We start from the raw sequence: 57671 nt of genomic DNA on the forward strand, positions 1-57671 counted from the left end.
GTACCTGACCGGCGAGGTCGACGATGATGCGCCGTTGCGTACGGTCGAGCAGGGAGAAGAGTGGGCCCGGTGGGGCTCGAACCCACGACCCGCGGATTAAAAGTCCGATGCTCTGCCAACTGAGCTACAGGCCCCACAATCGCCAGGCGTGCGGCGACCGTGGGGAATCCTATCGCGAATTCGGACTGCGATTGGGCCTCGGCGTCCGCTCTTTGTCGGAGGCCGGCGTCATAATCTCGTCATGGCAGAAACAAAGACAAAGCCGTCCGACGTCTCACCGGACCTCCTCATCGACCAAGCCGAGCCTGCAGGCAGGCGCGAGGATGCGCGCATCCTGAAGGAGATCATGGATCGAGTCACGGGCGAGGAGGCCGTGGTCTGGGGGCCGACGATGATCGGTTACGGCACCTACCACTACACGTACGAGAGCGGCCACTCCGGCGACGCCATGATCCTCGGCTTCTCGCCACGCAAGGCGTCGATGTCGATCTACGGCCTGCAGATGTGGGCGCCGGAAGGACTCATCGAACAGCTCGGCAAGGTCAAGCTCGGCAAGGACTGCATCTGGGCCGGCCGCTTCTCGTCGCTCAACCTCGACGTACTGGAAGAGCTGGTTCGGATCGCGTGGTCGAAGCGGAGGAACCTGCAAGCAATGTTCCCGGCGGGTGCCTGAGCGAGAGCACACCGATGACCCGCTCGAGCGGGCCAACACCGAGATACCGGCGCCACAGAACGGCAAACACCATGCACACCGCCATGATGCCGATCATCGTGAGCACGCCCTGCGGCTGCCGGTAAATCAGGCCGGGACCCGCCAGCCAGTTCTCCTCGCCGAGCAGCAGCTGCGACCAGATCGCCGTCAAGATCAGCACGTGCAGGCAGTAGATGGAGAACGCCATCGTGCCCATGTCGGCGAGCGGACGGGTCAGTCGGTTGAACCAGGTGCGCATCCGCTCGCCCGAGAAGTCGCCAAGCAGCTGGATGCCCGCGTAGGCGAGGAGCGCGAGCCCCAGGTCCCGGGCCTCGTCACCGTAGGAACCTGACTGCGCCACGCCTGTCGTCGCTTCCTCTAGGCGGCGCATCAGCAGCGACGCACCGAGCAGCGCTGCTCCCCCACCGAATACCAACGCCGTGCGGCGCAGGTTGCCGAGCTGCCATCGCGCCAGCAGGAAGCCGATCAGTAGCATCGGCAGAAGATTGGTCAGGCGATAGGCCGAGCCGAGCACCGTCCAGTCGAGGAGGAGCGCGGTCGGGTCGAACATCGAGGTCGGCGAGAACGCCGACGTGAGCGCCCAGTTGCGCGCCACCTCATTCACGAGCGGGGCCGCCGCCAGGAAGACGAGCGCCGCACCCGCCGACCACGCCGCCGGCAGGAACAGGAACGGCGTAGCCACGAGCATCATGATGCCGAGGAAGTCGAGCACGATGAGCACACCTGAGAAGTTGATGCTCAGCAGCAGACCGACCAAGATGAGCACGATCGCCTTGATCACCCAGGAGATCGCGAAGAAGCTCTTGCGTCGCGAGTCCCAACGCGCTGCGTCACGCAGCTGGTAGCCGGCGGTCACTCCGATCACCAGCGCGAACAACGGCGAGGCGGCGTCGTTGAGGAAGTGGAAGAGCACTTCGAGCATCCGCGGTTCGCGGTCGTCGAGGAACACGACCGTGTGAGCGATGATCATGGCGAAGATCGCGAAGCCGCGCACCACGTCGAGGGAGTTGAGGCGCATGCGTCGATCTTCGACGGCCCTGCGCCGCCGGTCAAGCTCGGCCGCTCGACTCGCCGCGAACCAGCGATAATGGACGAGTGCTTCCCACCTTCGTGATCTTTCCCGTTCTCGTCGCCTGCGTGCTCATCGCCAGCGGAGCCTTGAAGCTCCCGCAACGTTCCCGCACGCTGCAGTCGTTCGCAGCCTTCGGCGTACCTGCGGCGCTCCGGAAGCCGTGGACTGCCGTCGCCCTGCCGGTTGGCGAGATCATCCTTGGAGCCGCGCTGCTCCTCCTGAGCGGGACCGCCTACCTCGTCGCCGCCGCCCTCTCGACCCTCCTCATGGCCGCCTACCTGACGGTCGTCGCGCGCAGCGTAGCTAAGCGTCAGGCGGTCGACTGCAACTGCTTCGGCGCGCTCAGCACAGAACCGGTCAGCCAGATCACGATCTGGCGGAACGCCGGGCTCACCCTCGCCGCCCTCCTGTCCCTCTTCCTGCCTTGGATGTGGCTCGGAGTTCCCATCCAGCTGGCGCTTTTCTCGATCTCTGACTGGATGTGGCTCCTCGCGGTCGCAGTCGTAGCCGTGATCGGCATCGTCGCCAACCTGGCCAAGACCTCGGCGACCCCCGTGACATCGACCGGCAACGGCGCCTCTGGCCAGGACTTCGAGCTTGTCGAGCAGGGGCCCGACCTCATCTCCGACCCGAGCGCCCGCGACATGATTCCGCACAACCTCGAGCTCGTCTCAGGAGACGGCTCCCCCGAGCTCCTCTACAACCTCGTCGTCGTTCCGCAGAAGACCACCATCCTCATCTTCGCCAGGGTCGGATGCGGCTCCTGCGGCCCCGTGCTCAGCCAGATCGGCGACTGGTCACGGCGTATGGGCGACGACGCTCAGATCATCGTCGCCACGTCCTCGAGCCGCGCCTCCGTCAAGAAGACGTACCCGAGCGCTCTGCCCTCCACCTATTTCGGGGCGAAGGCGGTGACCGAATTCTTCGAGGCTGAGGCCACTCCGGCGGCGCTCCTGCTCGCCGCAGACGGAACCATCGCCTCCGCTCCTGAGTACGGTAGCGAGATCATCACGGAGCGCGTCGAGCAGCTCCTCGCCTCGTTCGACGCGCAGCGCCAGGCTCAACCGCAGGGCTGAGCCCCTCCACGCAAATCCGTCGCAAATCGGTCGCGCGGCCGAAGCGTCTGCTACCTCCCTGCTCGTACCGTGAAGGTGTCGGGATCAGCCCCGGCCCAGCACTGGAGGAACACCATGAGCGAGCAATACGTCGTCATCACCGAGACCGTCAGCATCAGCGCGGTCGGCACGAAACTCGGCCAGTCCGAGCCGGTGAGCACTGAAGCCGAGGGCCTGGATTTGCTTGAGCAGGTCGCGCGCGGCGTGTTTCCCGACCTCCACACGCCCCACCGCCCGGGCCGCACGTTCCGCGTGAGCGAGACCGAGTACGTGGACCGCCGCGAAGGCAAGGCGCTGCCGAAGAAGCAGACCCGCATCACGCTTGCACGAGTCGTCGCCACCCGCGACTGAATCAACACAGTCGCCACCCGCGACTGAAGAGCGGCGGATGCGGGAGGTACAGCGGAGGGCCCGAACAGTTCATCGAACTGCTCGGGCCCTCCGCCATGCGTGCGGTGGCTAGACCGCTGGGTTCAGGCGCTCGGCCTGCTCGACGACATTCTCGAGCAGCAGCGCCCGCGTCATCGGGCCGACGCCGCCGGGGTTCGGCGACACCCAGGCCGCCACGTCCCAGACGCCGGGGTCGACATCGCCCGCGACTTTCGATTTGCCCGTCTCCGGGTCCTCGACTCGGCTGACGCCGACGTCGAGCACCGCAGCGCCAGGCTTGACCCACTCCGGGCGAACGATTCCCGCGACGCCGGCGGCAGACACGATGACGTCGGCCTCGCGTGCGAGGACGCCGATGTCGGGCGTCCCCGTGTGCGTGAGCGTGACCGTCGCGTTGTTCTCGCGGCGGGTGAGGAGCGGCCCGATGGAACGGCCGACCGTCACGCCGCGCCCGATGACAAGCACGTGCTTGCCGTTCAGCGAGATGTCATTGCGCCGCAGCAGCTCGATCACACCGCGAGGAGTGCACGGCAGCGGCGTCACGATCGGGTCGTTGGCGTTGAGCACAAGGCGACCCAGGTTGGTCGGATGCAGTCCGTCCGCATCCTTCGACGGGTCGATGCGCTCGATGACACGGTCCGTGTCGATGTGCTTCGGCAAAGGTAGCTGCACGATGTACCCGGTGCACGCTGGGTCGGCGTTGAGGCGATCGATCTCCGCCTCCAGCTCCTCCTGCGTGGTCTCCGTCGGCAGGTCGACGCGAATCGACTCGATGCCGACCTCGGCGCAGTCGCGGTGCTTGCCCGCGACGTACCACTTCGAACCGGGGTCTTCGCCGACGAGGATCGTGCCGAGTCCGGGCACTACGCCTCGCTCCGCGAGCGCGGCTACGCGCTCACGGAGCTCGGCCTTGATCTCTGCCGCGGCCTTCTTGCCGTCGAGTGCGGCAGCCGTCATGCTTCGCCGAGGCCCGGGTAGAGCGGGAACGCGTCAGCGAGCGCCTTCGTGCGGGCACGGAGTGCTGGCACGTCGGCGTCTGGCAGCAGCGCGAGGGCGATGACATCGGCGACCTCGGTGAACTCGGCGTCGCCGAAGCCACGCGTTGCAAGCGCCGGCGTTCCGATGCGCAGACCAGAGGTGACCAGCGGCGGACGCGGGTCGTTGGGGACAGCATTGCGGTTGACGGTCACGCCCACTTCGTGGAGGAGGTCCTCGGCCTGCTTGCCGTCGATCTCCGCGTTGCGCAGGTCGACGAGGATGAGGTGCACGTCGGTTCCGCCCGAGCGGACCGAGATGCCGGCATCGGCAACGTCGGCCTGCTGGAGGCGGTCCGCAACGATCTTGGCGCCGCGCAGCGTGCGCTCCTGACGGTCCTTGAATTCGTCGCTCGCCGCGAGCTTGAACGCCGTCGCCTTGCCGGCGATGACGTGCATGAGGGGTCCACCCTGCTGGCCGGGGAAGACAGCCGTGTTGATCTTCTTCGCCAGGTCGGCGTCGTTGGTCAGGATGAAGCCAGAGCGCGGGCCGCCGATGGTCTTGTGGACCGTGCTGGACGTGACGTGGGCGTGCTGCACCGGGTTGGGGTGAAGGCCTGCCGCCACGAGGCCAGCGAAGTGCGCCATGTCGACCCACAGGTACGCGCCCACCTCGTCGGCGATCTCGCGGAACTTCGCGAAGTCGAGCTGACGCGGGTACGCGGACCAGCCGGCGACGATGACCTTCGGCTTGTGCTCGAGGGCAAGCTCGCGCACCTGATCCATGTCGATCTGCGAAGACTCCGCGTCGACGCCGTACGCGACGATGTTGTAGAGGCGGCCGGAGAAGTTGATCTTCATGCCGTGCGTCAGGTGCCCGCCGTGGTCGAGCGAAAGGCCGAGCAGGGTGTCACCCGGACGCGCCAGTGCGTGCATGACCGCGGCGTTCGCGGTGGCTCCCGAGTGCGGCTGGACGTTCGCGAACCCGGCACCGAACAGCGACTTGGCGCGCTCGATGGCGAGGTTCTCTGCGACGTCGACAACTTCGCATCCGCCGTAGTAACGACGTCCCGGATAACCCTCGGCGTACTTGTTGGTGAGGACACTGCCAGTGGCCTCGAGGACGGCGCGCGGAACGAAGTTCTCGCTGGCGATCATCTCGAGCGTGGAGCGCTGGCGGTCGAGCTCCTGCTCGAGGACCGCGGCGATCTCAGGGTCGACTTCACTCAGCGGAGCATTGAATGAATCCAGGGGGGCGTTGAACGTATCGGTCACGAAGACTCCTTCAGGAAACCGGATGGCACGGCGAACATGTGGTCGTGAACCGGCGAGCCCAGGCGAACGGCTCGAAAACCCGAAGAGCCGCTCCCTGGTGGTGACCCACCTGAACGCCAGTCGCAGCCGTGAGAAGTCTAGCGCGACTTCGCCGACGACCGCGAGAGCAGAGTCACAAGCCAGGTGAGGGCGACGCCGAGCACCACCAGGCCGATGATCGTGAGCGCGACCGGCGCGTATCCCTGGTCGGTCGGGTTCAGGAACGGGTACGGGTACCAGCCGATGAGGTTGCCTCGCACAAGCGAGAACGCGGCGTACCCGGCGGGGAAGATGAGCCAGATAAGAGCCGTGGCGAAGCGGATGCGCTTGGTCGGCCGGTCGACAAGCAGGTCGATCAGCATCACGACCGGCATGACGTAGTGCAGCACCGTGTTGTTCCACGGCACCGCGGTGAAGGCGACATCCGTGAGCCCGGAGAGCAGCAGCGCGAATCCGATGCCGACGATGAGGATGTACACCGCGACTGCTGCGCGGAAGGCGTTGACTCGCGCCCCTTGCGCGTTCGCGGCAGTCGCCACCGCGCTGATCAGCAGCGACAGCACGACAAGCATGTTCGTCTCGATCGTGAAGTAGGCGAAGAAGTTTGCCGGCACCCATGTGCCGCGCTCCATGATTGTCGCGATCTCAGACACGATCGAAGAGAACGCGAGCAGCCCGAATCCGATCTTCGCGATGACAAGCGCTGGGCGGTGAATCGAAGAGGCCACGGGAGTCCTTCTGTCTGCGGCGGGGGAAACGGACTTCGCTGCGCGATGCACCTTGCAGCAATCGCCGTGCACAGTAGCCGCAGACATGAGCGTACGCGGTCAGACGCGCTCTCTGCGGTAGTCCGCGGGTGTCACGCCGAGCCGCGTCAGGAAGTGCCGACGCATCGTCGTCCCATCGCCGAACCCCGCGGCAGCGGACACCTCGCTGAGTGGAAGCATCGGCTGCTCCACCAGCAGCGCTGCAGCCGACTGCACTCGCCTGGCGGCGATGAGCCCCGCGACGCCGTCACTCTCATCCGCCAGGTCGCGGTAGAGCTTCCGCCTGCTGATGTGCAGGGCACGAGCGATGCTGTCCGCATCGAACCCCTGGAGCACGTGGTATTTCTCTATGAGGTCGTGGACCGCGGCCTTCAGCTGCAGCGACTGCTGCGCGGGCGTCATCACCGGGGGTGCGACCTGCAGGAGCGCGGCGCGCAGGAGGTCGTGGAGCACCGACTCCGCGACGACTGAGGTGCGCTGCGCACCGTTCGCCATGGTCGCGGACTCGACCAGGTACCGCCCGACGAACGCGAGGAAAGCCGCTGTGAGCGCCGTCTCAGGCAACCGCAATGGCCACTCGACGATCGTGAACCTCGTGTCATGCGCGATGTCGTTGATGGGGACTGCTAAGCCGAGCGTCTCGACAACTCCGATACCCGCCGTGGCGAGCGGATGTGCGGAGTTCACGACCAGGATCTCCCCCGGATTGAGGACACCAGATTGCTTTCCATTGCGAAATTTCAAGGAGCCGCGGAGCACGGCGATCGCAATGAGCTTCTCGCGTTGATCGCGACTGAAATCCTCACGATCCCGTTCGGCGCCGGAGCTTGTACGAAGCGCGCCAAACAGCTGCACCGACCCCACGGAGACGCTCAGCGAGTAAGCGTGGAAATCCGCGGCGCCCGCCACACTTGGGGGCTTCGCGGCACCGACAAAGTCCGCGAGCCCCAATTCCCCGTGGAATTGCTCGAATGATCCTGGAGCCAACTCATCGGTGGAGAAATACGCGTACGGCTCCCCCGTGTGCGCGATCCTGGCAATCCACGCGCTGAGATCCTGCTTCGAACTCCCCAGCACTGACTACCCCCGGAAACGACCCACGCTAGCTTTTGACCAGGATACCGAGGTTTCCGCGACCGCGAATCGAAGGGTATTCAGTGCATGTTGATCAGTGCGGGTGGATCAGTGCGTGTGGATCAGCGTGTGGATCAGTGCGTGTGGATCAGCGTGAGAGGAGTCCCTCGGTGAGGCCATTTGGCGTTCCGAATCGATGCGCCGTAATGGATACCGCCTGCTCTCGCAAGAATGGCAGCATTTCCACGCGGCCGGATTCAGTGACTTCACCTGAATAGACGGCAAGGTCGACACGGCCATTGATTGCACGCGCGAGCGCAACGGCATCGCCCCCGATCAGGCGCATCCGCCCGGCCCGAAGCGATGCGGCGGATCCGAGGAACTCCGCGTCCGTCTCGGTCCTCATCGGTACGCCCGCACCTGCCAGTGCCGCCTTCACGGAGGACGGGAGCTCGATCCCGGTCGATACGCGAAGCCGAGCCCCGGCGACAAGACCAGCAGCGACCACCCTGAGGAGGTCAGCAACCCTCGAATCCTCCGAGAGCCGCACGGGAATCTCACCGGGGAACGTTAGGTAGCGGAACACGTTGCGCTCAGCGTAGAGCGACTGCACGTCCCGATCTCGCCCGAACTCCTCAGCCCACGCCTGCGCGTCGCTCCCCAGCGCTCGCTCGAGCATCGCCGCGTCTGCGGTGCTGAGCAGTGCCGACTGCACCTTCGCGACCGCCCTGGCCGCATCAAGGATCGACTGTGCGCCCGCGTCAGCGATCGGCGAGACGACGGACGCCGCAGAGCGCTCCCACGTGCCGAGACCGACCAGGTAGTTCGGCCCGCCCGCCTTCGTCGTGCATCCGACGACCGACTTCTTCCAGCCGCCGAACGGCTGGCGCTGCACGATGGCGCCAGTGATGCCACGGTTCACATAGAGGTTGCCCGCCTGGATCGTGTCGAGCCACTGCGACACCTCGCCACGATCGAGCGAGTGAATGCCCGAGGTGAGCCCGTAGTCGACCTCGTTGACGATCGCGATGGCCTCCTCGAGCGTGTCCGCCGTCATGATGCCGAGAATCGGGCCGAAATACTCGACGAGGTGGAACTCGGAGCCGCGCTGCACGCCCGCGCGCACGCCCGGGCTCCAGAGCTTGCCGCTGTCGTCGAGCTGACGAGGTTCGACAACCCAGCGCTCCCCAGCGCCGAGGCTCGTGAGGCCATCAAGCAGCTTGCCGGAGGCCGGTGTGATGATCGGCCCCATCTGCGACGCCGCATCCCACGGGTAGCCCACTGTGAGCGAGCGCACCGCGTCAAGGAGCTGCTCGCGGAAGCGACGCGAGCGCTGCGCCTGCCCGACGAGCACCACCAGCGACGCGGCCGAGCACTTCTGCCCGGTGTGACCGAAGGCCGAAGCGACGACGTCCTTCGCAGCGAGGTCGTAGTCGGCGCTGGGAGTCACGATGATGGCGTTCTTGCCGCTCGTCTCCGCAAGCAGCGGCAGCTCGGGGCGGAACGACCGGAACAGCTCCGCCGTCTCGATGCCGCCCGTCAAGATCACCCGGTCGACCGAAGGGTTCTTGATGAGCTCGCTTCCCAGCTCCCGGTCCGAGAACTGCACGTACTGCAGCACCTCACGCGGCACCCCAGCCTCCCAGAGCGCCTCGACCATGACCGCGCCGCAACGCGCCGCCGGCCGAGCCGGCTTGATGATGACGGATGCGCCCGCCGCGAGCGCCGCGAGGGTCGAGCCGGCGGGGATGGCAACCGGGAAGTTCCACGGCGGAGTCACGACGACGACCTTCGAGGGCACAAACGAGGCGCCATCGACGTCGTCGAGGCCGCGCGCCAGCTCGGCATAGTAGTGGGCGAAGTCGATGGCCTCGGAGATCTCGGGGTCCGACTGGTCGAGAGTCTTCCCCGCCTCGGATGCGGCAACTTCCATGAGGTCTGCGCGGCGGCGCTCGAGCGCATCCCCGGCTCGGTGGAGGACCTCGGCGCGCTCGGCACCCGATAGCGCACCCCACGACTGACTGCCGGTCACCGCGCGCGTGACACGTGCATCCAGCTCGCCAAGCGAGCCGACGGTGTTCGACTCGATCGTCTCCGCACCGAGCATCGAGCCCTCGGAGCGTTCGCGGATTCCGCGGGCCCACACCTGGTTGGCGGGCAACGAAGGATCCGTGTCTGGCGTCTCCTCGAAGCGGTCGGCTGGGAGTTTGACGGGCTCCGCAGTGCGGTCCTGCACACGATTGCTCGCCGGCACAGCACGGTCGAGCGCATCCAACGACGCGACGAAGCGCTGCGACTCGCGCTCGAAAAGCTCCTCGTTCTCGGCCAGCTCGAACACCGCCGACATGAAGTTGTCCTGGCTCGCGCCTTCCTCGAGGCGACGAATGAGGTACGCGATGGCCACGTCGAACTCCTGCGGGTGCACAACGGGCACGTACAGCAGGAGCGAGCCGACCTCGCGTTTGACGACCTCAGCCTGGCTCTGCGCCATGCCGAGCAGCATCTCGTACTCGATGCCGTCCGTCGCACCACGACGCTTGGCGAGCAGCCACGAGAAGGCGACGTCGAACAGGTTGTGGCCGGCAACGCCGACCCGCACGTTCTTCACGCGCTCACGGGTGAGCGCGTAGTCGATGACGCGCTTGTAGCTCGTGTCCGAGTCCTGCTTCGTTCCCCACGTGGCAAGCGGCCAGCCGTGGAGCGAGGCCTCGACGCGCTCCATGGGCAGGTTCGCGCCCTTCACAAGGCGCACCTTGATGGGCGCTCCTCCGCGAGCTACGCGCTCCGCCGACCAGTCCTGCAGGCGGATCATCGCCGAGAGCGCGTCAGGCAGGTAGGCCTGCAGCACGATGCCAGCCTCGAGACTCAGGAACTCAGGCTCATCGAGGATGCGCGTGAAGACCGCCATGGTCATCTCGAGATCCTTGTACTCCTCCATGTCGAGGTTGATGAACTTGCGCGTCGGACTGTTCACCGCGAGCCGGTAGAGCGGGACGAGCTCCTCGACGACGTCGGCCACAGCCTCGTCGAACGCCCACGGCTGGTGGGGCGCGGTGGTCGATGAGACCTTGATGGAGACGTAGTCCACGTCGTCGCGCGCGAGCAGCTTCGTGGTGCCGTCCAGGCGACGCGCGGCCTCCTTCTTCCCCAGCACGGCCTCGCCGAGGAGATTCATGTTGAGGCGAACGCCCTTGCCGCGGATCTGCTCGATCGCAGGTCCCAGCTTCGCATCCGTCGCGTCGATGATGAGGTGGCCGACCATGTCGCGCAGCACCTTGCGAGCCGCAGGGACAACAACCCCCGGCAGGGCGGGAGCGACGACGCCTCCCACGCGCACGGCGCTCTTCATGTACCAGGGCAGGAAGCCGGGCACCTTGTCGGCGATCGAGCTGAGCTTGCGAGCGGCGACCTTCAGGTCCTCGGGGCGCACAACCCCGTCAACGAAGCCGACCGTGAAGTCCAGGCCCTGCGGGTCCTTCAGCACCCCGGCGAGCTGGGCGGCGGACGCATCCACCGGAATTTCTGCCGCCTCCGTCAGCCAGCGGCGCACAAGCGCGATGGCCTCCGGCGCGAGGTCGGTGAGGGAATCTGCGGGGAAGACAGGCGTCACGGTGGCGGTCATGTGACCCAGTATCGGCACCCGACTTCAGTTAGGTAAAGTGAAGGTAATTGACTGTTTTGCATCAGCACGTGTGATGATTGACCATGCTCGACGTTCGCAAGCTCCGACTCCTCCGCGAAGTGCAGCTGCGGGGAACCCTGGCCGAAGTCGCCAAGGCCCTCAACTTCTCGCCCTCCGCCGTCTCGCAGCAACTCTCAGCCCTCGAAGCGGAACTCGGCGTCGAACTCCTCCGCAAGCACGGGAGGCGTGTGCAACTCACCCAGCAGGCCGAGATCCTCGCCGGCCACACCGCGGAGATCCTCGAACGGCTCGAGATCGCCGAGCAGGAGGTGCTCGCCTCCACCAGCCGTGCCGTCGGCACCGTTCGCCTCGCCGTCTTCCAGTCAGCCGCGCTCACGCTCATCCCTTCCCTCCTCCGTGTGCTCGAAGACGAGCATCCCGGATTGCGCATCGAGATGGTGCAGCACGAACCCGAATCGGCGCTCTTCGACACCTTCGCGGGCGACTTCGACGTCGTCGTCGCCGAGCAGTACCCTGGCCACGCCGCACCCCACCACCCCGGGCTCGACAAGCGACTCCTGACGGGCGACGCGCTCCGCCTCGCCGTTCCGGTCGACTCCCCCGTGACCAGCCTCGCCGACGCCGCCGGCCTCGCCTGGGTCATGGAGCCACAGGGATCAGCGTCCCGCCACTGGGGTGAACAGCAGTGCCGCGTCGCCGGCTACGAACCCGACGTGCGCTACGAGACCGCCGACCTGCAGGCGCAGATGCGGTTCATCGAGACCGGCCACGCCGTCGGGATCCTCAACGACCTCACCTGGGCCCACGCAGTACCCAACGTGCGCTTCCTCCCCCTCGCGGGCGAGCCGCGGCGCGAGATCTTCACGTCCATCCGCACGGCCAGCGCGGCGTCGCCGACGATCGCCGCAGTCCGAGAGGGACTCGAGCGAGTTGCCGACCAGCTCAGCTCGTCTGAGCTCAGCCCGTCTGCTGCAGCGGGCGCTTAGCCAGCACGGCGTCGAGCACGAGCGCGCTCACGAGGCCGAGCCCGACCATCGCGAGGAAGAACACGGGCAGCGCGACCAGCCCAGCCGCATCCAGCAGCAGGCCACCGACCAGCGCTCCGGATCCGATACCGAAGTTGAAGCCGGACGTGTACAGCGCGCTCGAGAGATCGCGGTGGCGAGACGGGGCGGCGTTCAGGATGCGCGACTGCAGCAGCGGCGGCAGCACCCCCATCCCGAGACCCCAGATGACCAGCGCGATGAGCGCAACCGTCGTGTCATGCGCGAACAGCAGCAGGGTCACCGCGACGAGCATGAGCAAGTACCCGGTCGCGAGGCCGACGCGAGGCCGCGCCGTGAAGACGACCCCGGCAAGCGCAGTGCCACCAGCTGACGCGATGCCGTAGGCGAACAGCACGAGGCTCAGCGTCTCGACGGGGAAACCGATGACGTCGAGCGAGTACGGCGAGATATACGAGTAGAACGCGTACTGGGCGGTCATCGTGATGAGGGTGATGACGCACAGCAGGATCACCGTCAATAGGGAGCGCTGAGCGAAGCGGATGCGCTTGACCGGCACGGCGGGCTCGTCGGAGTCATCAGGGAGCGCGATAGGGCGCGTGTAGAACGAGTCGTCGAGGTGGTTGACACGCGGCAGTAGGAACCAGAGCAGCACCGCCACGAGCAGGGTCACGACCGCGAGCGAGCCGAACGCGAACCGCCAGCCGAACGCCTGGCCAAGCGCGGTGCCGATGGGCACACCGAGGACGTATGCGATCGCCCCACCACCGAGGGTGATGGACACCGCCCGGGTGAGCAGCTCCTTCGGGGCGATGAGTGAGATGTACGAGGCCACAACCGCCCAGAACACGCCGTGCGCGAGGCCCGTGACGACGCGCGTCACCACCAGCCACGCATACGTGGGGGCGAACGCCGAGGCGATCGACCCGACCGCGAAGACCGCGAGCACGACGACCAGCAGGGTGTGACGGGGGACGCGCTTCGTGATGGCCGTCAGCGGCGTGCTCGTGAGCACAACCGTGAAGGCGAAGATCGTCATCAGCCAGCCGATCTCCGCACGGGTGGCACCGAGATCAACCGTCATGAGCTCGAGGAGCCCGGTGGGCAGCATCTCGATCGTGACGCTGATGAATGTGGAGAACGCGAGCGCGATCAGAGGGACGAGCGGCAGCCTGGGGGCAGACGTCATCGTAGGAGCAGAGAGAGAAGTCATTCGCAGTATCCGAACGGCGCACTCCGGGCGAGCGGGAAACCTCGTCAGGGAGTCGACTGCGTGCGTACCGGCACGCCGGGGGCCGAGCGATACGCGCGACCATTGACGAGTCTATACGTTGGCGGCAAGACGGCTACCCTGAACTGGTGATTCAAGAAGCAACTCGATGGGTGCTCACCCTCAACTGCCCAGACCAGCCAGGAATCGTGCACGCCGTCACGGGAGCCATCGTCGACTCCGCGGGCAACATCGAAGAGCTCCAGCAGTTCTCGTCGATCGACACCGGACGGTTCTTCATGCGCGTGGACGTGCGCACCGATGCCAGCCGCGAGGAACTCCTCGCGCGCCTCGAGCCCGTCGCCGAACGGTTCAGCGCCGAGGTCTCCCTCGACGAGGCGGGCCGCCCAGTGCGCACGCTTGTCCTCGCGACGAAGGCCGGCCACTGCGTCAACGACCTCCTGTTTCGCCAGCGCTCCGGCCACCTGCAGATCGACGTCCCGCTGGTCCTCGCCAACAACGAGGCACTCAAGGATCTCGCCGAGTTCTACCGGGTGCCCTTCGAGTACCTCCCCGTCACCGGACCCGACGAGAAGGCCGCCTTCGAAGCGCGCATCCTGCAGGTCGTCGACGAGCAGCAGATCGAGCTGGTCGTACTCGCCCGCTACATGCAGATCCTCTCCCCCGAGCTCTGCGCTGAGCTCGCCGGCCGCGCCATCAACATCCACCACTCGTTCCTGCCAGGCTTCAAGGGCGCGAACCCCTACCGCCAGGCGCACGCCCGCGGCGTGAAGCTCATCGGAGCCACGGCGCACTTCGTGACAAGCGACCTCGACGAGGGGCCGATCATCGAGCAGAACGTCGTTCGAGTCGACCACACTCGCACCCCGCAGGAACTCATGGCCATCGGCCAGGACGAGGAGTCCCGGACCCTCACGCAGGCCGTCAAGTGGTTCTCCGAGCACCGCGTGCTCCTCGACGGGCAGCGCACGATCATCTTCCACTGATCTGATCCGTCCGGGTCGGGTCAGTCGGACCGTTCTGAGCGACCCAGAACCTGCTCGGACCGGCTTCACCGGCGTTCGCCCACAACCTCTGTCCAACATCGGTGCAATATCGCCGCTCTCGACGCCTAAGGCGACAGAAAACGCGAAGATTGCACTGATGTTGGTCAGGCAACTCCCGCATCGGCTGCCCGTGGACCGGGCGTTGTCCACAGGAACAGCATCCGCCGGTCGCGGAGACGCATTGCGCGATTCAGTAGGCGCATGCCGAAGAAACTGCCACCTCAGCCGTTCACAGCGCCGCTCGGCGGCGTTTTCTCGAGGAAAGAGTGGAATGAGAGCGGCAATACTCGCCGTTCGCTCGAATCGCTTGTCCGAAACGGCTCTGTCCAGCGCCCCGCGCCCGGCTGGTACTCGACCGCCGGGGCGTCCGTGGAGGCGATTCGGGCCGTGAGACTCCGCGCTCGCCTCACCTGCTTGAGCGCACTGTGCGTTCATGGCGTCTGGACACCACCGGACAGCAGCCTTCACGCCAGAATCGCCACAGGAGCCCGCGGCGTGACGACCTCACGCGCTACAGCTGGCGACCCGACTGTCATCTGGCACCGGTGCGCCCGCAACCGCGGCGAGGGTCTTGCTCTGCGCGCAATCGACGATGTTGCGCTCTCCCTGAGCTGTGCCCTCACGTGTTTGCCGGTGAGAGACCTCGTCATCGTCGCGGACTCGGCGATCCAACTCGAAAAGATCGGCCACAGTGCGCTGAAGCTCCTGGCGGAACCACTTCCGTCGCACGCCAGGAAGAAGCTCGAGTTCGTGGACGGGCGCAGCCAGTCCGGCACGGAGAGCATAGTTCGTCTGTGGTTTCAGCTCAGGGGGTTCACACCGAGACCGCAGACCTGGATCTCGGGGGTCGGGTTCGTCGACCTCGTCATCGGGGAGCGCCTGGTCATCGAGTGCGATTCCCGCGCTTTCCATGCAGACGAAGACCGCTATCGAACAGACCGCGAACGCGACCTCGTTCTGAAGTCCAAGGGCTACCGCGTGCTTCGACTCACCTACGAGCAGGTCATGTTCCGCTGGCCAGAGGTTGAGGCAGCGCTGCTCGCCCTGCTCGCGAGCGGCGCGCACCTGGCTTCCGGCTCCCGTCGACGTAAAGCTTGACCAATATGAGTGCAATATTCGGCGCTGGAGCGCCTGAGGGCACTAGAACGTTGAAATTTGCACGGATGTTGGACACGCCGGATTGCCGGGCTTGGGCGACAGTGGAGTGACGATCGCGGCGACGGGTCGGCGAAACCCAAGGCTGCGAGAGCAACGCGGCTAAGCGACTGACGCGGCGACGGCGGTGACCTGAGCCGCGAGAATCGACCTGCGGTCGGCGTGGTCAGATGCCCCGTCCAGCATGATGTCGCGAAGCTGGCCGAGTGTCCACCAGCCGTTGACCAGCGTGACGACGCTGAGCAGCACGTGCCGCGACTCCGCCTCGCTCATTCCGGGGCACGCCGAGCGAATGGCGGCAGCTTTGCCGGCGCAGCGTGCGATGCGCTCCTGGAGCGCGAGTCCGCCCTTGATCTCGAGCCCCTCCCAGGCCAACAGTCTCGGCAGCTCCGGATGTTCGTCGTAGCGGTCGAAGAGGGCCACCGCGTAGGCGCCGACTGCCTCCGGGCCTTCGCCTGTGAGCTCGGCAGCGTCGAAGATGCGCAACAGAGCATGCTGGAGGACACTCCCGAACAGCGCTTGCTTGTCGCCGAAGTACTGGTAGATACGCTCCTTGTTGACGCCCGCATCCTTTGCGATCGCGTCGACCCTGGCACCGGAGCAGCCGCGTTCGCTGAAGTGCGTCGTCGCGGAGTCAAGAAGGAGCTGCTTCGTGCGTTCCGTGTCCCAGGCCATGTCCCATGGTACCAACTCCAACCATACAGTTGCTTTTGCTGACGATCACCCCTAGGCTCCAATTCCAACCAAACGTTTGGAGTACCCATGCCACCCGTCACAGTCCACGAGCGCGCCTTCATCACCTGGCTCGCGATCTTCCCCCTCGTCTCGATCGTCGGCGCCCTACTCGCCACGTTCACGAGCACCTGGCCCGGCCTGCTGGCGACGGCGCTGCTCACCGCCATCGTGGTTTTCCTCGCCGTCTACTTCGTGGTGCCACAGCTCACGAAGCTGTACCTCCTCGTTGCTCGCCGCGGCCGCAGGGCCGGCGACGGCATCGCGCCCCCTCCCGCCCCTCCTGCCGAACCAGCCGCATGAGGACCCTTGTCGTCGGAGCGAGCGGCGCAGTCGGCAGCAGCATTGTCGAGAACCTCGAGGCCCACGGTCATGCGGTCACGCGAGCCGCGCGGCGACCGTGCCCGGGCGCTGTGCAAGTCGATCTGCGGCACGAGCTGGAGGCATTCGCGACGCTCGCGGGCGAGCACGACGTGGTCATCAACGCGTCAGGAGTCGAGGTCCCCACCGTCGCCCTGCACCTTCCTGGAGCAACTCTTGTCGACATCTCCGCGACCGGTGCCTACCTCGGGGCGCTTCGGCGCACAGCCGACACGGTCGGAGCCTCAGTCGTGCTCGGTGCGGGGCTGGCACCCGGCCTCAGCACCGCGCTTGTCGGCGAGCTGGATGCGCAAGACGGCGACGAAATCGACGTCGCGATCATGCTCGGTTCCGGCGAGAAGCACGGGGCCGCCGCCGTCGCCTGGACGCAGTCACTCGCCGGATCCGAGGTCACCTCCCGACCGGAAACCGAGGTGGTCACCAACTTCCGGGCGCGGCGAACACTTCGAGGCGGCGACGGCAAGCGCCGCATCTACCTGCGGGCCGACTTCCCCGACCACACGCTGCTCGGCGGTCGCTACGACGTCCGAAGCTACTTGGCGCTGAGCTCACGGCCGGTGACCGCCGCGCTCGCGCTTGTCGGTGCCGCCCCTCGGCTCTCGACCCTGGTCAGTGCGGCGCCCGCCATCGGCGACGACACCTGGGCGCTCGCCGCGATCAACAGGCGGACGGGCGAGCGGCGCGGCGCGTCCGGACGCAACCAGTCGGCGGCTACTGCCGATCTCACGGTCGCGCTCGCCGAGCGCTCGGCAGCGGTTGGACCGCACGGCAGCGTGACCGCGCACGATCTGGCGAGCTCCGAGGAGCTCCTAGCTGCGCTCTGCGCTCGCCCATAACTCGCTCTGACCAACTTGCGTGACGGGGAGTCGCCGATCGAGGGCGAACGCGCCGGATCAGAGCCATTCATCACGAAGTCGGCCGGAAGCACCGGCAGGACACCGATGCGACAGCCGCCGCAGGACAGCCGGCAACCCGCGCCCGAGCGGTCGCCAAACTGGGGCGGCGCCCCGGCTCGGGCACCAACCAGCAAGCCCAGCCAGGCGGCTACCCCGGTCGACGCTCAGGCGGCGGGCACGCGCGCGGGGATGCGCTCCATGACGGCCTCGATGATGCGCTTCCCTGCCGAATCGCGCAACGTCATGAGCGACTCCGGGTGGAACTGCACGGCGAAGATCGGCAGTTCCCGGTGCTGGATGGCCATAGGGATGCCGTCATCGTCGGAGGCAACAAGAACGAGGCTGTCGGGCATCGTGGCCGGGTCGATGTGCAGCGAGTGGTAACGGCCCGTCAGGAAGCGCTTGGGGAGGGCGTCGAGGAAGCCGGGGTTCGTGACGATGACATCCCGCTCCTGCCCGTGCAGCGGGTACCCGAGCTGTCCGAGGGAAGCTCCAAAGTACTCCCCGATGGCCTGCTGGCCGAGGCAGACGCCGAACACGGGAAGGGAGCGTTCGACGATCTCGTCGAGCAGCTCGGAGGACTTGAAGTCGCTTGGCGACCCCGGCCCCGGCGACATGACGACAAGCGAGGGCTGCTGCTCGTCCAGGATTTGCGCCATCTCGGCGCGCTCGATGCCGCCCTTGGGAATGCGCACGGTGCGCACTTCTGCGCCGGTCTCGCGCATGTACCCGGCGAGCATCTGCACAAACGAGTCCTCGTGGTCGAGGAAGAGGATGCGGTGGCCTGCCCCGCTGAGTGAGGGCGCCACTTCGTCAACCGGCTGAGGCGGCACGGACTCGGCCGGTGCATCGAGCGCCTCAAGCAGCGCGGACGCCTTCATCTCAGTCTCGAGCTCCTCGGCGGCGGGGGTCGAATCCATGAGCAGCGTGCCGCCCGCGCGAACCTCGGCGATCCCGTCGCGGATCATCGCCGTTCGGATGGTGAGGCCCGTGTTGACGTCGCCGTTAGCGAGGAGCACGCCGATGGCGCCGCCGTACCAGGTTCGGGGGCTGCGCTCGTGCTCGTCGATGAAGCGCATGGCCCAGATCTTCGGGGCGCCGGTGACGGTGACGGCCCACATGTGCGTGGCGAATGCATCCAGCCCGTCGAACTCCGGGAGCAGTCGACCCTCGACGTGGTCGACCGTGTGGATGACCTTCGAGTAGAGCTCTACCTGGCGCCTGCCGATGATCTTGATCGATCCCGGCTCGCAGACGCGCGACTTGTCGTTGCGGTCGACGTCGGTGCACATGGTGAGCTCGGAGCGGTCCTTGTCGCTGTTGAGGAGCTCCAGGATGCGGTCGGCATCCTCGATCGCGTCGACCCCGCGTGCGATGGTGCCGGAGATGGGGACCGTCTCGACGCGGCTGCCGGCAACCCGCACGAACATCTCGGGGCTGGCACCGACGAGGAATTCCTGGCCGCCGAGGTTCATGAGCGCCGCGTACGGGGCGGGGTTGTTGCGCTTCAGGTACGCGAAGACGTCGGCCGGGGTCGTGCGGACGGGGCGACGAAACGCCTGGCCCGGCACAACCTCGAACAGATCGCCGCGGGCGAACGAGGCCTTCGCCGACTCGACAAGGGCCGCGTACTCCCCCGGTTCGTGATCGCGAGATGGCTGGGCGGATGCCGCGGGAGCGATGAAGGGGCTCAGCACTTCGGTTCGGGGCATCCCGTCCGTGCTGGTCTCGCCGTCGGAGAACTCGAAGTCGTGCCGCATGGCGTCACCGCGCTGGCGGTCGACGGCGAGCACGGAGTCTGGCAGGAACACCACGAGGTCGCGCTGGTCGCCGCCGTTCGGGGCGTCGAGCGCCTCGATCTGCCGCACGAGGTCGTAGCCGAACGAACCGTAGAGGCCGAGGTGCGGCACGTCGTCCGGCATCGTCTCGATGATGGCGCGCAGCACGCTGAAGCTCGAACGCCTGCGAGTTCGGCGCTCCTCCGGGATGATCTCGTCCCGTTGCGAGGTGACGTCGATCTCAACCTCGCCGTCGGCAAGCACCCGAACCGTGACGCCGTCGAGTCGCTCGAAGGCCTCGGTGAAGGCGCGCAGCGGGATACTCCCCCGCTTGTTGAGGGCGCGCATCCGCAACGCGAAACCGCGACCCTCGATCATGAGCGGAGGATCGATGAACCCGATGTCCCATCGCGTGTACCTGCCCGGGTACTCGACGCCGGACGAGAGCACGACTCCGTAGCGGTCGTTGAGACCGGTCTGGATGTCGTCCATCTCCTCCGGACTGGCGGCACGGGAGGTGTGGGAGATCGTGAGCACTGGGTTCCTAGGTCTTGGATTCGGTCAGAGGCGTTCCGCGATGGCGGCAGTTGCGGTGCGCCACGCGTCTCGCGTCGCCGGCTTGAGGCTGGCGACGCTCAGCTCACCGCCGCCGACGAAGGCGTGGTCGTACGGTACCTCAACAACGGCGCGGGTGAGCCGCTCGAAGTGGTGATGCAGGCGCTCGGTGAGCGCCTGGTCTTCCTTCGCGGAGGGACTCGACAGAATCGTGACCGCGTTCTCCAGCTTCTCCCCGAACCCACGCTCGCGCAGGCCGTCGGCGAGCCAGGCGGCCGATGCTGCCGTGTCCTCTCGCGCGGTGGAGACGATGACAAGCTGGTCGGCGACGTCGAGCGCCGCTTCCCAGTTGCTGGCGCGCATGTTGTTGCCCGTGTCGACGACAAGCACGCGGTAGAAGCGGCTGAGCGTGCGGTGCATGCGCGAGAAGGCTTCGGCGTCGATGATCGCGGCGGAGGCCGCGTCGTCATCGGAAGCTAGGACGTCGAACTGCGCGTCACCCTGAGGACGCACGAAGCGGTCGACGTCGGCGATGGTAGCGCCGCCCGAGACCTCGAAGCGCGGCAGCTGGCGGAGGAAGTCGACAGCCGTGTTGCGGTGGTTGCCGGCGTGCGATCGCCACCCGAGGGTTCCTCGCGTCTCGTTGTTGTCCCACGCGAGCGTGTAGCCGCCGCGGATCTCACCGAACGTGGCGGCGATCATGAGCGTCGCGGTGGTCTTGTGCGCGCCGCCCTTCGGGTTCATGACGACGACGGTCCTCGAGCCGTCGAACTGCCGCTGCACGCGGCGGATCTCGTCGCGCTTGACGCGCTCCGCTTCGCCCGGCCCGAGCTTGATGAGGCCGCCGGTGCCGAGGCGGAGGGCACTCCGCCACCCCTGCTGAGCCGGCGCTTCCGGGACTGCCTGCTTGTCTGCGAGCAGATCAGCGAGCGTCGGGGCAGAGGTGTCGCTCTTGCGGCGTTCGGGCGCCGTGGTGGATGCGGCTCGCGCGACGGACGCGGCGGACGCGGACGCGGCAACCGGAGCCGTGCTGGTCGCCTGCGGTGGGAGGCCAGGCCGGATGACGTCCCGCGGCCCCGTCTCGACGTTCTCGATCTCGTCCAGCTCGCGCTGCGCTCGAGCATCTCTGGGGAACCTCGGCTGCCACGGCTGCGTGTCCTCGAGGCCGTCCTCGTCGATCCGGTCCTCGAACCAGACGGGAGGCGCGACTGCATCAGCGGTTGGCGCGCCGCGACCGGCGCCGTCAGCCTCGTACTCGAGTCGTGGCTCCGGCTGCGCCTGCTCGAACGGCGACGCTTCCTGCGCGGGCTCGGGCCCGTCCTCGTGGTCCAGCGCGTGGTGCATCATCTCGACTCGTGGGATGCGCACGGTTTCGTGCACGTTGCCCTGCGGCAGGAAGCCGTCGCTGTTGGCTCCGACGGACGCCTCGTAGCCGCCGTCGACCTGCGCTTCGCCACGTGTGGGAGAGCTGGCTTGTGCCTCATCGACGCCCGCAGCGGCGCCCGCTTCAGGGCCGCTCAGCTTGAGCCGGTCGGTCAGCTCATCCTCGCCGGGCGCGAGCTCTCCGACATCACCGGTCTCGATGAGGCTGCCATCGGGCGAGACGCGGAGGGGGAACACGCCGTCGATGTCGATCGTGCGGAGGTCGATGACGATCTGCTCACTCGTCGCACGGTCGACGACGCGCGTCATGATCTCGTTGCGGAGCTCGTCTGCGTCGGCAGCGATGATGCGCTCGACCGAGTCGCCTTCCCGAATCTCGCCGACGCCGTCGCGACGGATCAGCACCTCCAGTGCGAGGACGTCCGGTTCGGCAGTGGTCATTGCAGCTCTTCTCACTTCAGGAGTTCGACGGGACGAATCCCAGACCGACAACGCTATCGCGTTCGGCTTCAAGGTCGGCGACCGTGGCCGCGAGGCGTGTACGCGTGAGCTCGCTGAGTTCGAGACCCTGCACGACCTCCCACTCCCCGCCCTGCGAGGTCACAGGAACACCAGCCACGAGACCCTCGGGAATCCCATAGTCGCCACGGGAGGGCAGAGCCGCGGTTGTCCAGTCGCCGATTGGAGTGCCGAGCACCCAGTCCCGCACGTGGTCGACTGCCGCGGAGGCCGCCGATGCTGCGGAGGAAGCTCCTCGCGCCGTGATGATCGCGGCTCCCCTCGTGGCGACGGTGGTGACGAATTCGCCGTCCACCCAGGCGTCGTCTGCGATGCGCTCCCGAATCGGGACCCCGCCGATCGTGCCGTGGTCGACATCTGGCACCTGGGTGTTCGAGTGGTTCCCCCAGACGTGGATGCGCGACACCTCACCGGCACCGACGCCCGCCTTCGCGGCGAGCTGTGCGATCGCGCGGTTATGGTCGAGCCGCATCATCGCCGTGAAGCGCTCAGCGGGCACATCTGGCGCTGCCGCGCGCGCGATCGCGGCGTTGGTGTTGGCCGGGTTGCCGACAACCAGGACTCGGATGTCGTCGGCAGCATGCTGACCGATCGCGCGCCCCTGGGGCGCGAAGATGCCGCCGTTCGCCTCGAGCAGGTCGGCGCGGTCCATGCCGTCGCGTCGGCATCGATCCGACGAGCAGGGCGATGCTCGTTCCGTCGAAGGCCGCATCCGCGTCATCGAAGACGTCCACGGATCGCAGGAGTGGGAAGGCCCCGTCCGCGAGCTCCATCGCCGTACCCTCAGCCGACTTGACCGCCTGCGGGATCTCGAGCAGGCGCAGCTCGACCGGGGTGTCACCGAGCATGGAGCCCGACGCGATGCGGAAGAGGAGCGAGTAGCCGATGTTCCCGGCGGCTCCCGTGACAGTGATGCGAACTGGCGAGGTGCTCATGCATCCACCCTATTCGCCCGTACGCAGAAGCCCCGCACCCTGCCGAAACAGGATGCGGGGCTTCGCCAGTCCCTGGGGACGTCGAGAGTCGCCTACGCGGAAACTCGAGCGGCCAGGTTCTCGGCGATCGAGTTCATGAAGTCGTCGGTCGTCTGGTACGGCGTTCCCTCTCCGACAAGCGCCGCGAGGTCCTTCGTCATTTTGCCCGACTCGACGGTCTCGATGACAACTTCTTCGAGAGCCTGCGTGAAGTCGATGAGCTCCTGGTTGCCGTCGAGCTTGCCGCGGTGCGCGAGGCCGCGCGTCCAGGCGTAGATCGAGGCGATCGGGTTCGTCGAGGTGGGCTTGCCCTGCTGGTGCTGACGGTAGTGGCGCGTGACCGTGCCGTGCGCTGCCTCAGCCTCGACGACTTTGCCGTCCGGCGTTGTGAGCACGCTCGTCATGAGCCCGAGCGAGCCGAAGCCCTGCGCGACGGTGTCCGACTGGACGTCGCCGTCGTAGTTCTTGCAAGCCCAGACGTAGCCGCCCTCCCACTTGAGCGAAGCGGCGACCATGTCGTCGATGAGGCGGTGCTCGTACGTGATGCCGGCTGCGTCGAACTTCTCCTTGAACTCAGCCTCGAAGATCTCCTGGAAGATGTCCTTGAAACGACCGTCGTACTTCTTCAGGATCGTGTTCTTCGTCGACAGGTACACGGGGTAGCCGCGCGTGAGTCCGTAGTTGAGCGACGCACGAGCGAAGTCGGTGATGGACGCGTCGAGGTTGTACTGCACCTGGGCGATTCCGTCACCCGGGGAGTGGAAGACCTCGAACTTCTGCGGCTCGGAGCCGTCGTCCGGCGTGAACTCGACCGTGAGCTTGCCCTCGCCCGCGAAGCGGAAGTCGGTGGCACGGTACTGGTCGCCGAACGCGTGACGGCCAACGATGATCGGCTTGTTCCAGCCAGGCACGAGGCGCGGGATGTTCGAGATGATGATGGGCTCGCGGAAGATCACGCCGCCCAGGATGTTACGGATGGTGCCGTTCGGGGAGCGCCACATCTGCTTGAGGCCGAACTCCTCGACGCGTGCCTCGTCTGGGGTGATCGTCGCGCACTTGATGCCGACGCCGTGCTTCTGGATCGCGTGAGCCGCGTCGACCGTGATCTGGTCGTCCGTCTCGTCGCGCTTCTCGATGCCCAGGTCGTAATACTCGAGGTTCACGTCGAGATACGGGTGGATGAGCGTGTCCTTGATCTTCTGCCAGATGATGCGGGTCATCTCGTCGCCGTCGAGCTCGACAACCGTTCCTTCGACCTTGATCTTCGCCATAAAGTTCTCCTTCTGCGCGCGGTTTGCATACAGCCTACCGGGGCCGCATTCGGAGGAATACTCAGACGGACCGCTACTCTGCATGCATGAGCGAGCTGTATATCGAAGAGCTGTCCGCCGACAACATCGTCGCCGCCAACACGCTCACGCTGAAACCAGGCCAAGAGGCGTACGTCGCGCCCGTCTCCAACTCCATCTCGGAGGCCTACGTCAACCAGACGACGTCGTGGCCGAGGGTTGTTGTGCTCGACGGTCGCGTCGTGGGCTTCGTCATGGCGAACTTCGACGAAGACGCACCAGACGAGCTGTTCCGGGCCACGATCCTGCGCATGAACGTCGACGCCGACTTCCAGCGTCGCGGCATCGGGTCGTTTGCCGTGAAGGCCATCCTCGACGAGGCCGCTCGACGCGGCTTCGACAAGGTGACGACCATCTGGGAAGAGGGCGATCTGGGACCAGGCGACTTCTTCCGCGGCCTCGGCTTCATCGTCACGGGCGAGACCCAGTACGGGGAGACGGTTGGCGAGCGCGAGCTCAGCCAACACGGCACGGGTTCTCTGTAGTCGGTTCCCCCCAAATCGCTGCCCGGCGTTTCGCCCTCTCGCAGGCCCGCGAGAGGGCGAAACGCCGGGCAGCGATCGTGGATGGCGATGCGGGATGCGCGATGCGGGATGCGGGATGCGCCTAGTAGGCGCGGGCCGACAGGCAGGTGACGCCGCCCTCGAGCTTCTCGAACTCCGAGAGGTCGATCGTGACGACGTTGTAGCCGAGGCGCTTCACGAGCTTCGCGGTCGCGGGGGCCGCTGCCGAGACGAGGACGGTGTCCGAGTCGAGGGGCAGGATGCTCGCGCCAAGCAACTCGGGTGCCTCGATGTAGCCGCCGAAGAGCGAAGGCTGCTCAAGCGCCGGCGTCCACGCGATGATGGTGCCGTCTGGTAACGCCGTCGCGACGCTCTTCAGGTGCAGAGCACCCTTGATGGGAACCGCCACCACCCGGTAGCCGAGGTCGAGGGCGATTTCCCGGAGCGCCCGGATGCCCTCAGCGTTGGTGCGGGTCGAGGCCCCAACGTAGACCGTGTCGCCCGCGAGCAGCACGTCGCCGCCGTCGAGTGTGGCTGGAGCCTCGATCTCCATCGTCACGAACTCCGTCTCGGCGAGGGCCGCGCGCACGCCTGGCAGCTCGGCTCGACGGGATGCTGCTCCGCTGCGGCCCAGGATCGCGACCTGACCGAGCACAACAACCTGGTCCTCCGTGAAGACCGAGTCCGGCATCGTCTCAGCCGCTGGAACCTCGCGAGTCTCCCAGCCGTGCTCGTCGAGCAGCGCCACGTAGGACTCCCACTGCTCGTTGGCGCGATCTCGGTCGACCTCGGCTCGCTCCTGGAACGTGACCTGCGCATCCTGCGGGTTGGCTGCGGGGATGCGCACAAGCGCGAGCTTCCTGCTCGACTCTGCGAACCGGCGGAGCTCCCCGGAATGCGCGACGCGGCCCGACACATCCTGGAGCATGTCAGCGACCTGGCGGCGGAACAGCGAGGGACCGATGAGGGCAGTGAAGACCGTCCCTGACACGAGGAACACGAAGTTGAGTCCGAAGAACTCGGTGAAGATCGCCGACCACGTCTCACCGGTGAACTCGGCACCTCCCGTCGCGAGTCGCACCACGTAGCCCACGGTGCCGGCGACAACCGTCACCACAAGACCGGCGATCGCGGAGATCCACCAGTTGCGGAGCCACCCGAGCCAACCGACAAGCGTCACGAGGACCAGCAGGATGAGCACCGAAAGCGAGTAGAAGTCGAACGTGTCCGTGAGCGTCGTGAGCGGCGAGAGGACCATCGTCAGGTCTCGCTCGTTCATGACCACAAGCGAGGTGAGGAGCGTCGCCAACGCGACGCCCATGGCCGCGACGAGGGCCGCGTTGAAGCGCGTTCCGCCGTCGAGCTCGCTCACGCGGGTGACGGGCTGGGAGTTCTTGGTGCTCAATTGCTGCTCTCGTGTGTGTCGTATGCGGGCGAGCTGCCGCCAGCTTCAGGCGGCGCTGGCCGTCGCGAATCAGTGGAAGAAGTGGCGCTCGCCGGTGAAGTACATCGTCACGCCGGCCTTTTCGGCGGCAGCGATGACCTCTTCGTCGCGGATGGACCCTCCCGGCTGCACGACGGCGCTCACGCCCGCCTCGAGGAGAACCTCCAGGCCGTCCGCGAACGGGAAGAACGCGTCTGACGCGGCGACCGAGCCGGCGGCCCGCTCCCCCGCACGCGAGACGGCGAGGTGGCAGGAGTCGACACGGTTGACCTGTCCCATGCCAACACCGACGGATGCGCCGTCGGAGGCAAGCAGGATCGCGTTCGACTTCACCGCACGGCAGGCGCGCCAGGCGAACTCGAGGTCTTCAACGGTCTGGCCCGCCGCGGGAGCGCCGGCCACGAGCGTCCATCCCTCGATCAGTGACGCGTTCGGCTCAAAGCGGTCGGCACCCTGCACGAGGAAGCCGCCTGAGATCTGACGGACCTCGCGCTGCTCAAGAGCAGGGTCGGCGGGGAGCTGCAGGAGGCGGATATTCTTCTTGGCGCTCAGCACCTCGAGCGCCTCCGGTGCGAAGCTCGGGGCGATGACGACCTCGGTGAAGATCTTGGAGAGCGTCTGCGCCATCTCGAGTGACACCTCGCGGTTCGCGGCCACGACGCCACCGTAGGCGCTGACCGGGTCGCAGGCGTGTGCGCGGCGGTGTGCCTCGGCGATGGCCTCAGCGGGCGCGAGTCCCTCGGGCGCCACGGCGATGCCGCACGGATTGGCGTGCTTGATGATGGCGACGGCGGGCGACGTGTGATCGAACGCCGCTCGGAGCGCCGCGTCGGCATCGACGAAGTTGTTGTACGACATCTCCTTGCCGTGGAGCTGCTCTGCCTGTGCGATGCCGCGACCGTCAGCGCGACCGTAGACCGCGGCGACCTGGTGCGAGTTCTCGCCGTAACGCAGCGCCGCGAGCCGGGTGCCCTCGATCGTGAACGAGCTCGGCAGCTCCTCCGTGGCAGCCGTCGACGCCGCGCCAGCTTCTGTGCCTCCTGATTCGACGTCAGCGATGTGGGACACGAACCACGCTCCGACGGCCTGGTCGTAGCTGGAGGTGTGCTGGAAGGCCGCCGCCGCGAGCGCGCGACGGGTCTCGAGCGTCACGCCCCCGCCGGCGATCTCGTCGAGCACCGTGGCGTAATCGCTTGGCGAGGTCACGATCGTGGCGTTCGCGAAGTTCTTGGCGGAGGCACGCACAAGCGCAGGCCCGCCGATGTCGATCTGCTCGATGATCGCAGGCGCATCCGCCCCAGACGCCACCGTCTCGACGAACGGATACAGGTTCACGACGATGAGTTCGAACGGCGCGATGCCGAGCTCGTCGAGCTGGCGCACGTGGTCGGCGATACGACGATCCGCGAGGATCCCGGCGTGCACGCCTGGGTGGAGGGTCTTGACCCGACCGTCGAGCGATTCGGGGAACCCGGTCACCTGCTGCACGTCGGTGACGTCGTAGCCGGCCTCGCGGATGGTCTTAGCTGTGGAGCCAGTCGAGACGATCTCGACGCCGGCGGCCTTCAGGCCAGCGGCGAGGTCGATGAGGCCGCTCTTGTCGCTCACCGAGACGAGCGCACGCTTGGGCTCGATGCGCTCGAGAGTGACCAGCGATCCGTTGGAGGATCCGTGGGAGGCGGGGGTGCTCATGCGGTGGCTCTTTCCTCGAGTGCAATTTCGCCGGAGGCGACGCCTCTGACGGTGTCTTCCAGCAGACGGCGCTCCACGACCTTGATACGGCCGTGAAGCAGCTCCTCGGTGTCGCCGGGGAGCACGGGGATGCGGACCCGATCGATGATCGGTCCGGTGTCGACACCGTTGTCGACGATGATGATGGAGGCACCCGTTTCGGCGACGCCGGCCTCGAGGGCGTCGCGCACGGCGTGGGCGCCGGGGAACTCAGGCAAATACGCGGGGTGGGTGTTCACCAGGCGTGGAGAAAGCGCATCCACCACCGCCGGCGGGACGAGCCGCATGAAGCCGGACAGCAGGGTCAGGTCGGGCTCGAAGTGCTGGATCCGCGCGAGCAGCTCCTCGCCCCACGCCGCCCTGTCCGCGAAATCCTTCGGCCGCACGACAAACGACGGGATGCGGAATTCCTCCGCGAGCGCGAGGCCAGCAGCCTGCGTATCCGCACCGATCGCGACGATCTCAGCGTCGATGGGCGACTCGGACTCGGCGGAGCTCCGGAGTGTCTCGAGCAGCGCACGCAGGTTCGAACCCGCGCCGGAGATGAGGACAACTACCTTGAGCACCGGGTCAGTCTAGTCGAGTGGGCAATCGAGTCGTCTCTCGAAAGACCATCCAACCGGTCTCTCAGTCGTCGAGGTCGATGTCGGCGTAGATGTCCGGCTCGTCGTCGTACCGCGGGTTCTCGACCTTGAGCCGCTTGGCTCGGCGGATCTCGGACGTCTGGCGTTCCGCTGGCGGATCGTCCGCCCTAATCTCGAGCGCTGTCCCCGGCTTCCGCTCGGCCTCACCCGGATCCTCGAAGCGCTTCGAGACGGCGTCGGCAACCCAGGGGCGCTCGTCGGCGCTCTCGCGGGTCGAGCGACGCTTGGTCGCGCGTGGCGTGGGAGCGACTGCGGATTCGCGCAGTGGCGCCTTGCTCGTCGTCGGTTTGGTGGACGTCGCTTTGGTCGACGCCTGTGCCTTGTCGTTCCCACGGTCGGCCCGCGCGACGCTTGAGCTACTGGGGTGCTCAGCCTCGTCGGACTCGTCATCGTCGAACTGCTCAGCGGAGAGCGGGACCAGCGCGCCGACCAGGGCACCGAGCGCGAGGGTCCCGAACGCGCTCGCCCCGGTCAGCAGGGGGAAAGGGCCGACATCAGCAAGTCGCCCAGGCCCAGCCGAGCCACCCGCGACGAGCGCAAGCACCCCGATGGCCACTGCCGCAACACCAGCGGCGGCAAGCGCGATCGAGATGCGAGACCAAACCCCGCGCGCAGCTCCGGCAGGGGCGTGCATCCGCACACCGACCATCGCAAGCAGGCCGACCAGGACCGGAACGGCGATGACCGAGATCGCGAGCAGCGGCGGCGACGCGGGGATCGCGCCGAGTAGGGGGAGCACCGGCATCGGGCCCACGAGCGTCTCAGAGGGCGTCACCTGCGAGCCCGTGCCGATCGCGAAGCCGGTACCGAGCATCCAGGCAGCGGACCAGACGACGCCGTTCACGGCGACCACCAACTGACTCAGACCGACGACGATCGAGCTGGTGACGTCGAGCGGCAGCGACTGGAACAGGGCCAGGATGCTCGCGAGCCCAACCACGACCGCGATGACGAGGAGCACGGCACCGGCCCCGAGCACGCCGCTGATCATGATGCCAGCGGCTCTGAGCCCCTGCGTGAGCATGGCCCGCCCGCGGTCCTCGAGCGCCGAGACGGCGGAGTCGACCGGCGCGACCTGCCAACCCCGTGCACCCGCAAACGCGGAGGCGAGGAAGACGACGCCACCGACGATCGTGGTCTGCCACACACCGATGTCGATGCCACGGCCGCTCGCGGCGACCGAGACGCCAGCCGCGCAGGCCCCGAACACGGCGGTCGTGAAGAAGAGACCAGGCCAGATCACGTCCGAGCCAGCACGGATGCGGACCCCGGTGACCCGAGCCAGCCACACCGTGATGAGCGTGAGACCAAGCGGCATGACCCGAAGCGTGAAGGCCACCGCCTCGCTGCCAGCCGGCAGGAGGCCGGAGCTCGGATCGATCGTCGCCCCCACGAAACCACCGAGTGAGAGCGCCCAGATAGCGGCCGCGTACTGGAAACCCGCCAAGAAGTCGCTGCCGAAACCTGCCGTCGCCAGTTGCACCGCGACGACTGCGATCAGTGGGACGCCGAGGCCGACCGCGGCCGCGACAAGAGCGTCGACGGCGGAGTACAGGTACGTGATCGGGCGAGGCATAGCACCCCGACGATAGCCGCTAACCTGCCGGAATGACTGGATCAACAGGCCCGCACCAGATGACTGACATCCGCGACGCGATCGACTCGCTCGATACGCGAATTGTCGCCCTCATCGGCGAGCGTCAGCGATGGGTCGAGCGCGCGGCCACCGCCAAGCGCGGGCAGGACACGGGTGCCGTGCGAGCCCCCGCCCGCGTCGAGCAGGTCATCAGCAAAGTGCGCGCGCTTGCCGAGAAGGCTGATGCGTCGCCCGAGGTCGTCGAAGCGACCTACCGTGCCATGATCGGCGCGTTCATAGAGCTCGAGCTGCGCGAGCACAGCGGCGAGGGCACTCCGGGTTCGGTCCCTGGTTCGGCCGCGGGATCGGCTGCGGAAGGAAACCCAGCCTCGGCCTCGGCCTGACCAACTTCCGTGCTGGATCCGCCCGCGGACGGGCGGAGGCGCCCCAACGGCGACATCTATCACGCGAGTTGGCCACGCCAGCGGCGGCGAGCCCGTGCGCGGCTGACCAACATGAGTGCAGAATCGGCCCGAATCGGGGCTTCAGGCCCGAATCATCGCGGTTTCGCACTCATGTTGGTCAGGACAGCCGGGGAATGCCGGGCACGCCCGCGGAACGGACAAGCAGACGAACGGAGGAACGGACAAGCAGACGAACGGAGGAACGGACGAGCAGACGAACGGAGGAACGGAGGAACGGACAGGCAGACGAACGGAGGAACGGACGAGCAGACGAACGGAGGAACGGAGGAACGGACAGGCAGACGAACGGAGGAACGGACGAGCAGACGAACGGAGGAGCGCACGAGCGGAGGAGCGGAGGAGCCGTGTGGGACACCGAAGCCGCGCGGGGACTCAGCGCTCGAGGAGCTGCTGGAATGGGCCGCCCGCGTGGCGGAGCTGCTCAGGCGAGCCGACTTCCACGACGCGTCCCGCGTCGAGGACCAGCACTCGATCCGTGTCGTCCAGCGCGTCGAGGCGGTGGCTGATCTCGAGAATGCTGCGCCCTTCTGCCCACACGGCAAGCCGTTCGCGGACAGTCCGTTCGGTCACGCCGTCGAGCGCGCTTGTCGCCTCGTCGAGCACCAACAGCTCGGGGCCGGCGAGCACGGCGCGAGCGATCGCGACGCGCTGACGCTGTCCGCCGGACAGACCTCCGCCCCGCTCTCTGACCGGTGTGTCGAGCCCCTTCGGCTGCTCGCGCACCCACTCATCGAGTGCCGCGACTCGCAGCGCGGCGAAGATCTCCTCGTCAGTGGCGCCCGGCCTCGCGAGCGCGACGTTCTGCCCAACGGTGCCGTCGCTCAGGTACGGGCGCTGCGAGACGAGCGCCGTGCGCGTTCGCAGTTCGTCGAGCGGGATGCGCGGCAGCGGTTCCGGCTCTCCATCCGGTCCTCGCCGCACTGACACCGAGCCCCGATCCGGGTCCCAGAAGCGGAGGGCGAGCGACGCGATTGTCGACTTCCCGCTGCCGGATGGGCCGACGACGGTGAGGTGCTCCCCCGCCCGCAGCTCGAAGCAAATGTCCTTGAGCACGGTGCGGGCTGGTGCGTCGTCATCCTTCGAGGAGGCAGCGTTCCCTCCGCCTGGGTAGGCGAAGTCGATCCCCTCGAAAGCGAGGGCCACCGGGTGCGCGCGTCCCTCGTTCGGTCCTGCGTTCGGTCCTGTGCGCGCTGCCGCCTCCTGGCGCGGCTGTGCACTCGCGTCGGTGACAAGCGGAAGCCGCTCCATGATTTCGCGCAGACGAGCGGCGCTCGCGAACGACGCGTTGAGGTCGGTGACGAAGCTCTCGACGGCCCGCGTTGGCACGAAGAGCCCGACGGCAACTGCGAGCGCTACGAGCAGTTGCGTCCACGTCTGGGTGCCGTCGACAACTCCCACGCTGCCGACGACAAGCGCCGCGAGCACCGAGCCCCATTGGAGGAGCACAACAAGCGCGCCCCGCACGGCCGAGATGCGGGAGGCGAGCGACGACGAGCGGACTCCTGCCTCGCTCCGCGCATCCATATCCTCGAGTCGAGCCGCGCCGTGTTCGAAGGCGAGGACCTCTCGGACGCCCACGACGGAATCGCTCACGTGCTGAGCGACGACGCCCTTCGCGGCGACCGCCTGCTGCGAGGCACGCCAGCTCGCCTTCCCACCGATGGCCGGGACGATGAAGACCACAAGCACCACGAAGGGAGCGATGGCAAGTGCGAGTGCCGCGCCCTGCGAGGCGCCGAGCCAGGTGAGCGCGATGGCGGGCACAAGCACCGCGGAGACAGCCGGCGGCGCCGTGTGCGCGAAGAAGACCTCGACTCGGTCGATGTCGCGTGTGGCCCGCTCGCTCAGCTCGCCGCTGCCTGCCCCCTCGGTGGCTGCAGGGGCCTGAGGCTCGAGGCGGGCGAAGAACAGGTCTCGGAGGCGCGCCAGCGCCGCGAACGCCACGAAGTGCCCGCTGAACTGCTCGAGATAACGCAGGACCGCCTTCGCCAACGCGAGTGCGACCATCGTGCCGAGCGCGGCCCAGAGGGAAAGTTGACCGGAGACGCCGAGCATGGCGACGACGAGGATCGCGATGCCAGCAAGCTGGCCGATGACTCTGAGCACGGTCGCGAGCGCAAGCGGCCAGAGGAGCGGGGCCGTCTGGCGTAGCAGCCACGAGACGAGCTGCGGCCTGGTCGCTTGTTGCGGCGACCGCTGCGGTTGCTCCTGAGCGGATGCGGCGCTCATCGACGCTCCCCTCGTTCGCGACTCAGATCGGCGCCGGAGGCATGCTCCGCGCGCTCGTTGGTGCTGCCGTTCGCCTTCTGGGCGCCGTTCGGCTCCTGGGCGCCGTTCGATTCTTCGGCGCCGAGGCTGATCACCCGGTCGGCCGCGAGGATGCTCGTCGGCCGATGCGAGACCATGACCACGGTGCGCCCCTCGGCGAGCCTCGCCAGAGCGCTCGTGATGAGACGCTCGGAGCGCAGATCGACCTGAGCGGTCGGCTCGTCGAGCAGCAGCACGCTCGCGTCGCGCAGGAACGCGCGGGCAATCGCGACGCGCTGTGCCTGGCCGCCGGAGATCGCGAGCCCGCTTTCACCGACCTGTGTCTCGAGGCCATCCGGTGCTCGCTCGAGGTCGTCGCGCAGCTCTGCCGCGTCGAGCGCCGCCCAGAGCTCCTCGTCGCTCGCGTCCGGCTTCGCGACACGCAGGTTCGCGGCGATGGTGCCCGTGAAGAGGAACGTGCTCTGCTCGACAACGGCGAGCCCGGCGCGCGCATCCGAGCTGCCGGCGGGTGCTCCCCCGACCAGCACGGTTCCCGCGCGAGGGGCCAGCAGGCCCTGGGCCAGCGTCAGAAGCGTCGACTTGCCTGAGCCGCTTGGCCCCGTGATGACAACCCGCTCGCCGACCTCGACCCGCAGCGAGTAGTCCGAGAGGACGGACTGCGAGCGCTCGTAGCCCGCAGTGACGCCGCGCAGCTCGAGGGCCGCCGTCGGGCGCCGGCTCGAACCCGAGGATGCTGCGTCGTCTCCCGGAGCCTCCGGTCTGCTCGGCCGAGCGGCGATCGCCGAGCTGAGCTCTCGCTCGGCGTTGCGGCCGGTCATGCCGATGTAGAAGAACTGGCCGACGATATCGACCGGCCCCGTCAGGAGAGTCGCGAGCAGCACAAGCGCGGCCGCCTGGCCCGGCGTGATGGCACCATCCCCGAGGCGCCAGATGGCGAGCCCAGCCGCCCCCGTGATCATGGCAAGCGAGAACACCGCATCGACGGCGAGGATCAGGACCTGGTTGCCCGCGAGCAGCCGCATGACACGGCGGCGGTTCTGCTCACCACGCATCCGGAGCTCGTCGCCCGTGCGGGTGGCCGCACGGTTGAGGGTGAGCGTCGTGAGTCCCTGGATGGCGCTGAGGAATGCTGCAGAGAGTTGCGCCGCGCTGCGCCGGTACGCGCCCGTCGAGGATCGGAACGCGCGCTGAACCGCGACGATGATGATTGGGATGAGAGGGACCAGCAGCAGGAGGAGCCCGGCAGTGAGGGGGTCGATCGCCCACGCGATGACCGCCAGGACGAGGATCGGCGTCGTCAGCGACGCGATGATCGGCCCGAGGAACCCTGCCCGGTAGGCGGAGGCACGTTCGACGGCAGCGGTAGCGGTGCTGACCAGGGAACCGGTTCGCTCACGGCCGAGCGCGAGCGGACCGACGCTGAAGAGCTGGCCGACCAGGAGGCGGCGCAGCGCGCGTTCGGTCGTGTTCTTGCTGCGCTGCACGACAAGCGTCGAAGCCGCTGCGGCGGCAGCGGAGGTGACCACCAGTGCTGCGAGCATGGTGATGGTTCCGAGGCTGAGCCTCTCGCCGGCGAGCGTTCCGTCGAGTACACGACCGACAAGGAGGAGGACGCCCGCGAGGGCAAGGGCCTGCAGCCAGCCGAGCACCAACGGCAGGGCGATCCTGCGCATCGGGGTTGCCGCGAGAATGCGCGGGTCGAGCGGCACGGGGGCGGCGCCTGGGCGCCCGCCAGGATGCCCACCCGGATGACCTCCAGGATGCCCACCCGGGTGACCTCCGGGATGTGCGCCCGGGGTTCCGGAAGATGGCGCGCCGGGCTTTCCGGCGGACGGCGCCCCTGGCTGCGCGCCTGGACGTCCGCCGGGGCGACCGTGCTGTCGTGCGGGGGCCGACTCTGGTCGAGGCACGTGCATCCTGTCTCGGATCTCGGTCCGCCGACGCTGAGCCGGCGGTTCGTTCGGGCGCGGCGCGACGGGGGACGCGATCCGGGCTGAGACGAATGGGCTGCAGTCCGTGTTCCCACGGGGCTGCAGCCCACTTCGTCGTGTGCAGAGCTGCTGCTCTGCGCTGGTTGCGAGGCGCCTGTCGGCACCCGGCTGCCTGCTAGAGCGCTGCGTAGACCTCGCGGAGGAGGTTGGCGGTCTCGGTGGGCGTCGTGCCGACACGAACACCTGCGGCCTCGAGGGCCTCCTTCTTCGCCTGCGCGGTGCCAGCGGAGCCGGTGACGATGGCTCCTGCGTGGCCCATGGTCTTGCCCTCGGGAGCCGTGAATCCGGCGACGTAGCCGACGACCGGCTTCGTGACGTGTGCCTTGATGTACTCGGCCGCACGCTCTTCAGCGTCTCCACCGATTTCGCCGATCATGACGATCGCCTTCGTGTCGGGGTCAGCCTCGAACGCCTCGAGTGCGTCGATGTGCGTCGTGCCGATGACGGGGTCGCCGCCGATGCCGATCGCGGTCGAGATGCCGAGGTCGCGGAGCTCGTACATCATCTGGTACGTGAGCGTGCCCGACTTCGACACGAGGCCGATGGGGCCCGCACCTGTGATGTTCGCGGGCGTGATGCCGGCGAGCGACTTCTCAGGCGAGATGATGCCTGGGCAGTTCGGGCCGATGAGGCGGGTCTTGCCGACGCTCTGCGCGTGCGACCAGGCCTCGGAGGAGTCCTTGACCGGGATGCCCTCGGTGATGGCCACGGCCAGCGGGATCTCCGCGTCGATGGCTTCGATGATGGCGTCCTTCGCGAAGGCCGGCGGCACGAAGATCACGGTGACGTTCGCGCCGGTGGCCTCGATGGCCTCCTTCACGGTGCCGAAGATCGGGAGTTCCTTGCCTGCGAGCTCGAGCGTCTGCCCGGCCTTGCGAGGGTTGGTGCCGCCGACGATGTTGGAGCCGGCTTCGAGCATGCGCGTGGCGTGCTTGGAGCCCTCCGAGCCGGTGATGCCCTGAACGATGATCTTGGAGTTCTCGTCGAGGAAGATCGACATTGTTGTTCCTTCTCTGCTTTTCTTCGGGCGACTCAGGCGCGGGCGGCGAGCTCGGCGGCCTTGTCGGCTGCTTCGTCCATGGTGGCGACGACGGTCACGAGGGGGTGGTTCGCCTCGGCGAGGATGCGACGCCCCTCCTCGACGTTGTTGCCGTCGATGCGGACGACGATCTGCTTCGTGGCGGCGTCGCCCAGCGTGTTGAGTGCGCCGACGATGCCGTTGGCGACGGCGTCGCACGACGTGATGCCGCCGAAGACGTTCACGAAGACCGACTTGACCTGCTCGTCGCCGAGGATGACGTCGAGGCCGGCGGCCATGACCTCAGCGGATGCTCCGCCTCCGATGTCGAGGAAGTTGGCGGGCTTCTGTCCGCCGTGCTTCTCGCCTGCGCCGGCGACGACGTCGAGCGTCGACATGACGAGGCCAGCACCGTTTCCGATGATGCCGACGGATCCGTCGAGCTTCACGTAGTTGAGGTCGTGGGCCTTGGCCTTGACCTCGAGCGGGTCGAGTCCGCCTGCGGCCTCGGCGAGCGCGACGTGGTCAGCGTGACGGAACTCGGCGTTCTCGTCGATCGTGACCTTGCCGTCGAGCGCGACGATGTCGCCGCCCTTGGTGAGGACAAGCGGGTTGACCTCGACGAGCGTCGCGTCTTCCTGGTTGTAGACCTCGTAGAGCTTGACGAAGACGTCAGCCACCTTGCCGACGAGCTCTTCTGGGAAGTTCGCGGCGCGCGCGATCTCCTCGGCCTTGGCTGCATCGATGCCACGGATGGGGTCGACCGCGACCCGTGCGAGAGCCTCGGGCTTTTCGACGGCGAGCTGCTCGATCTCCATGCCACCCTCGACGCTCGCCATGGCGAGGTACGAGCGGTTGGCGCGGTCGAGGAGCACGGAGAAGTAGAACTCCTGGTCGATGTCCGCGCCCTGCGCGATCATGACCTTCTCGACGATGTGGCCCTTGATGTCGAGACCCAGGATGGCCTCGGCCGCGGTGAACGCCTCATCTGGGGTCTTCGCGAGCTTGACGCCGCCGGCCTTGCCGCGCCCGCCAACCTTGACCTGAGCCTTGACGACGGTCACGCCGCCGATCTTCTCGGCTGCGGCCTTCGCCTCCTCGGGCGTGTAGGCCACGAGTCCCTGGAGAACTGGAACACCGTGGGCGTCGAATACATCTCGCGCCTGGTACTCAAAGAGATCCACGTTTCATCCCATCCGCGACGCGTCGTCGCGTTCGTTCGCCCGAGCCTTCGGATTCTCGCGCTCGAGCCTTCAGAATTTGCAGAGCGGACCGCATCGCCGGCAGGCAGTGTGTGCCCGCCGCCCGGCAAAACACGTCCGTCGTTCAGCCTAGTGCCAGCGCGGCACTCAGTTGGTCAGCTTCTCGATCGGAGCGAGTTTCACGAGCAATTTCTTGCGCCCCGCGCTGTCGAAGTCGACCTCCGCGATTCGTTTCGCCTCGCTGCCGAGGATCGCGCGCACGGTTCCCTCTCCGAAGTCGACGTGCGTGATGCGGTCCCCCGCGACGAGCTCCATGCCGCTGTTGTCGCGCATCTGGCCGGTGACTTCGTTGATCCACTTCTGCTTCGGCTTGGCCTTTGGCGCGGTCTCGCGCCCAGCATCCGAGTCGCGGAAGCGAACGGCGCTGGAGAAGCCTGCACTGCCGGAGTCGGATGCGCTTCTGCCGTAGCCGCCCGCCGTTCCGTAGCCCTCGCTGCCAAGCGGCTTGCGTGCGGAGGCGACCGACCGCTGGTCGTAACCGCCACGGCCGCCCGCAGAACCGGGCGAGACCCTCCACTCGATGAGCTCTGACGGGATCTCCTGCAGGTAGCGGCTCGGCAGCGACGCGGCGGTCTCGCCGAACTGCGAGCGCATCATGGCGAGGGACAGGTGCAGGCGCTTGCGAGCGCGGGTGATGCCGACGTAGAACAGGCGCCGCTCTTCCGCGGGACCGCCTGGCTCGTCGGCAGCGATGCGGTGCGGCAGGAGCTCTTCCTCGACGCCCGTGATGAAGACCGAGTCGTACTCGAGCCCCTTCGCGGTGTGGAGCGTCATGAGAACAACGGCGCCCGACTCGTCGATGAGGTCGTCTGCGGCTGCGACGAGTGCGACATCGGTGAGGAAGTCGATGACGGAGCCGCCCGCGTTGTTCTTGTCGAACTCCGCGGCAACCGAGATGAGCTCCTCGACGTTCTCGGCCCGGGCCTCGTCCTGGGGGTTCCCGGTCTGGAGCAGCTTCTCGAGGTAGCCGGTGCCCTTCACGATGGTCTTGAGCGTCTGGCTGACTGTCTTGCGCCCGGTCGGCGAGTCGATGTCGAGGCCGGCCGTGGCGTCGTCGAGCAGCTTCGCGAGCTGAGCGATCGCACCGGTGACCTTCGGCCCGAGACCAAGCTCACCGGCCCGTCGCATGGCGTCGCGGAACGTGATGTTGTACCTGTTCGCGAAGTCCCAGATGGCGGTCTCGGTCGCGGGGCCGATCGATCGCTTCGGGGAGTTGAGGATGCGCCTCGTCGACATCTCGTCCGCCGGGTTGACGAGGGCCGTGAGGTACGCGACGAGGTCCTTGATCTCCGCGCGCTCGTAGAACTTCGTGCCGCCCACGAGGCGGTAGGGCACGGCGGAGCGGATGAAGATCTCTTCGAGCGCGCGCGTCTGCGCGTTGGTGCGGTAGAACACGGCCATGTCGTTGTAGCTCTGGCCGGCGTCGCGGAGCTTGTGGATCTCATCCGCCACGAACTGCGCCTCGTCGTGCGCCGAGAACCCGGTGAAGCCGACGATCTTCGCGCCTTCCCCACCGTCGGACCAGAGCTTCTTGTCGACGCGGTCGAAGTTGTTGCGGATCACGGCGTTGGCTGCCGAGAGGATGTTCTGCGTCGAGCGGTAATTCTGCTCGAGCAGCACGACCTTCGCGTCCGAGAAGTCGCGTTCGAACTCGCTGATGTTGCGGATGTCAGCGCCGCGGAACGCGTAGATCGACTGGTCGGAGTCGCCGACAACCGTGAGCGAGGCGCCGGGGATTCCGCCGCGCTCGTCCAGCTCCATGCGGGTGTCGAACGGCACGTGCTGCGGCTCGACGGACCTCGTGAGTTCGCGGATGAGCGAGTACTGGGCGTGGTTCGTGTCCTGGTACTCGTCGACGAGGACGTGGCGGAACCGACGCTGGTACTGGGCCGCGACGTCGGGGAACGCGCGCAGCATCCACACGGTCTGCGAGATGAGGTCGTCGAAGTCGAACGCGTTTGCCCGGCGCAGCGACTGCGTGTACTGCCGGTAGATGTCGAGGAACATCGCGTCGCGCGGGTCGCTCATGTTCGCCTGGCGCGCGAAGCCATCGACGTCGGTGAGCTCGTTCTTGAGCTTCGAGATGCGCGACTGGACGCTCGAGACGGTAAAGCCGAGCACATCGGCCTCCAACGACTTCACGATGCGCTTGATGAGCGCCTTCGAGTCGGCGGAGTCGTAGATCGTGAAGCTCGTCGTGAAGCCGAACTTGTCGGCCTCCCGCCGAAGGATCCGAACGCAGGCCGAGTGGAAGGTCGAGATCCACATGCCATCCGCTGCACCGCCGACGATGTGCTGGATGCGCTCCCGCATCTCGGCAGCGGCCTTGTTGGTGAAGGTGATGGCGAGGATCTGGCTCGGCCAGGCCTCGCGGGAGGCGATGAGGCCCGCGATGCGGTGCGTCAGCACTCGCGTTTTACCAGACCCCGCTCCGGCGACAATCAGCAACGCGGGGCCGCGGTAGGTGACGGCTTCCTTCTGTTGCGGATTGAGCCCGTCGAGGAGTTCGTTTTCAGAGGCTCCATCACTTGGAGGGAATGGGAAGACTGGTGGCAGTAGCGTCATGACACGTTGATTGTAGGTGCGGCCACCGACATCCCGTGGGCCGCGGAAGGGAATCACCTTGACCACGCAGCTCTCCCCCACCCGTCGCGCGCTCGGCGGGACGCTCTCCGTCTCCCCCATCGCCCTCGGCGGCAACGTCTTCGGCTGGACGGCCGACCGCGATGCGTCGTTCGCGATCCTCGACGCGTACGTCGAGGCCGGCGGCAACTTCATCGACACCGCCGACGTCTACTCGGCCTGGATCCCGGGCAACTCGGGCGCCGAGTCGGAGACGATCATCGGCGAATGGATCCGCGCGCGCGGCCGCCCCGAGGACCTCGTCATCGCGACCAAGGTCGCGCAGTTCGCCAAGCGCCCCGGGCTCGGCGCAGGCAACGTCCGCGCCGCCGTCGATGACAGCCTCCAGCGTCTTGGCGTCGAGCAGATCGACCTCTACTACGCGCACCGCGACGACCCGGAGACGCCCATCGAGGAGACGGCTGGCATGTTCTCCGAACTCGTCGACGCCGGCAAGATCAAGGCCATCGGAGTCTCGAACTACTCGCCAGCGCGACTCCGCGAATGGCTTGCGGCCGTCGAGCACGGCCGACTGCACCAGCCCACCGCGTTGCAGCCCGAGTACAACCTGCTCGAGCGCGACATCGAGGGCGAGCTCCTGCCGCTCGCCCGCGAGTCCGGCATCGGCGTCGTACCTTACTTCGCCCTCGCGCACGGCTTCCTGACTGGCAAGTACCGCAAGGACACCGAGGTCGACTCGGCTCGCGCCAGCTCGGTCGAGCAGTACCGGACGGACCACGGCTACGCGATCGTGGATGCGGTCGCTGACATAGCGGATGCCCACGGCACCCAGCCTGGGACCGTGGCGCTCGCCTGGCTGGCGGCTCAGCCCGGAGTGGTCGCTCCCATCGCGAGCGCCCGCACCGCCGAGCAGCTCCCGCTCATCACCGATGCGTTCACCCTTGAGCTCACCGAAGATGAGCTGAAGACCCTGAACCAGGTCTCCGCGAAGGCCTAGGCAGGCCCAGCGCCCGCGCGCGCTACCCAGCGCCGGCGCAAGCCACAGCGGTGCGAGGGACAGAAGTGCGAGCCACAGAAGTGCGAGCCACAGAAGTGCGAGGGATGCAGATTCCCGGGAACGGGAACCTGCATCCCTCGCACTTCTGTCGTCGGGATGAGCCCCGTGTCGTCGGGATCAGCCTCTAGCGTCGGAAGGCCTCGTCGATGACCGCGCGCACCCGATCGGGCGCATCCGCGAACACTCCGTCGACGCCAGTTCGCAGGATGCCTCGCCAGTACTCCTCGGGGCGTCCCGCGAGCGCGGGCGGCAGGAAGTCGTCCTCGGGCCTCAACGTCCACGTGAACACCTTGAGCCCCCTGGTGTGCGCACGCTCGACGAGCACACGGCCGGCGTGCGGATGCGCGGCGCCGGCTTCGTCTGACACTCCCAGCAGCAGGTGGCTGGGGCTGATGCCATCCGCCCACTCGGCGATCGCATCCAGCCCGGAGTCAGTCAGGTCGCTGGCGTAGTCGCGGGCGGCCGGGCCGTCTTGCGCCAGTCGGTCGTGCGGGGTGCCCTCGCTGTCGATGAGGTAGATGAGGGCAGCGTCGCCGGCAAACCCTCGCCGACGCACCTCGCGCAGCACGTCACCTTCGAAGCTCTCGATCACGAGGCCATCAAGCGCCGGAGTCCCCCAGAGGCCCGCCAGCTCCCGTTCGAGCAGCTCCGCGAGATCGAACCCGAGACCCCGGAACCAGCTCGCGTGTTTGAGCTCGATCACGAGGCGTGGCCGCGCTCCTCGCTGCGTCCGCTCATCGCCGACGAGCTCGACGAGGTCTCTGAGCCGCAGCAGTGAGAACGTCCCGTCGTGCGCCGTGTTGGCTGGCCGGATTTGCGGGATCCGCTCCACGGCGCGGAGCGAGCGAAGCTGCTCCCACGTGTAGTCGTGGGCGAACCAGTCCGTGAGCGCGCCGTCCGGCGTCGACATCTCCCGCGCGCGCCCGAACTCGGTGCTGCGCTCAGCGATGTTCGTGCTCGCCCCGAGCATCGGCTCGTGCCGGATGAGGAGCACCCCGTCGCTGGTCGGGACGACGTCGGGCTCGAGCGCATCGGCCCCCTGCCGCAGGGCGAGGAGGTACCCCGCGCTTGTGTGCTCCGGCAGATACGCAGGGGCACCCCGGTGCCCGATCAGCAGGGGCGAGGTGGGGCGGATGGGCGCGTTCACGCGCGTATTCTGCCGCACCCAGGCGTAGCGTTGGCGTCATGCCGCGAATTCGTTCCTTCTATCGCGCTGGCGGGGGCTACGCGCTCCCGCTCATCGTGGATCTTCTCCTCATTGTGGTGTTCGCCATCATCGGGCGGATGAGCCACTCGGAGGGCGTCTCGCTTGCTGGGATCGTCACGACGGGGTGGCCGTTTGTGCTTGGTCTGCTTGCTGCGTGGGTGCTCGTGACGCTGTTCCGCTGGCGGCCGTGGCGGCCGTTCCCCGCCGGCGTCTTCGTCTGGGTCGTGACGGTCGGCGGCGGCATGCTTCTGAGGCTCGCGATCGGAGACACCGCCGAGGTCGCGTTTGTCATCGTCGCCTCGATCGTGCTCGGCGCGTTTCTGCTGCTCCCCCGCCTGCTCCTCGACACGGGCCGCGAGACTCGTCCGCGTGTCAACGCGTCCGCCGGCGTCCGCTGAGGGCGCACAGCTCCAGGCTGTTTTCACGAACTCTTTCGCTAGAATCCCGGGAACCCCGTCTCTGGCGGGCATCTTGACCTTCGACACAGAACGGACTCACGGACAGCCATGGCGAATTCCGCGCTAGAACGCAACCCTTACTTCAACGGGGAGGCACGCAGGCAGCACGGCCAACAGTTCGGTCAGGCACCCGCGGGTCCTTCGTACGGCAATGCGCCTGCCGCACCGGCTTACGGGCAGCAGCCTCCCGCCCCACTTTCCGCAGACCAGCTGAACGCTCAGTTCCAGGCTCCGCCCGCAACTCCAGATCAGATGGAACGGATGTCCTACGAGGACACCATCGCGAAGACAGCCGGCCTCTTCGGCATCGTGCTGGTCGCGGCGGCCGTCGCCTGGTTCGTCCCGATGCTCATGATCGTCGGCGCGATCGGTGCACTTGTTCTTTCGCTTGTGCTGGCTTTCCAGCGCGAGCCCAAGACGGGCCTCATCTTCGCGTTCGCCGCGGCAGAGGGCCTCCTGGTCGGTGGACTCTCGTCGATCCTGGAGGCGCAGTTCCCGGGCATTGCCATGCAGGCCGTCCTTGCGACGTTCTCCGTGGTCGCCGTGACGCTTGTGCTGTTCCGCTTCGGCAAGGTCCGCACCTCCCCTCGTATGACGAAGATCGTGCTCGTCGCGATGCTCGGCTACGCGCTCTTCTCGCTCATCAACTTCGGCATGATGATGTTCGGCTTCGAAAGCGCCGCAGGGCCGTGGGGCATGCGCTCCATGGAGGTCTTCGGCATCCCGCTCGGCGTGATCCTCGGCATCTTCGCCGTCCTCATGGGTGCATACATGCTGGTCATGGACTTCGAGCTCATCAAGAACGGCGTCGAAGGCGGCGCTCCCCGCAAGTACGGCTGGATCGGTGCGTACAGCCTCGTCTCCACCGTCGTCTTCATCTACGTGGAGATCATCCGCGTCCTCGCCATCCTGCGCGGCAACAACTAGCGTATTAACGCACGCACGCACGAGGAAGGGCCGCTCCGAGAGGAGCGGCCCTTTTCGTGGGTTATAGGCCAAAACGTGTGGATGGAATCCTGATCTAGGGCCTCCGTTGCAGGCGTGTCGAGGGGTGGTCTTAGTCCGGGACCCTTAGTCGTGGGAAACGACGCCAACACGACGACTTGTTTGGTATGCGGGCAACGGCTCGTGAAGAACGGGAAGACTCCCGCGGGGACGCAACGGTGGCGGTGCTTGAACTGCGGGTCCTCGTCCGTCAGGAAGCGCGCTGACCTCGCCCGCAGGAACGAGTTGAGGGAGTTCCTGCAGTGGCTGCTCGGGAAGCAGTCCCAGCAAGAGATCACGAACACGAAAACCGGGCGCTCGCTCCGGCGACGAACCTCGTGGTGCTGGGAGATCGAGCCGACGCTGGGGCCGGTCGAGTCGACGTACCCGGTCGTGCTCATCGACGGGATCTATCTCGGGTCGTGGTGCCTGCTAATCGCGGTCACTGAGGAGTTGCAGGTCCTGGCGTGGCAGTGGTGCTCGAAGGAGTCAGCCGCCGCCTGGACGGCCCTCCTGACGCGCATCCCGGCCCCTCTTGTGGTGGTCTGCGACGGCGGTTCCGAGTTCGCTTCGGCAGCTCGCTCCTGCTGGCCGGACACGAAGATTCAGCGGTGCGTGTTCCACGTCCAGATGAACATTCGCCGCCACCTCACTCTCCGACCACGGAGCCAAGCGGGCAAAGATCTCTTGAAGCTCTCGAGGGCAATATCTCGGGTCGTCGATCCGGATTCCGCGATCAAGTGGCAGCTGGGGTTGCAGGCCTGGTGGCAGCAGCAGGGGCACCTCACGAAGCAACGCTCGAGCGATGGATGGTCCTCGTGGTGGACCCATGACCGGCTGAGGAAAGCGTGGCTACTGCTGAGCAAGCTCTCCGGGAACGGACATCTGTTCGCGTACGTCTCCCACGGGAACGCGCGCACCACGAGCCCCCTCGAGGACGGCATCAACAACGGCATCCGCACCACGTTGCGCAATCACCGCGGGATGAGCGAGGCACACATGAAACGCGCCGCGGAATGGTTCCTCTACACGCGCGAGCTCACCATCGAGCACGCCTACGCGCTCATCCCGACGACGCTCACGACAGCGACCCTCGAGTCGAGCGCCGCACTTGATGAGACCGACGACTCGGCCGCTCTCGTCGCGTTCTACGACACCACCCTCAGCGCCGAGGAAGGCCTCTGGAACCGCTCAGGCTGGGCAGGCAGGTCATGACACGCGCGAGCTCATACACACGTTTTGGCCTATAAGCCCTTTTCGTGCGTCACTGAACGATCGGGCAAGACGGTGACGAGGGCATGGACCTCCCTGCCTCACATCCTTCATCTTCGTCTTCGCTCCGGAAATCAGACCTGGTCGAGTCCAAACTTGTACATGCCGAGGGACAGACGGCGCGCAGACGGTTGAGAGGACCAGTGTATCTCGTTCTTCGAGGAAACACCGTGGACGGTCTTCGCTCAGAGATCATCGCGTGAGCGCATCTCGAGCCCCATGCGCACAAGTGCCGCAACGCCTGCTTCCAGCCGGTTTGGGCCGCAGACTGTGTTCTCGTGAAGACGCCTGCCAGCGACATTCATTGTGCGCGCCACATGAGTGTGAGGCCGTAGTTCCTATTCCGGTGAGTGCGTGCAACACACTTAGGCAGCCGGACAGAACGATACATAATCACGCTTTACCCCGAAGTACACGACTTACGAGCAATCCAAACGCCATCAGAACAACGTAGGTAACAACCCCGCCAACCAATAGAAGGTCGTTTCCAGCAACCTGAGTGCCGCCTTCGCAGATGCCCGCCTGCGACGTTACTGACGCAAGCAAAATATTCCCCGCAGTCACGACGCCAGCTGCAGCAAAAATCACCATCTCAGGCTGGAAAGGCAGCAGGCCACCAATAAGCAGCACAACGATTATTCCCAAGACAATGACGGGGAGTCCCGTCCGGCCGAGTCCGATGGCATCCAAGCCTCCCGGAGCCATGATGAATGCGACTATCTCGACGCCACCAAAGAGACCAAGCCCCAGACTTGGTAGTGGTCTATCCCCGATCGTGGCACTAGCGAAGACGGCGCCCGCGGTGAGAATCAAAAGAAGAAGTACTAGCGCATACCGTCCCACCAGCTCCCCGACACCGAGATCAACACAACCCGAACCGGACAGCAACGCCCAAATTGCGGGTATCGAGGCCACGACGCCAATAATCGAGAAAGCGAGTTCAGCGAGCACAGAAGTCGCCGGGACGAGAATGGCAATCATAGTCGCAAGAGCGACAAAGAACGCAACGTTCGGACCCGGCAGTCCAATCGCTGAGAGAGCACAGGTCGCCAGTAACCCCATTGCGAATTTGTAGAGATTGCCACCTGAGTTGAGTAAGCTGGCCCGCTTCTTGGGCATCAATCTTCCACTCTCTTCACCATTGGCAGTTAGAATCTGGACGCCCGCTACATCTCAGTACGCAATGCACGCGATGAATCTGGACGCATTGGCCATTTCCAGGGCCTACCTAGTCTGCGAGAACGCAGGGAACCCGCGGTTCGTTGATGCGCCGCGTTTGTCGAGGAATTGAACAGATTACACGTAAGGCAGCTTTCAGTCGCCTGCGGAGACGCCCTGCCTGGATCTGCTAATCGTGACTGGCGACCGCAACTTCTGACGCCTTTGCGTCCACCAAACGGATACATGCAGAGTGTTAGCGGACCTGACCAACCCTGATCCTCTAACGTCAAGCCTCTCGACTGAATAAGCGAATGAGGCCGCGCCGCAGAGAAACTTGCTGACGAACACGAGGGCGCGTTCTGTGGAACTACGATCGGTGTGCTAGCTAACGTCGTTCCCGCAGTACGGGCACTTGTATGCGTCTCCACGAGAGCCGAAAGAGTTCTTGAACACGGTGTGACCCTTGGTGCAACTGGATTCGAGATTCCAATTGCCACTGGCGATCTTGGCAGCTTCGGTCTTGAACATTCTGTAGCTCCTACGTGTTCGTCTCGGATACGAGTGACGGCGCCAGGCACCTTCAGGACTGACGTTAGTCAATTTCGCGTTGTAGTGAAATGGGTAAGTTTACCCTGAGGACCGGGTACCAACACATCTACTACTACCGGCAGTCAGCGCCTCATGGATCAGTCACACCTTGTTTGAACTAGCCTTTGGCCGGTGCCGAGTAGGTGATAAAGACGAATTCTCGCACGCGGACTTATCGCTCGACGCTCCATTAAGAGACAGCGCAAAAGAGCACGAAGATCGATCCTTCATCGATTCGGCCCGCGGCTTTGTCGTAGCTAGTGGACCAACCCATCTTCAGATCGCTTTCCAGTGAGTAGCGCGACAGTTGACACCGATTACACACGCCTCGAAGGCGTCAACGTCTAGAACGTCGGGCAGTCATACGTCGTGCCAAACCATGAATATCATCACTCAATGTCTCAGTCGTTGCGGCGTGGGGGGAGCCCGAGGCGTTCTCGGTCTCAATGCCTGCCATCTCAGCCGCGCTGGTATCTCCGAGCCCCAAGGTGAGAATCCGGATGCCCCGCGAACCCACACGCCCGGATAGTGTCCGGGCGTGCGCCGCGTGCGGCCCCAGATCACCGTCACCGAAGACAGCAATGACGCGGTCCTTCACATCGAGGTCGAAGAGCATCGATTCGGCGAGCTCGAGGCCGGGGACAACGTCGTTACCTCCGGTATATCCCGAGGCTCGCGAGAGGAGCTTCCTCGCAGCTCTTCCATCGCCTGTCGGCGATACCTGAGCCGCAACCGCCTGATTCCAAAGAATGAGCCCAACGTCATAGTCGCCTGCGATCGCCTCTTCTATAAAGCGCTCGCAACCACTCACCGCGCGTTCAAGGTTTGTTCTTCCAGCCGATTTCATTCGCATCGAACCACTCACATCAAGCATAAGGACAACGGCCCCTGAGTTTCCGAACCGCTTTTCGAGCAGTTCCAGATTGTGTCCTGGCTTCCACTCAGTCACTCCCTCCGCGGCGAAGGATTTCTTGATCCAACCAGTCATTCGATCACCTCAACATCCGTAAGTGACGAGTCGTTGCCTGCTGCGCCGTGGTCTCTGCATCATCCAAAACCCCGTGCATGAAGGACTCGATAGCGACGGGCAGTTGTCTGCGCCCGGCGCTCGCCTGCAGTCGGATCCGCCCGTCGTCCGAGATCGTTAACTGTAGGGTTATCCTCGAGCCGGCGGGCCCGTCTGGGAGCCCGGAGAGCTCGGCCTCAATGAGCGGCCGATTGTCGGCGATGCTCGGCGACGCTTTGTTGCCCGCTTGCTCGTACAGCCGAACGCGAACGCGGTCCTGATTCTTCACTATAGTCGCGACGTTGAAGGCCAGATCTTGGACTGGAAGTGGTGTATTCGCGGGGACGAAGTGCAGAACGTAGGGTTCCTCGAAATATGGGTCATGGCTCGTATGAACAAGCACGCCAATCGAGCGAGGGATAACGGAAGTTATTCGGGGGCTACAGGCCCCCATTGACCTTATACCCCCAATCGTGATGGCCCGCTGCTGTTGCTTGGCCAGTAACTGCTCTGCAAGGATAGATGCGCCGCGGGCCACCGCTCGGTCAGGGTCGGTGAGCATCACGGGCAACGAATACCGAGTCGCGAGCATCTTGCGAATCATGGGCATGCGCGTTGAACCTCCAACGAGGACAATCTGGTCGACGCTCGGAGCACCCACTTCATGGGCGGCGGAGATGACTCGGTCAGTCGCGGCGCTGGTCCTCAGCAGCAGGTCGCTGGTCACTTCCTCAAACTTCTCCCGCGAGATCCTGAGTTCTATGTTCCTCCCCTGCAAGCGAACTCGCTCGGTGACCACATGCGCGCCAGTGAGCTTCCGCTTGATCTTCTCTGAAGCGGATTCTATGGCCGCAACAACCGCCTCTTCGAAGCGAAGCTCCTCTCCATCATCTAGCGCGGCGACTTCATCCCAGAGCAGGTCTTGAATTCTGGCATCCCAGTCCAACCCTCCGAGTCTTGATTCTCCGTCAACCGCCCAAACCCGGTGCTGCCCTCCGTCAATCCCCACGACGGCGACATCGAAGGTGCCGCCACCTAGGTCATAGATGAGCGACGTCTTCTCGGTCTCGAGAGCGAGCCCATACGCATACGCCGCCGCAACGGGTTCGGCGAGCAACTCGGAACAGTCGATCCCCGCAATTCGGGCGGCTGTTGCTGTCGCCTCTTTCTCGGCGACGCCAAAGTAAGCGGGCACGGTTATCACGGCCTGTAGTTGTTCACGGGGAACACCAAGCGTCGTTGCAGCATCATCTGCGAGACGGGAAAGGAGAAGGGCCGAGATACCTTCGGGTGTCAGCGTTGCACCCGCAAATTCCAGGATGTGGTCTCTGCCCATGTGCCGCTTGATCCCAACGATCACGTTATCCGGGTCTGTCCTTGCAAGGTGCTTGGCCTCCTCGCCTACGGTGACGTCGCCGCGGTCACTGATGTGCACGATAGACGGCGTGAGTTCAGTACCCGAGGGCGTGGGAATAACGGTCTCCGTGCCGTCTGACGAATAGTGGACCACGCACGAATATGTTGTCCCTAGATCAATGCCGACACTTTTCGTCATCGCGTTACCTGTCTATTCGCGTCGTTCATCCGTTTAAGAGTGTCCGGAGCTCAGCGTCAGTCGCGTTCTCAGCGTAAGACTGAGGAGTGGCGCGCAGTACATCCAGAATATCGGGCAGCCCAACTAGGGGTACGTGCCCTGGCCAGGCCGTCCCCCTTGCAATTTCGCCGAGGCCAGCGTTCGTCGGAATGAGGACTACGTAGGCACGCACGTCGTGGTCAGGGAATAGCGCCTTGAAGCGGGAATGAGCCATCTTCATGTTGCGCGACATCCTTCGAGGAGAACCAATCTCTCTGCCAGTCGGGTTATCCCGGCACAGCAGATAATCTCCGTCGGGGCTAAACCAGGTAACGTCGCCGGATGCGTAGTACTTGAGGTCGAGCAGTAGCATTGAGCGCCCCTGCACAATCACACAATCAATGTCGGTCTGAAATTTGGGGTCTCGTCGCGCTTTCCTCCCTTCAGCAGGCATAGCCACCGACCAATACGAAGACCCAGCGTCGATGAGACCCGTGGAACAGAGCGCCTTATAAAAGCCCATTTCGCCGAGCTGACCAGAGTGCACACGGTTGGCTTCAAATTTTGTGTCGAAAAGACCCAGTCCGGCTGTACCTTTGGCGTGGATCGAGATGAGCGGCTGCTGCGATTTCAGAATATTGGGCTCGAAGCCGGTCAGAGCGCCTGAACTTGTAGCACGTGGGATCGTTGTCGGCCTATGGCCAGGTCCGGGACCAGGAGCCTTAGATGAGGAAGCCTTGGGCGCTTGCTTGAAACCTTGTTGTGGTCGCTTCCTACTGGTCAGCCAAGACGCAAGATTCTGGATGACGGACACCTAGCCACCCCAAGGGAACTTGAAGGTGGCGTTCGCCCATGCGGAGAAAGTTTGCGAGAACTCGTAGTACTGCGTCACGGCATTCACTCCGTTACCGTCGGTTGCTGCCCAGGTCAGCACGGCCGCGAAGAGCATCAACAGGACTAGCAGCTGAGTCGCGGATACGATATTGCGGAAGCGCCAATAGCGCTTTGGCAGGTGATCGATCATGGTGTTTTTCGTGCTCACGCTCGGACCTCCGACTCCACTGCTACCGGGGTCTCCGGGGATGCGACGGAAGAGATTGCTGCACCGCCGTGGTTGAGCACGGTCCAGTCAATGACTCTGAGCGGGTTCAACGGAGCGTCCTCCGGTTGACGGTGGACGGAGTCCACCGCGAAGTAGCGAACGTTGGTGAAGTCCATTTCGATACGTCGAGCTAGCCTGTCTCCGCCGTGGGCGGTGAGCCAATTGCGGATGCCATCGCTCTCGTGCGGAACGGGATCTCCCGCGAACACCTGCGATGCTATGTCTGTTTTGGTCAGGACTACCGCGAGCTTTCGTTTCCCGAGGTTGACGCCATCATCGCGTAGTCGGTCCACGACGCTTCCGTACGAGTCGTTTGGCGAGCCCTGTGCAACCTCGGCTGAACTCGCAACGGGATGCAGCTTCAGCTGCTGGTTGACGTCCTCGATGCTTAGAGGGTCCAGGATAAAGACCAGCGTGTTTGAGATGTCGAGATAGCCGAGAGAGCGCGAGCCTTCAGCCCGAACGAAGTTCTCTCCAGCGGCGTCCATGAGGTGCAGCTCGAACGTGGCACCAGCATACGAGACCTCGAACGGGAGTCCCTCTGGGCGCTCGAGCCGCTGCGTCTTGAGCGGGGCTCGCCCTGCATCCGACTCCTCCACGGAATTCATGAGGAATTGGTCTGCGGTGCCGCTAAGAGGCGTCAACCTGAGATCGTCGGTGCTGTCTAAATGCTTATCGTGGAGCCCGACCGCACTGGCCGCGAGGAATTGCGTCTTGCCCGAGCCAACCGTCCCAAAGACAGGTATGACGACAACACGTCTCGTTCCGGAACCGGAAGGAAGTTCCTTTTCGCAGTGAGGGCAAAGGGCGATCAGAGCCCGAGATGCACGGGCCACGGTGAGGGGCAGCGCCTCCGCGCATTCGCAGATACGGGTACGGATACCGAGCGGTCCCGGTGCCATGTCGCGATGCGTGCGAGCGCAGCTCGGATCGGAGCAACGGAAACTCGGCATATCCGTCTCGCGGTAGCAGTGCGTGCACCTCACAAGTGCATTGCTGCTTTTCATGTGACGGAGCTCGCGCTGCCGTAGGAAAAACGAAGCTAGGCGCTGACTGACGGACACGACAAGGCGGAACAACGCCGAGATCACCAGCCACAACAGACTCCCAGTCCAAATGCCCAGCGTGAGTCCGAATGTGGGTATACCTAAGACTACGAACCAAAGGACACGAGAGACGGCCTTGACTGCTAGGTGCTCGCCCACGGGCCACGCTCTTGACGAGCCCATATGGATCGCACCGGTTAGTCGTTTGGTCTCGGTGAGCACCCCGCCCTGGTCCAGATGTAGCTGGTAGGGAACATACACCGGCCACGCAGCATCCCAACCGAAGTTCGCAGATGCGCCTCTCGGGGGGCCGCTGAATACATCTCCGGCGACCACAGCACTTGGGGAGGCGACCTGGGATACCGTCTGCGATTTTCCTCGGAGAAGCCGGATCGGTAGCACATTGCCCCAGACGAGTCCAACAACGAAGGCAAGAGCCGCAACGATAATCGCGTAGCCGATGACAAAGCCGAGGATCCGAGCGACGACGACGACGACGATCCAGATCAGGAAAACCACTATGATTGCGCCGATTATGAACGCGATGACGTAGGGCATCTCTTACTCCTTCTTTTTCTTACCGAAGAAACCAGCCATCTGGTCGACTATTCCCTTGAATTGGTCGATTGAAGTCGGAATCTTGCGGTCCAGATCATCGAGCCGGTCGGCGGACCGGGCGTACAGCGCGTCGGTCGGATCACTTTTGAGAAGAGCCGCGACGATAGAAATCCAGGCCGCGACTTCTTTCGATTTGGCCTTTTCAGGATCTTGCGCGACGGCGACGTTTAGGAGCGGCTGGAGCTTCGCCCGAAGTGTGTCCGCGACGCCAATCGTGGTGATCCAACTGACAAAGAGTTCTGCGTCTCTCGGCAGCGATGCCCCGACAAGGGCGACCTCCCAGGTGCTGATTCCTGGCCGAACGACCATCTCGGAGATCGTTGACGCACGCTCGTCGATCGGTTGGCGGCCCACCTTAGCGGCAGCTAGCCAAGGACTGAGGCGCTCAATCCCAGCCGTGAGCTTGGTCTCCCTGGCTTCACCTAGAAAGTCCCACTCACCAGCTTCGAGACGAGCCTGAGTGCGCGAGCCTGCGTGGGCCGTCTCTAAGTTGTCGGCCAGCGCTCCGCGAATCCAATCGAGGAGCTGGTCTCCTGCGAGTCCGTTCTCCAGCGCGGCTACGTAGCTCGGGGATTCGAGCGCGTGCACACGGGCACGTTTGAGCGCCGGCGATACCTCCGCGGCTATCAGGTTCCTCCGCAGCGGTTTCGCGAGGACGAACAGCGACGGTAGAGCACGCTCATCTGCGTGAGCAATGATCCTGCTCAGCGCCGCGCCGACGACAGACTCGTCAAGGCTCTCCGGCCACTGCCAGGCACCATCCGGATTCAGCTCCTCCGTCCAACGGAGCGTCGATTCCGGATCATTCGCCAAGCACCTCAGCGTAGGGTAGAGAACGGCCGAGACCAATCCGTCGATCCCTGACCTAGCGGCGAATCTGATCGCCCGCGCTGCACGAGCAAAGTCGTCTCCGCCCCGAAGGCCGTAGGCGCCGACTGCAACAGCCAACTCGTCGAGGTAGAGCTTGAGATCATCTTCGAGCCCACCCCTGGCCAGACCTTCGATGACCCTAACTGCGAGGACCCACTCCTCACGCCCCTTGATCTCTGGTCTCTGCTCGCCCGTCACCAGGACTGCCCCTGCCGCACCATCTTCTGTGCCGAGGACGGGCATCCAGCGGCGTGCCAGGCCAATGACTTCGAGGGCATCGAACGCATCCAACCTGCGCACCCATTCCGATACCAGACGGGCAGAGGGAGTGACCTCAATGTCGCTGATCGTGCGTGCCAGCAGGTCCAACGTGTGCGCGCCAACGAGAGGCCCGTTCTGCAAGTCTGGGTGCACGCCAACGAGTTGCGCACGATTCTGGAACGCATCTGTAACGAACGCACGGTACTCGAGGTCGAGCGCCGCATCCACGTCGAGGAGCAGCGAACCTAGGGCGAACCACCGCAACACTGTGTCGAGGTCATCGTGGATAACGACGACTTTGCGGGCCGTGGGTTCACGAGCCTGCTCGAGCATGCTGACGTATTTCGGAAGTACCTGAAGCGCCCAAGGATCTTCACGCGCCCATTCCAAGAGCGCTTCGGACTCGAAGCTGGGATGGACTTCGATTGGAGCGAACCACTGATCGCACACTTTACCTGCCGCCTTCTCAAGGCGCCAGGCCGGAGTCGAGTGGAGCTGCGCAGGGCGATATGGCACGATATCGCCGGTGTTATGCGTGACAATTGCCTGCGTTAGCTGGTTACCGCGGCGTCCGTTGTGAGTCTTGCCGGTGGACACCCCTCGGGAAAGGTAGTGGCGCCCCTCGATCCGCGCATAGGCCGACGTCGTTGGGTGCTCCACTTCATCTCGGTCTAGCGGCCAGCGGTTGCTGGTCTGATGCAGCATGACTTCTCGGATGTTCCGCATGTCGACGCCGTCTAGTCCGAAAGAGGCCGACTGGAAGTTGAATCCGTCAACACCGTCGACTGCTTCGTGCCTATCAACATCCGTGAACAGGGCAGTTTCAAAAGTCATAGCAATCAGCCATCGCTCTTCTGAATAAAATTTCGGTCCGCCATTAACCAGAGCAGCGGGTCCGCGACGCGAAGAGGGAGGACACCACGTTCGTTTACGCGAGCGGACAGGTACTCCGGCTCTGCACCTAGAGCTGAGACCCCGAAAAGGCGAAAATTCTCGTACTCCTGCTCAAGCTTACGTAGCAGGCCATCGCCTCCCCATCTAGTGACCATGGCAGCAACGTGGTCGTGGATCGTCTTCGACTCTGCCTCGTCGAAGACAGCGTCAGTGGACGAAGACTGCCTGAGCGGATGATTAGCAGGAACTTGGTCGAAGAACGCGTCGATCTTAGAGATCACAACAGCGATCGGCGTTTTGATCCGCTTGTTCCGCTTTACTTTCTTGCTTGTCTGTAGCATGTAGGTGATGCCGTTCAGTGCGCCCTCCGGCGTGTCCTGATTTGCCCCGGTCCCGACACCCCGTTCTTTAGCGCGCGACAGGTTCTCCGGAAACGCGAACGGGTCAAGGAGGAGAATGACCCCGGATGATTCGCCGAGGTACTGCTGCTTCATTGCTTCGCCCTGCTGCGAGACGTCCTCGCCCGCGCTGTCGTAGAAGGAGAAAATCGTTGCGCTCGTCTTGCCCTTATTGACGTACTTCCATTCGTAGACGGCCGGTTGCTTCTTCTGCCCACCAGTTGCGGGGGTTTGGCGAGGCAGCGAGCCCTGCTCACCAGACATGTCAGCCTCGAACTGCGCGAGGTCACGCGCGAGCCCACTGGAGCCACCAGGTGTGTCGATTGAAGCGTCGAACCTTCTGGCAACGTTGCGCACGAGCTCCTTATGCAAGACGGAGAGTAAGACCGTCTTACCAGAGTTTCTGACACCCACGAGGCCGAAGAGCGGTGAATCGTTGTCGAGGCTACGAGGGAGGATGCTGTGGCATTCAGGACACATGCGCACTCCGCTCTCGCCGCCGCACGACCCGCAGGTTGCCGATGATCGGCCCAGAACGTCGAGGGGCTCGCCGTTAGCGTCTGTCGGCGAGCCCACAGCTCCCCGCTGCGTGATTGCTGGCATGACCGGGGTGGCGTCGTTGAAAACGCGACGGAGCTTCAGGTCCGTAACTTCTTCGCAAGCTGGCCGGCCTGGTGCCCCGCGCCCTGAGCAACGGAAGGCCACCTTTGCGACATCGAGCTGCTGGTAACAATAGGGGCATGCAGTAGTCGTCTTGCCGAACAGTGAACCGAGCATGTTCAACCCTTCATTTCAGATGTGGCGGGAGGCTCGAGTTGTAGGCTCGCATCTCGCGAGAACAAGCAAATCCAAAACGGCGACTGGAGCTTTTCAACTTCCAACCGGTGCGCATACTCGGAGCTCCTCGTGAAGTCAAGATCGATCTGGGCCAGGGTGCGCCCCTCGCTGGCATCCATCGGCATGATGGTGCCCTGCTTTAGAATTACGTCGACGGGGATCCGGATGCCGCGGTCGGAAGTCCTGGCGCTGATGTGAATCGTGCGCTTCCCTCCGAACAAAGCCCTCTTGATTTGTAGCGAGTAGCTCGCACGTCCTGACTCGGCTGAGAGATTTACCTCGACGGGTATCGGTGCAGAGGTCCACTCGCGGTCGTCGAGGCTGTCCACGGTCGCGATAGTGAGCTGTGAGATGCCGCTCGCGCCCGCGAGCTTGGCGCCGCCTTCTGCGCGATAGCGAGCGTGCGTCACACGTCTGCGACGAGATCGGCTTTCCTGGACCCATCTCAACTCCATGAGGTGGTCCCCGGACGGCCAAACCCAAGAGAGACGGAGCTCGTCGCCAAACTGTTCGCTAACAATGTTGGTAGGCGATGGTGCTGCGCCGGTGACGACAGGGGTGCCGACCAGGTATCCGCCGTCCGTGACCGTCAGCGGCGCCACCTTGACAATGCCGGTAGGCGACTCGAAGGTCGCAGATCCCCTCTGATGACCCGGCAGCGCGCTCATCCGCCTACCTCCGAGCTTTGTCACCGCAGAAGGCGCAATGTGGGCCCCCGGCTGTAGGTCGGCACCACTCTCGAACTGCCAGAACTCGATCTCGGCGTCTGCCGGCGCAGTCCAAGTCGCATCCAGCGCGTTCTGGCCGTCGAGGGTGCCGATCGACAGATCGAGGTCTAGCACCGCAGACGCCACGCCACGGGGAACGACGGTAATGGACGTCGAGTCGGACAGCCTGCGGCCCTCAGCCAAGAGGTAGATCGCCTGAATCGTAAAGTGATACGAGGTTCCGGTAGTAAGTTTCTCGACGCTCAGCTCAGAGCCTCGAAGAACCTGCGTCACCTGTGATGCTCCGCTTGGATCTGTCTGCGTCACGATGACGCCAGCGGCGAGGTCCGGACGAGTCCATGTCAGTCGCGCACCGCTTGAGTGCGTCACCGCCCTAAAAGCGTGAGGAACAGGGAGCAGGGTTACTGCGATCATGGCCGGATCGGAAAATACCTTGCCGTCCCGTGTAGCGAAAACGGCGTACGTAGACTGCTGACCAGCGCTGCCGCGCTCGTCTCGGACTGAGTTGCCGGCTTTAGACGCCGTGACCATCGTCCCGTCGGTGTGTGAGATCGGCGGATGCTCGTCACCGCGAACGACCGAATGGAGAATACTCTCGTCGGCGACCGTCGCCCAGGTGAGCACGACGGCGTCGCTATCCACTCGTGCCTGCAAGGAGCGGGGTGCCGGTGGGGGGAGCGCGTCGCGCAGTTGTGTGAGATGGTCGTCGCCAAGGTCGATCTGGATCGCATCTCGGAGGGCTATCTCCGCCGCAACGAAATCCCGGACCGCGAGGGCAGACGCGTACCTGCCAACAGCCCCTTCCTTCTTGACACGCAGCGCTTGCAGCAACTCCGTGACAGAGCGATGCTCGCGAGCTTCTTCTCCTTCTCCCGCGTCGATGGAAGACAGCATTCGCTCGGCTTCCGCGAGCTGTGCTTGTGCGAGAAGCGCACGGACCTCTTCGAGGCCTGCACCCTTCGCCTTCCTGCCCGCGACGCCGGATGCGGATACCGCCGAGACCAGCCTTGCCGCATCGGCGGGTGCGATACCGGCGCTCACCAGCTCATCCCGAATCGTGAGCCTGGGGCGACCACGGGTCAGGCGAGCCTCAACAAACTCGAGCAACGTGGCGAGCACGACCCCGTTGAGGTCGGACTGCATCTTGCAGTGCTCTCGAAGCGCGCCCAGAAACTTCTGCGCGTCCTGGAGCGCATCGGTGTCAGAACTCTGTTCTCCCTTCGCACGTGCCGCGTCGATGTCTGTGAGGCCGATCGAGTTGGATCCGCTCCGCAAATGTTCGATGACTGCGACGTTGGATAGTTCGTCCAGGCGGTGAAGCAGGAGAACGTCTAGGACTGTTCGATATTCCGTGTGTCGGCTCATCTGTTTCCAGATCGTTTTCAGCGCTTGCGGGACACCGTTCTCTGGCAACGCCACAGCAGGGAACACTTTGAGGCCAGCCGACTCTGCGGCACTCGTGATGCTGGATGGCGTGACGCCTGATACTCCGATCGTGGCCAGGCGTGATGTGATGTCCTCAAGCGTCACCACCCCCAATGGATACTCGGGCCGAAGCTGCCCAATCCCTTCTTGCAGTTGCTCGAGCACGACCTCAGCCCGTTGCGCCTGCAGCCTGCCCCAAAACTCAGGCTCGAGAATATCGCCGCGATCCTTGAGAATCTCGAGAAGATCCTTCAGCAGCTTCGCGGAGGAAAGGGAAGCAGAGGACTTATTTAGCGCCGGGACAATCTTGCGATTCCACTCAGCCAGCTCAGTCGCGCCGACGGGACTCGGAATAGCGAAGAGTGTGTGAAGATCTAGCCGAACGTAGGCACGGCTCGACGGGTTCTGCTGCAACTCAGAGAGAGCTTCCCTCAGCTGCTCGTGCCCTTCTCCACGTGCGTTCGGCTTGAGGACATCGTCTCGGTACACCTTGAATTCGAATGCCATGAGTGCCCTATTTCCTCTCCCAAAACGCAGGGGTCAGGAGCGCAGCGAAAGCGAGCTCACCTTGACGGTTTCCTCCGCGACCTGCTCGGTAGTGAGGACGCTGACGGATG

At 65.3% G+C, this 57671-nt stretch carries 45 protein-coding genes, 1 tRNA gene, 1 pseudogene and 1 riboswitch (1 of these 48 running past the window's edge); of the genes and pseudogenes, 14 read left to right on the top strand and 33 right to left on the bottom strand.

Translation table 11 applies throughout. The features are described from left to right. Window positions 1-61: 61 nt before the first annotated feature. Window positions 62-134, bottom strand: a tRNA-Lys gene (locus C5B85_RS11550). Window positions 135-241: 107 nt separating this feature from the next. Here C5B85_RS11550 and C5B85_RS11555 point away from each other — a divergent pair. Next, entirely contained in the window at window positions 242-673 is a 432-nt protein-coding gene (locus C5B85_RS11555; protein ID WP_104286189.1) for a DUF1801 domain-containing protein, read from the top strand. On the opposite strand, the gene C5B85_RS11560 is transcribed toward C5B85_RS11555, so the two are convergent. Then, window positions 588-1730, bottom strand: coding sequence for an acyltransferase family protein (locus C5B85_RS11560; protein ID WP_104286190.1), 1143 nt, complete (start codon window positions 1728-1730; stop codon window positions 588-590). The genes C5B85_RS11555 and C5B85_RS11560 overlap by 86 nt on opposite strands. Before the next feature lie 77 nt (window positions 1731-1807). Between C5B85_RS11560 and C5B85_RS11565 the strand changes: the two genes are divergently transcribed. Both C5B85_RS11565 and C5B85_RS11570 read left to right on the top strand, forming a co-directional pair. Then, window positions 1808-2860, top strand: coding sequence for a MauE/DoxX family redox-associated membrane protein (locus tag C5B85_RS11565; RefSeq protein WP_104286191.1), 1053 nt, complete (start codon window positions 1808-1810; stop codon window positions 2858-2860). 114 nt (window positions 2861-2974) lie between these two features. Further along, on the top strand, window positions 2975-3250 hold the full coding sequence (locus C5B85_RS11570) for a hypothetical protein (protein ID WP_104286192.1): 276 nt from the start codon (window positions 2975-2977) through the stop codon (window positions 3248-3250). A gap of 108 nt (window positions 3251-3358) precedes the next feature. Here the strand turns inward: C5B85_RS11570 and C5B85_RS11575 are convergent, their stop codons facing one another. From C5B85_RS11575 to C5B85_RS11595, 5 genes are all read right to left on the bottom strand, one after another. Further along, complete coding sequence (locus C5B85_RS11575) at window positions 3359-4246, bottom strand: bifunctional methylenetetrahydrofolate dehydrogenase/methenyltetrahydrofolate cyclohydrolase (RefSeq protein ID WP_104286193.1); 888 nt, start codon at window positions 4244-4246, stop codon at window positions 3359-3361. Then, window positions 4243-5538, bottom strand: a complete 1296-nt coding sequence (gene glyA / locus C5B85_RS11580; protein ID WP_308471336.1) for a serine hydroxymethyltransferase — start codon at window positions 5536-5538, stop codon at window positions 4243-4245. Before glyA ends, C5B85_RS11575 begins: the two co-directional genes overlap by 4 nt. A 49-nt stretch (window positions 5539-5587) precedes the next feature. Beyond that, a riboswitch (ZMP/ZTP riboswitch) is annotated at window positions 5588-5672 on the bottom strand. A gap of 3 nt (window positions 5673-5675) precedes the next feature. Next, complete coding sequence (locus C5B85_RS11585) at window positions 5676-6305, bottom strand: Pr6Pr family membrane protein (RefSeq protein ID WP_104286194.1); 630 nt, start codon at window positions 6303-6305, stop codon at window positions 5676-5678. A gap of 99 nt (window positions 6306-6404) precedes the next feature. Continuing rightward, window positions 6405-7031: a helix-turn-helix domain-containing protein gene (locus C5B85_RS19800; protein WP_374953096.1), complete on the bottom strand. Its 627-nt coding sequence runs from the start codon at window positions 7029-7031 to the stop codon at window positions 6405-6407. Window positions 7032-7566: 535 nt separating this feature from the next. Further along, window positions 7567-11040, bottom strand: a complete 3474-nt coding sequence (locus C5B85_RS11595) for a proline dehydrogenase family protein (protein WP_104286196.1) — start codon at window positions 11038-11040, stop codon at window positions 7567-7569. Between the two features lie 83 nt (window positions 11041-11123). Between C5B85_RS11595 and C5B85_RS11600 the strand changes: the two genes are divergently transcribed. Next, the gene (locus tag C5B85_RS11600) at window positions 11124-12047 is read left to right on the top strand and encodes a LysR family transcriptional regulator (protein ID WP_104286197.1); all 924 of its coding nucleotides are present in this window, start codon (window positions 11124-11126) and stop codon (window positions 12045-12047) included. Here the strand turns inward: C5B85_RS11600 and C5B85_RS11605 are convergent. Continuing rightward, on the bottom strand, window positions 12019-13254 hold the full coding sequence (locus C5B85_RS11605) for an MFS transporter (RefSeq protein WP_181064406.1): 1236 nt from the start codon (window positions 13252-13254) through the stop codon (window positions 12019-12021). The genes C5B85_RS11600 and C5B85_RS11605 overlap by 29 nt on opposite strands. Before the next feature lie 170 nt (window positions 13255-13424). Between C5B85_RS11605 and purU the strand changes: the two genes are divergently transcribed. Together purU and C5B85_RS11615 are read left to right on the top strand one after the other, a co-directional pair. Beyond that, window positions 13425-14282, top strand: a complete 858-nt coding sequence (gene purU, locus C5B85_RS11610) for a formyltetrahydrofolate deformylase (RefSeq protein WP_374953097.1) — start codon at window positions 13425-13427, stop codon at window positions 14280-14282. A gap of 555 nt (window positions 14283-14837) precedes the next feature. Continuing rightward, the gene (locus tag C5B85_RS11615; protein ID WP_181064407.1) at window positions 14838-15440 is read left to right on the top strand and encodes an endonuclease domain-containing protein; all 603 of its coding nucleotides are present in this window, start codon (window positions 14838-14840) and stop codon (window positions 15438-15440) included. A gap of 159 nt (window positions 15441-15599) precedes the next feature. On the opposite strand, the gene C5B85_RS11620 is transcribed toward C5B85_RS11615, so the two are convergent. Further along, window positions 15600-16172 carry a TetR/AcrR family transcriptional regulator gene (locus C5B85_RS11620; RefSeq protein WP_104286200.1) on the bottom strand — a complete coding sequence of 191 codons (573 nt, stop codon included), beginning with the start codon at window positions 16170-16172 and terminating at the stop codon, window positions 15600-15602. Between the two features lie 87 nt (window positions 16173-16259). Between C5B85_RS11620 and C5B85_RS11625 the strand changes: the two genes are divergently transcribed. Next, window positions 16260-16532 (top strand): hypothetical protein, encoded by a 273-nt coding sequence (locus tag C5B85_RS11625; RefSeq protein ID WP_181064408.1) that lies wholly within the window; start codon window positions 16260-16262, stop codon window positions 16530-16532. Then, window positions 16529-17446: an NAD-dependent epimerase/dehydratase family protein gene (locus C5B85_RS11630; protein ID WP_104286201.1), complete on the top strand. Its 918-nt coding sequence runs from the start codon at window positions 16529-16531 to the stop codon at window positions 17444-17446. The genes C5B85_RS11625 and C5B85_RS11630 overlap by 4 nt, the downstream gene beginning before the upstream one ends. 224 nt (window positions 17447-17670) lie before the next feature. Here C5B85_RS11630 and C5B85_RS11635 read toward each other — a convergent pair whose 3' ends face one another. The 4 genes and pseudogenes from C5B85_RS11635 to C5B85_RS11650 all read right to left on the bottom strand — a co-directional run bounded on the left by C5B85_RS11635 (window position 17671) and on the right by C5B85_RS11650 (window position 23986). Continuing rightward, window positions 17671-19821, bottom strand: a complete 2151-nt coding sequence (locus tag C5B85_RS11635) for an anthranilate synthase component I (RefSeq protein WP_258070746.1) — start codon at window positions 19819-19821, stop codon at window positions 17671-17673. A 24-nt stretch (window positions 19822-19845) separates the two neighbouring features. Continuing rightward, complete coding sequence (locus tag C5B85_RS11640; protein WP_104286202.1) at window positions 19846-21663, bottom strand: hypothetical protein; 1818 nt, start codon at window positions 21661-21663, stop codon at window positions 19846-19848. Window positions 21664-21679: 16 nt separating this feature from the next. Beyond that, a pseudogene (locus C5B85_RS11645) lies at window positions 21680-22676 on the bottom strand (malate dehydrogenase). Window positions 22677-22768: 92 nt separating this feature from the next. Next, window positions 22769-23986, bottom strand: coding sequence for an NADP-dependent isocitrate dehydrogenase (locus C5B85_RS11650; RefSeq protein ID WP_068479962.1), 1218 nt, complete (start codon window positions 23984-23986; stop codon window positions 22769-22771). 86 nt (window positions 23987-24072) lie between these two features. Between C5B85_RS11650 and C5B85_RS11655 the strand changes: the two genes are divergently transcribed. Next, the gene (locus C5B85_RS11655; protein ID WP_104286203.1) at window positions 24073-24549 is read left to right on the top strand and encodes a GNAT family N-acetyltransferase; all 477 of its coding nucleotides are present in this window, start codon (window positions 24073-24075) and stop codon (window positions 24547-24549) included. Window positions 24550-24670: 121 nt separating this feature from the next. Here C5B85_RS11655 and C5B85_RS19570 read toward each other — a convergent pair whose 3' ends face one another. From C5B85_RS19570 to C5B85_RS11675, 4 genes are all read right to left on the bottom strand, one after another. Further along, window positions 24671-25972, bottom strand: a complete 1302-nt coding sequence (locus C5B85_RS19570; protein WP_258070747.1) for a dimethylarginine dimethylaminohydrolase family protein — start codon at window positions 25970-25972, stop codon at window positions 24671-24673. 69 nt (window positions 25973-26041) lie between these two features. Continuing rightward, complete coding sequence (gene purH / locus C5B85_RS11665; protein WP_104286204.1) at window positions 26042-27703, bottom strand: bifunctional phosphoribosylaminoimidazolecarboxamide formyltransferase/IMP cyclohydrolase; 1662 nt, start codon at window positions 27701-27703, stop codon at window positions 26042-26044. Beyond that, on the bottom strand, window positions 27700-28308 hold the full coding sequence (purN, locus tag C5B85_RS11670) for a phosphoribosylglycinamide formyltransferase (RefSeq protein ID WP_104286205.1): 609 nt from the start codon (window positions 28306-28308) through the stop codon (window positions 27700-27702). Before purN ends, purH begins: the two co-directional genes overlap by 4 nt. A gap of 61 nt (window positions 28309-28369) precedes the next feature. Continuing rightward, window positions 28370-29962: a DUF6350 family protein gene (locus C5B85_RS11675; RefSeq protein ID WP_104286206.1), complete on the bottom strand. Its 1593-nt coding sequence runs from the start codon at window positions 29960-29962 to the stop codon at window positions 28370-28372. 32 nt (window positions 29963-29994) lie between these two features. On the opposite strand from C5B85_RS11675, the gene C5B85_RS11680 reads away from it, so the two are divergent. Beyond that, the gene (locus C5B85_RS11680) at window positions 29995-30366 is read left to right on the top strand and encodes a chorismate mutase (RefSeq protein WP_104286207.1); all 372 of its coding nucleotides are present in this window, start codon (window positions 29995-29997) and stop codon (window positions 30364-30366) included. A 453-nt stretch (window positions 30367-30819) separates the two neighbouring features. Here the strand turns inward: C5B85_RS11680 and C5B85_RS11685 are convergent, their stop codons facing one another. The 5 genes from C5B85_RS11685 to C5B85_RS11705 form a co-directional block, all read right to left on the bottom strand. Continuing rightward, window positions 30820-32676 carry an ABC transporter ATP-binding protein gene (locus C5B85_RS11685; protein WP_104286208.1) on the bottom strand — a complete coding sequence of 619 codons (1857 nt, stop codon included), beginning with the start codon at window positions 32674-32676 and terminating at the stop codon, window positions 30820-30822. Further along, window positions 32673-34424, bottom strand: a complete 1752-nt coding sequence (locus C5B85_RS11690; protein ID WP_104286209.1) for an ABC transporter ATP-binding protein — start codon at window positions 34422-34424, stop codon at window positions 32673-32675. The genes C5B85_RS11685 and C5B85_RS11690 overlap by 4 nt, the downstream gene beginning before the upstream one ends. Window positions 34425-34821: 397 nt before the next feature. After that, window positions 34822-35706, bottom strand: a complete 885-nt coding sequence (sucD, locus tag C5B85_RS11695; protein WP_068479974.1) for a succinate--CoA ligase subunit alpha — start codon at window positions 35704-35706, stop codon at window positions 34822-34824. A 32-nt stretch (window positions 35707-35738) separates the two neighbouring features. After that, window positions 35739-36908 (bottom strand): ADP-forming succinate--CoA ligase subunit beta, encoded by a 1170-nt coding sequence (gene sucC, locus C5B85_RS11700; protein ID WP_104286210.1) that lies wholly within the window; start codon window positions 36906-36908, stop codon window positions 35739-35741. Between the two features lie 165 nt (window positions 36909-37073). Further along, window positions 37074-39551, bottom strand: a complete 2478-nt coding sequence (locus C5B85_RS11705) for an ATP-dependent helicase (protein ID WP_104286332.1) — start codon at window positions 39549-39551, stop codon at window positions 37074-37076. Between the two features lie 58 nt (window positions 39552-39609). Here C5B85_RS11705 and C5B85_RS11710 point away from each other — a divergent pair, with 58 nt between their 5' ends. Next, complete coding sequence (locus C5B85_RS11710; RefSeq protein ID WP_104286211.1) at window positions 39610-40566, top strand: aldo/keto reductase; 957 nt, start codon at window positions 39610-39612, stop codon at window positions 40564-40566. Between the two features lie 184 nt (window positions 40567-40750). Here C5B85_RS11710 and C5B85_RS11715 read toward each other — a convergent pair whose 3' ends face one another. Further along, window positions 40751-41773 (bottom strand): glycerophosphodiester phosphodiesterase family protein, encoded by a 1023-nt coding sequence (locus C5B85_RS11715; RefSeq protein WP_258070749.1) that lies wholly within the window; start codon window positions 41771-41773, stop codon window positions 40751-40753. Window positions 41774-41811: 38 nt separating this feature from the next. On the opposite strand from C5B85_RS11715, the gene C5B85_RS11720 reads away from it, so the two are divergent. The 3 genes from C5B85_RS11720 (at window position 41812) to C5B85_RS11730 (ending at window position 44490) form a co-directional block, all read left to right on the top strand. After that, the gene (locus C5B85_RS11720; protein WP_104286212.1) at window positions 41812-42231 is read left to right on the top strand and encodes a DUF3054 domain-containing protein; all 420 of its coding nucleotides are present in this window, start codon (window positions 41812-41814) and stop codon (window positions 42229-42231) included. Window positions 42232-42339: 108 nt separating this feature from the next. Further along, on the top strand, window positions 42340-43218 hold the full coding sequence (locus C5B85_RS11725) for a Bax inhibitor-1/YccA family protein (protein WP_104286213.1): 879 nt from the start codon (window positions 42340-42342) through the stop codon (window positions 43216-43218). A 150-nt stretch (window positions 43219-43368) separates the two neighbouring features. Continuing rightward, window positions 43369-44490, top strand: a complete 1122-nt coding sequence (locus C5B85_RS11730; protein ID WP_258070751.1) for an IS1249 family transposase — start codon at window positions 43369-43371, stop codon at window positions 44488-44490. A 450-nt stretch (window positions 44491-44940) separates the two neighbouring features. On the opposite strand, the gene C5B85_RS11735 is transcribed toward C5B85_RS11730, so the two are convergent. The 10 genes from C5B85_RS11735 to C5B85_RS11780 form a co-directional block, all read right to left on the bottom strand. Next, window positions 44941-45666 carry a hypothetical protein gene (locus tag C5B85_RS11735; RefSeq protein WP_104286215.1) on the bottom strand — a complete coding sequence of 242 codons (726 nt, stop codon included), beginning with the start codon at window positions 45664-45666 and terminating at the stop codon, window positions 44941-44943. Window positions 45667-46633: 967 nt separating this feature from the next. Then, window positions 46634-47284, bottom strand: coding sequence for a VWA domain-containing protein (locus C5B85_RS11740; protein ID WP_104286216.1), 651 nt, complete (start codon window positions 47282-47284; stop codon window positions 46634-46636). A gap of 4 nt (window positions 47285-47288) precedes the next feature. Beyond that, entirely contained in the window at window positions 47289-48857 is a 1569-nt protein-coding gene (locus C5B85_RS11745) for an Hsp70 family protein (RefSeq protein WP_104286217.1), read from the bottom strand. A gap of 25 nt (window positions 48858-48882) precedes the next feature. Beyond that, on the bottom strand, window positions 48883-49248 hold the full coding sequence (locus C5B85_RS11750; protein ID WP_146077941.1) for a hypothetical protein: 366 nt from the start codon (window positions 49246-49248) through the stop codon (window positions 48883-48885). Window positions 49249-49689: 441 nt separating this feature from the next. Next, the gene (locus C5B85_RS11755; protein ID WP_146077942.1) at window positions 49690-49917 is read right to left on the bottom strand and encodes a hypothetical protein; all 228 of its coding nucleotides are present in this window, start codon (window positions 49915-49917) and stop codon (window positions 49690-49692) included. Continuing rightward, entirely contained in the window at window positions 49914-51581 is a 1668-nt protein-coding gene (locus tag C5B85_RS11760) for a hypothetical protein (RefSeq protein ID WP_104286220.1), read from the bottom strand. Before C5B85_RS11760 ends, C5B85_RS11755 begins: the two co-directional genes overlap by 4 nt. Window positions 51582-51584: 3 nt before the next feature. After that, window positions 51585-53606: a hypothetical protein gene (locus C5B85_RS11765; protein ID WP_104286221.1), complete on the bottom strand. Its 2022-nt coding sequence runs from the start codon at window positions 53604-53606 to the stop codon at window positions 51585-51587. 5 nt (window positions 53607-53611) lie between these two features. Beyond that, window positions 53612-54841, bottom strand: a complete 1230-nt coding sequence (locus C5B85_RS11770) for a hypothetical protein (RefSeq protein ID WP_104286222.1) — start codon at window positions 54839-54841, stop codon at window positions 53612-53614. A 2-nt stretch (window positions 54842-54843) separates the two neighbouring features. Then, window positions 54844-57561, bottom strand: a complete 2718-nt coding sequence (locus C5B85_RS11775; protein ID WP_104286223.1) for a fibronectin type III domain-containing protein — start codon at window positions 57559-57561, stop codon at window positions 54844-54846. Between the two features lie 33 nt (window positions 57562-57594). Further along, window positions 57595-57671, bottom strand: partial view of an Hsp70 family protein gene (locus tag C5B85_RS11780; RefSeq protein ID WP_104286224.1) — the end only. It continues 1522 nt past the right edge of the window; the window shows 77 of its 1599 coding nt (coding positions 1523-1599); its start codon lies off the right edge, out of view; its stop codon occupies window positions 57595-57597.

This window comes from Pseudoclavibacter sp. AY1F1 (assembly GCF_002931075.1).
In the GTDB taxonomy this organism is placed as follows: Bacteria; Actinomycetota; Actinomycetes; order Actinomycetales; family Microbacteriaceae; genus Pseudoclavibacter.

Bases quoted from the DNA above. Each gene is read 5' to 3' on its own strand.
- C5B85_RS11605 (WP_181064406.1), bottom strand. From the start codon at position 13,254: ATGACGTCTGCCCCCAGGCTGCCGCTCGTCCCTCTGATCGCGCTCGCG.
- purH (WP_104286204.1), bottom strand. From the start codon at position 27,703: ATGAGCACCCCCGCCTCCCACGGATCCTCCAACGGATCGCTGGTCACT.
- C5B85_RS11625 (WP_181064408.1), top strand. From the start codon at position 16,260: ATGCCACCCGTCACAGTCCACGAGCGCGCCTTCATCACCTGGCTCGCG.
- C5B85_RS11765 (WP_104286221.1), bottom strand. From the start codon at position 53,606: ATGACTTTTGAAACTGCCCTGTTCACGGATGTTGATAGGCACGAAGCA.
- C5B85_RS11555 (WP_104286189.1), top strand. From the start codon at position 242: ATGGCAGAAACAAAGACAAAGCCGTCCGACGTCTCACCGGACCTCCTC.
- C5B85_RS11725 (WP_104286213.1), top strand. From the start codon at position 42,340: ATGGCGAATTCCGCGCTAGAACGCAACCCTTACTTCAACGGGGAGGCA.
- C5B85_RS11705 (WP_104286332.1), bottom strand. From the start codon at position 39,551: ATGACGCTACTGCCACCAGTCTTCCCATTCCCTCCAAGTGATGGAGCC.
- C5B85_RS11740 (WP_104286216.1), bottom strand. From the start codon at position 47,284: ATGACTGGTTGGATCAAGAAATCCTTCGCCGCGGAGGGAGTGACTGAG.
- C5B85_RS11735 (WP_104286215.1), bottom strand. From the start codon at position 45,666: ATGCCCAAGAAGCGGGCCAGCTTACTCAACTCAGGTGGCAATCTCTAC.
- C5B85_RS11675 (WP_104286206.1), bottom strand. From the start codon at position 29,962: ATGCCTCGCCCGATCACGTACCTGTACTCCGCCGTCGACGCTCTTGTC.
- C5B85_RS11775 (WP_104286223.1), bottom strand. From the start codon at position 57,561: ATGGCATTCGAATTCAAGGTGTACCGAGACGATGTCCTCAAGCCGAAC.
- C5B85_RS11630 (WP_104286201.1), top strand. From the start codon at position 16,529: ATGAGGACCCTTGTCGTCGGAGCGAGCGGCGCAGTCGGCAGCAGCATT.
- C5B85_RS11750 (WP_146077941.1), bottom strand. From the start codon at position 49,248: ATGCTACTGCTCGACCTCAAGTACTACGCATCCGGCGACGTTACCTGG.
- C5B85_RS11685 (WP_104286208.1), bottom strand. From the start codon at position 32,676: ATGAGCGCCGCATCCGCTCAGGAGCAACCGCAGCGGTCGCCGCAACAA.
- C5B85_RS11680 (WP_104286207.1), top strand. From the start codon at position 29,995: ATGACTGGATCAACAGGCCCGCACCAGATGACTGACATCCGCGACGCG.
- C5B85_RS11570 (WP_104286192.1), top strand. From the start codon at position 2,975: ATGAGCGAGCAATACGTCGTCATCACCGAGACCGTCAGCATCAGCGCG.
- C5B85_RS11650 (WP_068479962.1), bottom strand. From the start codon at position 23,986: ATGGCGAAGATCAAGGTCGAAGGAACGGTTGTCGAGCTCGACGGCGAC.
- sucD (WP_068479974.1), bottom strand. From the start codon at position 35,706: ATGTCGATCTTCCTCGACGAGAACTCCAAGATCATCGTTCAGGGCATC.
- C5B85_RS11560 (WP_104286190.1), bottom strand. From the start codon at position 1,730: ATGCGCCTCAACTCCCTCGACGTGGTGCGCGGCTTCGCGATCTTCGCC.
- C5B85_RS11575 (WP_104286193.1), bottom strand. From the start codon at position 4,246: ATGACGGCTGCCGCACTCGACGGCAAGAAGGCCGCGGCAGAGATCAAG.
- C5B85_RS11595 (WP_104286196.1), bottom strand. From the start codon at position 11,040: ATGACCGCCACCGTGACGCCTGTCTTCCCCGCAGATTCCCTCACCGAC.
- C5B85_RS11640 (WP_104286202.1), bottom strand. From the start codon at position 21,663: ATGACCACTGCCGAACCGGACGTCCTCGCACTGGAGGTGCTGATCCGT.
- C5B85_RS11760 (WP_104286220.1), bottom strand. From the start codon at position 51,581: ATGCCCTACGTCATCGCGTTCATAATCGGCGCAATCATAGTGGTTTTC.
- C5B85_RS11770 (WP_104286222.1), bottom strand. From the start codon at position 54,841: ATGCTCGGTTCACTGTTCGGCAAGACGACTACTGCATGCCCCTATTGT.
- C5B85_RS11620 (WP_104286200.1), bottom strand. From the start codon at position 16,172: ATGGCCTGGGACACGGAACGCACGAAGCAGCTCCTTCTTGACTCCGCG.
- C5B85_RS11600 (WP_104286197.1), top strand. From the start codon at position 11,124: ATGCTCGACGTTCGCAAGCTCCGACTCCTCCGCGAAGTGCAGCTGCGG.
- C5B85_RS11745 (WP_104286217.1), bottom strand. From the start codon at position 48,857: ATGACGAAAAGTGTCGGCATTGATCTAGGGACAACATATTCGTGCGTG.
- C5B85_RS11655 (WP_104286203.1), top strand. From the start codon at position 24,073: ATGAGCGAGCTGTATATCGAAGAGCTGTCCGCCGACAACATCGTCGCC.
- C5B85_RS11720 (WP_104286212.1), top strand. From the start codon at position 41,812: ATGCCGCGAATTCGTTCCTTCTATCGCGCTGGCGGGGGCTACGCGCTC.